Source organism: Streptomyces sp. CNX435 (genome assembly GCF_059570575.1).
This window is the reverse complement of sequence record NZ_JCANTA010000037.1, coordinates 1-41,911: the sequence shown is the minus strand read 5'-3', so window position 1 is coordinate 41,911 and position 41,911 is coordinate 1. Positions and strand designations below refer to the sequence as shown.

General features: G+C 74.5%; 31 protein-coding genes and 1 pseudogene. 21 read left to right on the top strand and 11 right to left on the bottom strand.

Annotated elements, in window-relative coordinates; genetic code table 11:
- The 6 genes from T328_RS34225 to T328_RS34200 form a co-directional block, all read left to right on the top strand.
- Positions 1-2,772: type I polyketide synthase (locus T328_RS34225; RefSeq protein WP_496500161.1), on the top strand; the 2,772-nt coding region annotated here is incomplete at its 5' end.
- An 8-nt stretch (positions 2,773-2,780) separates the two neighbouring features.
- Positions 2,781-8,645 (top strand): alpha/beta fold hydrolase, encoded by a 5,865-nt coding sequence (locus T328_RS34220; protein WP_496500160.1) that lies wholly within the window; start codon positions 2,781-2,783, stop codon positions 8,643-8,645.
- The gene (locus T328_RS34215; RefSeq protein ID WP_496500159.1) at positions 8,638-10,143 is read left to right on the top strand and encodes an FAD-dependent monooxygenase; all 1,506 of its coding nucleotides are present in this window, start codon (positions 8,638-8,640) and stop codon (positions 10,141-10,143) included. The genes T328_RS34220 and T328_RS34215 overlap by 8 nt, the downstream gene beginning before the upstream one ends.
- Before the next feature lie 312 nt (positions 10,144-10,455).
- Positions 10,456-11,031 (top strand): TerD family protein, encoded by a 576-nt coding sequence (locus T328_RS34210; RefSeq protein WP_496500158.1) that lies wholly within the window; start codon positions 10,456-10,458, stop codon positions 11,029-11,031.
- Between the two features lie 103 nt (positions 11,032-11,134).
- Entirely contained in the window at positions 11,135-11,998 is an 864-nt protein-coding gene (locus tag T328_RS34205; RefSeq protein ID WP_496500157.1) for a J domain-containing protein, read from the top strand.
- Positions 11,999-12,127: 129 nt separating this feature from the next.
- Positions 12,128-12,472 carry a rhodanese-like domain-containing protein gene (locus T328_RS34200; protein WP_496500156.1) on the top strand — a complete coding sequence of 115 codons (345 nt, stop codon included), beginning with the start codon at positions 12,128-12,130 and terminating at the stop codon, positions 12,470-12,472.
- Positions 12,473-12,498: 26 nt separating this feature from the next.
- On the opposite strand, the gene T328_RS34195 is transcribed toward T328_RS34200, so the two are convergent.
- The 5 genes from T328_RS34195 to paaA form a co-directional block, all read right to left on the bottom strand.
- A complete protein-coding gene (locus T328_RS34195) occupies positions 12,499-13,605 on the bottom strand; it encodes a 2Fe-2S iron-sulfur cluster-binding protein (protein ID WP_496500155.1) in 1,107 nt (368 codons plus the stop codon).
- Positions 13,602-14,216, bottom strand: coding sequence for a 1,2-phenylacetyl-CoA epoxidase subunit PaaD (gene paaD / locus T328_RS34190; protein ID WP_496500154.1), 615 nt, complete (start codon positions 14,214-14,216; stop codon positions 13,602-13,604). Before paaD ends, T328_RS34195 begins: the two co-directional genes overlap by 4 nt.
- A complete protein-coding gene (paaC, locus tag T328_RS34185) occupies positions 14,210-15,007 on the bottom strand; it encodes a 1,2-phenylacetyl-CoA epoxidase subunit PaaC (RefSeq protein ID WP_496500153.1) in 798 nt (265 codons plus the stop codon). The genes paaD and paaC overlap by 7 nt, the downstream gene beginning before the upstream one ends.
- Positions 15,004-15,261 (bottom strand): 1,2-phenylacetyl-CoA epoxidase subunit PaaB, encoded by a 258-nt coding sequence (gene paaB / locus T328_RS34180; RefSeq protein WP_496500152.1) that lies wholly within the window; start codon positions 15,259-15,261, stop codon positions 15,004-15,006. The genes paaC and paaB overlap by 4 nt, the downstream gene beginning before the upstream one ends.
- Positions 15,262-15,566: 305 nt before the next feature.
- Entirely contained in the window at positions 15,567-16,625 is a 1,059-nt protein-coding gene (paaA, locus tag T328_RS34175; RefSeq protein WP_496500151.1) for a 1,2-phenylacetyl-CoA epoxidase subunit PaaA, read from the bottom strand.
- 163 nt (positions 16,626-16,788) lie between these two features.
- Here paaA and T328_RS34170 point away from each other — a divergent pair, with 163 nt between their 5' ends.
- Positions 16,789-17,559: a DUF5819 family protein gene (locus T328_RS34170; RefSeq protein ID WP_496500150.1), complete on the top strand. Its 771-nt coding sequence runs from the start codon at positions 16,789-16,791 to the stop codon at positions 17,557-17,559.
- Between the two features lie 95 nt (positions 17,560-17,654).
- Here the strand turns inward: T328_RS34170 and T328_RS34165 are convergent, their stop codons facing one another.
- On the bottom strand, positions 17,655-18,878 hold the full coding sequence (locus T328_RS34165) for an RNA-guided endonuclease InsQ/TnpB family protein (protein ID WP_496500149.1): 1,224 nt from the start codon (positions 18,876-18,878) through the stop codon (positions 17,655-17,657).
- Between the two features lie 176 nt (positions 18,879-19,054).
- On the opposite strand from T328_RS34165, the gene T328_RS34160 reads away from it, so the two are divergent.
- Together T328_RS34160 and T328_RS34155 are read left to right on the top strand one after the other, a co-directional pair.
- A complete protein-coding gene (locus T328_RS34160) occupies positions 19,055-20,530 on the top strand; it encodes an HTTM domain-containing protein (RefSeq protein ID WP_496500148.1) in 1,476 nt (491 codons plus the stop codon).
- A 158-nt stretch (positions 20,531-20,688) separates the two neighbouring features.
- Positions 20,689-21,441 carry a TrmH family RNA methyltransferase gene (locus T328_RS34155; protein ID WP_496500147.1) on the top strand — a complete coding sequence of 251 codons (753 nt, stop codon included), beginning with the start codon at positions 20,689-20,691 and terminating at the stop codon, positions 21,439-21,441.
- Positions 21,442-21,513: 72 nt separating this feature from the next.
- Here the strand turns inward: T328_RS34155 and paaN are convergent, their stop codons facing one another.
- Positions 21,514-23,220 (bottom strand): phenylacetic acid degradation protein PaaN, encoded by a 1,707-nt coding sequence (paaN, locus tag T328_RS34150; protein WP_496500146.1) that lies wholly within the window; start codon positions 23,218-23,220, stop codon positions 21,514-21,516.
- A gap of 92 nt (positions 23,221-23,312) precedes the next feature.
- Between paaN and T328_RS34145 the strand changes: the two genes are divergently transcribed.
- Positions 23,313-23,927, top strand: a complete 615-nt coding sequence (locus T328_RS34145; RefSeq protein ID WP_496500145.1) for a TetR/AcrR family transcriptional regulator — start codon at positions 23,313-23,315, stop codon at positions 23,925-23,927.
- A gap of 121 nt (positions 23,928-24,048) precedes the next feature.
- Here T328_RS34145 and T328_RS34140 read toward each other — a convergent pair whose 3' ends face one another.
- Positions 24,049-24,588: an Lrp/AsnC family transcriptional regulator gene (locus T328_RS34140; RefSeq protein ID WP_496500144.1), complete on the bottom strand. Its 540-nt coding sequence runs from the start codon at positions 24,586-24,588 to the stop codon at positions 24,049-24,051.
- Between the two features lie 206 nt (positions 24,589-24,794).
- Between T328_RS34140 and pdhA the strand changes: the two genes are divergently transcribed.
- From pdhA to T328_RS34110, 6 genes are all read left to right on the top strand, one after another.
- Positions 24,795-26,030 carry a pyruvate dehydrogenase (acetyl-transferring) E1 component subunit alpha gene (gene pdhA, locus T328_RS34135; protein ID WP_496500143.1) on the top strand — a complete coding sequence of 412 codons (1,236 nt, stop codon included), beginning with the start codon at positions 24,795-24,797 and terminating at the stop codon, positions 26,028-26,030.
- A complete protein-coding gene (locus tag T328_RS34130; protein WP_496500142.1) occupies positions 26,027-27,064 on the top strand; it encodes an alpha-ketoacid dehydrogenase subunit beta in 1,038 nt (345 codons plus the stop codon). Before pdhA ends, T328_RS34130 begins: the two co-directional genes overlap by 4 nt.
- Positions 27,064-28,983 carry a dihydrolipoamide acetyltransferase family protein gene (locus T328_RS34125; protein ID WP_496500141.1) on the top strand — a complete coding sequence of 640 codons (1,920 nt, stop codon included), beginning with the start codon at positions 27,064-27,066 and terminating at the stop codon, positions 28,981-28,983. Before T328_RS34130 ends, T328_RS34125 begins: the two co-directional genes overlap by 1 nt.
- 51 nt (positions 28,984-29,034) lie before the next feature.
- Entirely contained in the window at positions 29,035-29,985 is a 951-nt protein-coding gene (locus T328_RS34120; protein WP_496500140.1) for an NTP transferase domain-containing protein, read from the top strand.
- Positions 29,986-30,977: 992 nt separating this feature from the next.
- Positions 30,978-32,702 carry a molybdopterin molybdotransferase MoeA gene (locus T328_RS34115; protein WP_496500139.1) on the top strand — a complete coding sequence of 575 codons (1,725 nt, stop codon included), beginning with the start codon at positions 30,978-30,980 and terminating at the stop codon, positions 32,700-32,702.
- Positions 32,699-33,805 (top strand): potassium channel family protein, encoded by a 1,107-nt coding sequence (locus T328_RS34110; protein WP_496500138.1) that lies wholly within the window; start codon positions 32,699-32,701, stop codon positions 33,803-33,805. The genes T328_RS34115 and T328_RS34110 overlap by 4 nt, the downstream gene beginning before the upstream one ends.
- Before the next feature lie 127 nt (positions 33,806-33,932).
- Here the strand turns inward: T328_RS34110 and T328_RS34105 are convergent, their stop codons facing one another.
- Positions 33,933-35,135 (bottom strand): beta propeller repeat protein, encoded by a 1,203-nt coding sequence (locus T328_RS34105; protein WP_496500137.1) that lies wholly within the window; start codon positions 35,133-35,135, stop codon positions 33,933-33,935.
- Positions 35,136-35,503: 368 nt separating this feature from the next.
- On the opposite strand from T328_RS34105, the gene T328_RS34100 reads away from it, so the two are divergent.
- Positions 35,504-35,800: a thiamine-binding protein gene (locus tag T328_RS34100; protein WP_496500136.1), complete on the top strand. Its 297-nt coding sequence runs from the start codon at positions 35,504-35,506 to the stop codon at positions 35,798-35,800.
- Here T328_RS34100 and T328_RS34095 read toward each other — a convergent pair.
- Entirely contained in the window at positions 35,742-37,157 is a 1,416-nt protein-coding gene (locus tag T328_RS34095) for an NsdA family TPR-like regulatory protein (RefSeq protein ID WP_496500135.1), read from the bottom strand. The genes T328_RS34100 and T328_RS34095 overlap by 59 nt on opposite strands.
- A gap of 205 nt (positions 37,158-37,362) precedes the next feature.
- Here T328_RS34095 and T328_RS34090 point away from each other — a divergent pair, with 205 nt between their 5' ends.
- From T328_RS34090 to T328_RS34075, 4 genes are all read left to right on the top strand, one after another.
- A complete protein-coding gene (locus T328_RS34090) occupies positions 37,363-37,743 on the top strand; it encodes an ATP-binding protein (RefSeq protein ID WP_496500134.1) in 381 nt (126 codons plus the stop codon).
- Between the two features lie 25 nt (positions 37,744-37,768).
- Complete coding sequence (locus T328_RS34085; protein ID WP_496500133.1) at positions 37,769-37,915, top strand: hypothetical protein; 147 nt, start codon at positions 37,769-37,771, stop codon at positions 37,913-37,915.
- Positions 37,916-39,094 (top strand): methyltransferase domain-containing protein, encoded by a 1,179-nt coding sequence (locus T328_RS34080; RefSeq protein WP_496500132.1) that lies wholly within the window; start codon positions 37,916-37,918, stop codon positions 39,092-39,094.
- Positions 39,095-39,668: 574 nt separating this feature from the next.
- Positions 39,669-40,646, top strand: a complete 978-nt coding sequence (locus T328_RS34075; RefSeq protein WP_496500131.1) for an NAD(P)H-quinone oxidoreductase — start codon at positions 39,669-39,671, stop codon at positions 40,644-40,646.
- Positions 40,647-40,729: 83 nt separating this feature from the next.
- On the opposite strand, the pseudogene T328_RS34070 reads toward T328_RS34075, so the two are convergent.
- Positions 40,730-41,911, bottom strand: a pseudogene (locus T328_RS34070) (hypothetical protein); the annotation flags it as partial.

The following is a 41,911-nucleotide window of genomic DNA, read 5'->3' as shown; positions in this document are numbered from 1 at the left end:
GTGATGTTCGCCGGTGAGGCCGAGGTGCTGGGCCAGACGCGTTATGCGCAGCCCGCGCTCTTTGCGTTGGAGGTCGCTCTCTTCCGGCTGTTGGAGGGGTGGGGCGTTGTACCGGACTTTCTGGCGGGTCATTCGGTGGGGGAGATAGCCGCGGCTCACTGCGCGGGCGTTCTCGACCTGGCGGATGCGGCGTTGCTGGTGGCCACCCGGGCCCGGTTGATGCAGGAGATGCCGGACAGCGGGGTCATGATCTCCCTGCAAGCCTCTGAGGCGGAGGTCGTTCCTCGTCTCACCGAGGGTGTGACGATCGCGGCCGTCAACAGCCCCTCCTCCACGGTCGTTTCCGGTGATGCGGATGCGGCCCGTGCGGTGGCCAAGGGGTTCCGTTCGCGTGAGCTGCACGTCAGCCACGCTTTCCACTCCCCGCACATGGACGGGATGCTGGCCCCGTTCCGCGAGGTCGTCCGCACCCTCACCTTCCACCCGCCGCGAATACCGCTGGCCGGTGACGTAGACCGGCTGCTCGATCCGGAGTACTGGGTACGTCAGGTCCGTGAGCCCGTCCGGTTCGCCGACGCCGTCGACGCACTCCGCGCCGCCGGTGTGACCACGTACGTCGAAACCGGGCCCGACGCCGCGCTGACCGCCCTCGCCACGGAATGCCTGACCGACGGCGACTTCCTGACGGTTCCCCTGCAGCGCCGTACCCGCGACCAGCGCCACTCCCTCCTCACCGCCCTGGCCACCCTCCACACCCACCACGCCGCCACCCCCGACTGGACCGCCCTCCTCCCCGGCGCCCGCCTCATCGACCTCCCCACCTACCCCTTCCAGCACCAACACCACTGGCTCGCCCCGCCCGAGACCACGACGACGCTCGCCGCACTCAACTCCTGGCGCTACACCCTCACCTGGCAGCCTCACCACCCCCCGGCCACCACCTCTGCCTCTCCCACCCTCACCGGCACCTGGCTGCTCCTCACTCCCCCCGACGCGCCCCCACCCGCCGACCTGGTCGCGGCCCTCGACGGTGCCGGCGCGTCCACCACCGTCGACCCCGACCACCCCGGCCTCGCCGGCGTCCTCCACCTCGACCCCGACCCGGCCGCCACCCTCCGTCACCTCCACCGCCCCCAACTCGCCGCCGTTCCGCACTGGGTCCTCACCACCCACGCCGTCCACGCCGCTCTCCACGACCCGCCCCCCGACCCCGGCCAGGCCAGGACCTGGGGCCTCGGCCGGGTGGCCGCGCTCGAACACCCCGAGCGCTTCGCCGGACTCGTCGACCTGCCCCGCGCGCCCCGCCCCGACCACTACGTCCGTCTCGTCCAGCACCTCGCCACGTCTCACCACACCCACGAGACCCAGCTCGCCATCCGCGACGACGCCGCGTACGTTCCCCGCCTCACCCGCGCACCGCACGCCGGCCCACCCCCCACCACGTACCACTTCCGCCACACCTCCCTCGTCACCGGCGGCACGACCGGTATGGGGCTGCTCGTCGCCCGCCATCTCGCCCGCGCCGGAGCCGAACACCTGCTGCTCACCCGCGCCCCGGGCGCAGCGGCGGATGAACCGGCCGCCGAACTGATCGCCGAGCTGACCGCGTTGGGCGCCGGTGCCGTCACCGTCGCCGGCACCGACCTCCGCGACCGCGACGCCGTACGCGCCCTTCTGGCCTCCGTGCCGCCCGACCGGCCGCTCACCACCGTCATCCACACCGCCGAGGCCGACACCTGGTCCCCGCTGGCCGACCTGACCCCCGACGACCTCGCCGACGTCCTGTCCGTACGCGCCGGAGGCGCCGGCCTGCTCCACGAGCTGACCGTCGAACTGGGCCTGGACCCGGACGCGTTCGTCCTCTTCTCCTCCGTCGCCGGCGTGTGGGGCAGCGCGGGGCAGGGCGCGCACGCCGCGGGGGTGGCGTATCTGGACGCGCTCGCGCACGCCCGGCGCGCGGCCGGGCTGGCGGCCACCTCGATCGCCTGGGGGCCGTGGGCGGACGTGTCGGTCGGCGTGCCGGACGGCGCCGTCGACACGGACCGGCAGGCGCAGCTGGTGCGGCGCGGGCTGGGCGGGCTGCCGACCGGGCCGGCGCTCGCCGCGCTGCAGCAGGCGCTCGACCACGACGAGACCTTCGTCGCCGTCGCGGACGTCGACTGGGCGCGCCTCGCGCCGGTGTTCGCCTCCGTACGCCCCAGCCCCCTCCTTTCCGCCCTGCCCGAGGCGGCCGGGGCCCTGGGACACGGAAACGACGACGCCGAGGGCGCGGACGCGGCCGGCGACACCGGCACCTCCCCGCTCGCCGCGCGCCTGGCCGGGCTGGACCCGGACGAACGCGCGGCGGAGCTGCTGACCCTGGTACGTACGGCCGCCGCCGAGGTGCTCGGCCACCCCGGGGCGGCGGCGGTGGACCCGTACCGGCCCTTCCAGGACCTGGGGTTCGACTCGCTGGCCGCCGTGTCGCTGCGCAACCGGCTCGGCGAGGAGGCAGGGCTGTCGCTGCCGTCGACCCTCGTCTTCGACCATCCGACGCCGGCCGCCGTCGCGGAGTTCCTGACCGGCGAGCTGCTGGGCTCGGCCACCGCCGAGGCGCCGGAGGCCGCGTACGAGACCGCGTACGGGGCCGCGTACGAGCCCACGGGCCACGACCCCGCGTACGGCTCGCGCCCCGAGGTCGCGAAGGCCGTGGCCGGGTTCACCGACGACGAGTTGTTCGCGTTCATCGACGAGCGGCTGGGCGCCTTCGGGCCCGGCCGCGGCCACCAATGAGGACCCCCATGGCGAATACGGGCCACGAGAAGCGGCTCCGGGACTACCTGGAGCGCGTGACCGTCGACCTGCACGAGGCGCTGCGCCGGCTGCACCGGGCCGACCTGCGCGAGCGCGAGCCCATCGCCGTCGTCGGCATGGCCTGCCGCTTCCCCGGCGGCGTCACGACGCCGCAGGAGCTGTGGGAGCTGCTGGCCGCGGGCCGGGACGCGATCGGCGGCTTCCCCGCGGACCGGGGCTGGGACCTGGACGGGCTGTACCACCCCGACCCGGACCACCCGGGCACCAGCTACGTCCGGCACGGCGGCTTCCTGTACGACGCGGGCGACTTCGACGCCGAGTTCTTCGGCATCTCGCCGCGCGAGGCCCTCGCCATGGACCCGCAGCAGCGGCTGGCGCTGGAGACGGCGTGGGAGGCCGTGGAGCGGGCGGGCATCGACGTCTCCGCCCTCGCGGGCAGCCGGACCGGCGTCTTCGTCGGGACCAGCGGCCAGGACTACGGGATGCTCACGACGGCCACCGCCGACCGCGTCGAGGGCTACGTGATGACGGGCAACGCCGCCAGCGTGCTGTCCGGGCGGCTGTCGTACACCCTGGGCCTGGAGGGCCCGGCGCTGACGGTGGACACCGCCTGCTCGTCGTCGCTGGTGAGCACGCACGTCGCCGTGGGGTCGCTGCGTGCGGGGGAGTGCGAGCTGGCGCTCGCGGGCGGGGTGACGGTGCTGGCCACGCCCGCCGGGTTCGTGGAGTTCAGCCGGCAGCGGGGGCTGGCCCCGGACGGCCGCTGCAAGTCCTTCGCGGCGGCGGCGGACGGCACCGCGTGGGGCGAGGGCGTGGGGATACTGCTGCTGGAGCGGCTGTCCGACGCGCGCCGGAACGGCCACCCGGTGCTGGCGGTGATCCGCGGCTCGGCCGTGAACCAGGACGGTGCGAGCAACGGCCTGTCCGCCCCCAACGGGCCGTCGCAGCAGCGCGTCATCCGCGCCGCCCTCGCCGCCGCCGGTCTGGCGCCCGAGGACGTGGACGCCGTGGAGGCCCACGGCACCGGCACCCGGCTGGGCGACCCGATCGAGGCGCAGGCGCTGCTCGCCACGTACGGCGGGGGGCGGGCGGCGGAACGGCCGCTGTGGCTCGGCTCGTTGAAGTCGAACGTCGGCCACACGGCGGCGGCGGCCGGGGTCGCCGGGATCATCAAGATGGTTCAGTCGCTACGGCACGGGCAGCTGCCCGCCACCCTCCACGTGGACGAGCCGACGCCGCACGTCGACTGGGCGGCGGGGGGCGTACGGCTGCTGACCGAGCGTACGGACTGGCCGGCGGCGGACCGGCCGCGGCGGGCGGGGGTGTCGGCGTTCGGGGTCAGCGGCACCAATGCCCACCTGATCGTGGAGGAGGCACCGGCGGCGTCGGCGGCGTCGGATGACGGCGCTTCGGGCGGCGGCAAGGCCCCGCTGGTGATCGGCGCCGGCGCCGGCGCCGGTCCCGCGGTGCCGTGGCCGCTGTCGGCCCGTACCGAAGACGATCTACGCGCCCAGGCCGCCCGCCTGCACGCCCACCTCACCGCTGAGACACCGGCTGAAACACCCACCGAAACGCCCGCCGGAACACCGGCTGAAACGCCGGCGCTGGACACCGGGTTCACGCTCGCCGCGGGCCGGCGGTCGTTCCCGTACCGGGCGGTGGTGACCGCCGCCGACGTGGACGGCTTCGCGCAGGGCCTGCGGGCCCTGGCCGACGGGCGGTCGGCGGCGGGCGTCGTACGGGGGGAGGCACGGCCGGAGGGCGGCGGCGCCGCCGGCCCGGGGCCGGTGTTCCTCTTCGGCGGCGGCGGGTCCCACTGGGCCGGGATGGGCAGCGAACTCCTCGACGCCTCCCCGGTGTTCGCCGCGCACATCGCCGCCTGCGAAGTGGCGCTCGCACCGCACGTCGACTGGTCGCTCCGCGACGTCCTCCGGCACGCCGAGGGCCCCGCGCTGGAGCGCGCCGACGTCGTCCAGCCGGCGCAGTGGGCCGTCGCCGTGGCGCTCGCCGAGCTGTGGCAGGCGTGCGGCGTACGCCCCGCGGCCGTCGTGGGCCACTCGCAGGGCGAGATCGCGGCGGCCGTCGTGGCGGGCGGGCTCTCCCTCGCCGAGGGCGCCGCCGTCATCGCCCACCGCGGCGCCGTGCTGCACGGCCTCGCGGGGCAGGGCGGCATGGCCGTCGTACCGCTGCCCGAGGAGGTCGCCGCCGCCCGGCTCGCGCCCTGGGCGGGCCGGCTGACGGTCGCGGCCGTCAACGGCCCGGCGGGTGTCGTGGTCTCCGGGGAGACCGCGGCGCTGGACGAGCTGCTGGCCGCCCTCGGCGCGGAGGAGGTCGACGCCCGCCGGGTCAGGGTGGACTTCGCCGCGCACTCGCCGCAGATCGAGCCGCTCCGCGCCGAACTCCTCGCGGGCTGGCGGGACATCCGGCCGCGGCGCGGACGGGTGCGGTTCGTCTCGACGGTCACCGGGGAGCCCCTCGACACCGCCGGACTCGACGCCGGCTACTGGTACCGCAACGCGCGGAGCACGGTCCGCTTCGGGGCGGCGGTCGCCGGCCTGGCGGGGGCGGGACACCGGGCGTTCATCGAGGTGGGCGCCCATCCGGTGCTCACGGCGGCGGTGCAGGACGTCCTCGACGCGGAGGGCGCGGGACCGGACGCGGCGGTGCTCGGCTCGCTGCGACGGGACGACGGCGGCGCCGGCCGCTTCGTCACCGCGCTGGGGGAGGCGTACGCGGCCGGGCTGCCGGTCGCGTGGCCGCGGCTGTTCGCCGGCACCGGCGCCCGCCGCCGCGAGCTGCCCACCTACCCCTTCCGGCGCGAACGGTTCTGGCTCGCCCCGGCGGCGAAGGGCACGGGGGACACGGGTCTTGACGACTGGTTCTGGGACTACGTGCAGGAGCGGGACTCCGCGACCCTGGCGAAGGCCGTGGGCGCGGAGCGCGCCGCGCTGGACGCCGTACTGCCGGCGCTCGCCGAGTGGCGGGCCCGGGGGCAGGAGAGCGCCGCGCAGGACCGGCTGCGCTACCGGGCGGTGTGGCGCGCGGCGGCGCGGCCGGAGGACGCGGCGCGCATGGGCGGCGACTGGCTGGTCGTCGTCCCGGCCGGCGTCCACGCCCAGCCAAAGGCCGCAGCCGCCGCCGGGACCGCCGCCGCCGGGGCCGCAGCCGGGGCCGCTACCGACGCCGGGGCCGCCGCCGACGCCGGGGCCGGCACCGAAACCGCCGCCGCGGCCGGGACCGCCACCGCCGACGCCGCCGCGGCCGACGCCGTCGTACGGGCGTTGACGCAACGCGGCGCGCGCTGCCGCCTGCTGGCGGTCGACACCGCCACGGCCGAGCGCAAGCCGCTGGCCGAGCGGCTGCGCGAAGCCGCCCCGGAGGGCGCGGCGGGCGTGCTGTCGCTGCTGGCCCTCGACGCGTCGGGGCGGCCCGGCGACGACTTCCTCACCCACGGCATGACCGCCACCCTGGCCCTGGCGCAGGGCGCGGCCGACGCCGCGCTCGACGCACCGCTGTGGGTGGTGACCCGGGGCGCCGTCGCCGTGGACACGGAGGACGAGATCCCGCAGCCGGACCAGGCCGCGGTCTGGGGGCTGTGCCGGGCCGTCGGCCACGAGCACCCGGGGCTGTGGGGCGGACTCGTGGACCTGCCGAAGGAGGACGTGGCGAGGGCGGACGCGTCCCGGGAAGACGTGCCGGGGGCGGACGCGCCGGGCGGGGATCTGCCGCAGGAGGGCCCGCCGCGGGAGCGGCTGCCGAGCGAGGACGTGCCGTCCGGCAACCCGTGGTCCGGGCTGGCCGACGCGCTCGTGCTCGCCCTCGCCGGAGGCGGCGAGCGCTACGAGGACGAGCTGGCGGTACGTCCCGAAGGGGCCTTCGTACGTCGCCTCGTCCGCGCCCGCCCCACCCGGCCCCGCCCCGCGGGCCGCGCGGCCCGCTCCTGGCAGCCCCACGGCACCGTGCTGGTGGCCGGCGCGGACGACGGCCCGCGCGCCGCCGCCGCGCGCCTGCTCGCGGCCGGGGGCGCGGAGCACGTGCTGCTCGCCGGCGGCACCCGGCGGCGTACGGACGCGGAGGCCGCGGAGCTGACGGCCGACGGGATCCCGGCCACGGCACTCGATGCCTGCCCGAGCCTCGACGAGATGCTGGCGCACGTCCCGCCGGACCGGCCGCTCACCGCCGTCGTGCACACCGGAGCCGCGCCCGGGGACGTGCCGTTCGACCAACTCACGCCCGCCCGGCTGGCGGAGAGCCTCGCGGCGTCGGGGGAGGCCGGCGCGCTGCTGGTGGAGCTGGAGGGTCGGGCGCTGGAGGCGGTGGTGTGCTTCTCCTCCGTCGCCGCGACCTTCGGGGGCGTCGGCCAGGGGGCGTACGCGGCCGTCTGCGCGCACACCGAGGCGCTGGCCGAGGGGCTGCGGACGGCCATCGGACTGCCGGTGACGTCCGTCGCGTGGGGTCCGTGGAGCGGGGCCGGCGGGCAGGGGCAGCAGCGGTTCGCCCGCGCCGGTCTCGGCCTGCTCGGCCCCGCGGAGATGCTCCACGGCGTGCGGTGGGCCGTCGACGAGGACGAGCCGGGTGCGGTGGTGGCGGACGTCGACTGGGAGCGGTTCGCCCCCGCCTACGGCGCGGCCCGCCCCGCCGCCCTGCTCGCCGAGCTACCCTCCGAGCCGGTCTCCGACCCGCTCGTACGTCCCGGAGGGCCGGCCGGGGACACCGCCCGGCCGGCGTCGCGGCAGCGGCCGGCGTCGCGGCAGCGGCTGGCGGACGCCACCGGCGCGGAGCTGCGCGGGCTGCTGGCCGACCTGGTCAGGACCGAGGTGGCGGCCGTGCTCGGCCACGGCGACCCTGAGGCGCTGCCCGACCGGGGGCTGCTGGAGCTGGGCTTCGACTCGCTCACCACGGTCGAACTCCGCAACCGGCTCAACAGCGCCACCGGCGCCCGCCTCGCCGCGGCCGTGCTCACGCGGAACCCCGACCTGGCCGCGCTCACGGAGCAGTTGTACGCAGAGCTGTCCCCCGTTGCCGCACCCGGGACGCCCGGTTCGTACGACACGGGCGGCGGCGGCTTCCTGCCCGCGATGTTCCGCCACGCGCTGGCGCAGGGGCGGTCCCGGGAGTTCGTCGACCTGCTGGGCCGGGCGGCCTCGTTCCGTACGGCGTTCACCGGCCCGGACGACCCGGGCGCGCTCCCCGCGCCCGTCGCCCTCACCGCCGAGGGCGCCGGTCCGCTGCTGGTCGCGCTGCCCAGCGCGCTGGCGGCGTCCGGCCCCCACCAGTTCGCGCGGCTCGCCGCCGCGCTGCGCGGCGACGGCCACCGGGTGACGGCGCTGCCCCTGCCCGGCTTCCGCGCGGACGAACCGCTGCCCGCGAGCCTGCCGGCGCTGCTCGACGCCCTGGCCGCCGCCGCCGTGCGGGCGGCGGACGGCGAGCCGTTCGCCCTGGTCGGCTACTCCTCCGGCGGGCTCCTCGGGCACGTGCTGGCGGAGCGGCTGGGCGCCGCGGCCGTGGTGCTGCTCGACAGCCGGCCGCTGACCGCGTACCGCCCGGCGGACCATCCGGAGCTGCTCGACGGCGTCGCCGCGCGGATGGACCTCATCGACGACACCCGGCTCACGGCGATGGGCCGGTACCTGGAACTGCTGCACACCCTGCACCCGGAGCCCAGCGACGTCCCCACCCTGCTGGCCGCCGCGGAGCGGCCGATCCCGGCCCGGCCCGTGCCGTGGCCGCTGCCGCACACCGAGGTCGTCGTACCGGGCGATCACTTCACTCTGATCGAGGACCACGCCGCGACGACCGCCGCCGCCGTGAGCGCATGGCTGAGCAACGTCTGGAGAGCGAAAGATGAGTAACGACCGGGACCAGAGCCGGGACCGCCCTACGAAATCCGACCCCGTCGTCGTGGTCGGCGCCGGCCCGTGCGGCCTGGTGATCGCCTGCGAGCTGCTGCGGCTCGGCGTCCCGACCCGGCTGCTGGAGGCCGACACCGAGCCGCACACCGGCTCCCGCGCGGTCCTGCTGTGGCCGCCGACGCTCGACGTACTGGACGGCCTCGGCATGCTCGACGACGCGCTGGCGCGCGGCGTACGGCCCGCCGCCCTCGCGTACCACATGCCCGACGGCAAGACGCTGCGCGTCGCGCTGGGCGAGGCGAACGAACCGCTGGTGCTGCCGCAGCAGGAGACCACCCAACTCCTGCTGGGCGTGCTGGAGAAGCTCGGCGGCCGGGTCGAGTACGGGGTCCGCGTCAGCGACGTCAGCACCGCCGACGACACGGTCACCCTCCGCACCGAGGGCCCCGACGGCGCGACGGAGACCCTCACGGCCCCCTGGCTGATCGGCGCCGACGGCGTCGGCAGCACGGTGCGCCGGCAGCTCGGCGTCCCGTTCGAGGGCGGCAGCGTGCCGATGACGTTCGTGCTCGCCGAGGGGGAGGTGACCGGCGACTTCAGCCGGGACGCGGTGCAGTACTTCCTCGGCCACAAGGGCGCCGTGCTGCTGTCCCCGCTGCCGGGCGGACTGGTCCGTATCTCCGGCCCGGTCGCGCCCGACATGCCGATGACGCGGGAGGCGGTGCAGCAGCTGCTCGACGAACGCGCCCCCGCCGGCCTGCGCTACGTCTCCGCCACCTCCATCGACTCCTTCACCAGCCAGGAGCGCATCGCGAAGACGCTCCGCTCCGGCCGCGCGTTCCTCGCCGGCGACGCCGCCCACGTCCACTCCGTCGTCGGCGGGCAGGGCCTCAACCTCGGCATCCAGGACGGCCGCAACCTGGCCTGGAAGCTGGCCGGCGTGATCCACGGCACCCTGTCCCCGGCGGTGCTCGACAGCTACACCACCGAGCGGCGGGCCGTCGCCGAGCAGGTCGTCCAGACGACCGGCCGCATGATCCGGCAGGCCGCCGCCGGGCCCTTCGCCTCCCGCGTACGAAACGGCGTCTGGGCCCTGATGCAGGCCACCGGCACCCTGCGCCGCTGGTACGCGCCCATGCTGGCGGGCAGGCTGACCCGCTACCCCGACGTGTTCTTCGGCGCCCCCGCGCCCAAGTCGCCCCGCGGGCTGCCGGCCCCCGGCAGCCGTACGCCCGCCTGGGTCCCGGCGGCGAGCCCCGGGCAGGACGGCTTCCGCCTGCTCACCCTGGGGCCCGCCGGCGCCTCTCCCCTGCGGCCGGCCGCCGAGTCCCTGGCGGCCGGGCACCCGGACGTCCTCACCCACGACCACCTCACCCACCGCAGGGCGGGCTGGCTGCTGCTGCGCCCGGACGGGTTCGTCGCCGCCGCCGGCCGGAGCGCCGCGCAGCTGGCCGCGGTCGAGTCGCTTCTCGCCACGGTCGTCGGCGACGGGGCGTAGACTTGGAAAGCGCTGGTCAGGGAGGTATCAGGGAGGTGCTGTGACCAGCCCGTGGCGGTACCGGCCGCGCCCGCCGGGCGGGGCCGGATGTTTCACGTGAAACGCCCGGTCGGGGTAACGGCCCGCCCGGGGGGTTCCGAGCTGATCGGCGAAGGTGGTAGACCCGTGGGCACGAGGTCCGATTCGTCGCCGTACGCTGGCGGGAACCGAGGTCCTCGGGTGCTCGTTGCACCCGGTGGGTACCGCGGTCAGCCGGGCCCGGCAATGTTCGTCAAGCGGCGCGGCCCGCGCCGGATTGGGGCAGGGTAAGTCATGGGTGTCAGCCTCGCTAAGGGTGGAAACGTCTCGCTGACGAAGGAGGCGCCGGGACTCACGGCCGTCGTCGTCGGCCTCGGCTGGGACGTGCGCTCCACTACCGGTGCGGACTTCGATCTCGACGCGAGCGCACTGCTGCTCGGCGCCGACGGGAAGGTCTCCTCGGACCAGCACTTCATCTTTTTCAACAACCTCAAGAGCCCCGACGGCTCCGTCGAGCACACCGGCGACAACCTCACCGGCGAAGGTGAGGGCGACGACGAGCAGGTGAAGGTGAACCTGGCGGGCGTGCCCGCCGAGATCGACAAGATCTCCTTCCCGGTGTCGATCTACGAGGCGGAGAGCCGCCAGCAGAGCTTCGGCCAGGTGCGCAACGCCTTCATTCGCGTCGTCAACCAGGCTGACAACAACGAGATCGCCCGCTACGACCTCAGCGAGGACGCCTCGACCGAGACCGCCATGGTCTTCGGCGAGCTGTACCGCAACGGGGCCGAGTGGAAGTTCCGCGCCGTGGGCCAGGGGTACGCCTCGGGGCTGCGCGGCATCGCGCAGGACTTCGGCGTCAACGTCTGAGTTCTGAGCCGGTAACGGCTCTGGAGACGGGGACCCGCGGGCCTTCGGGCCGGCGGGTCCCCGTCCTGTCCCGGCACCGGGGGCCACCCCGTAGGGTGGCGGGGTGACCGAACCCGCGGAATCCGCCGAGCAGACCCCCCACGACGACGGTGGCGCCGACGACGGTGGCGCCGACGACGGTGGCGCCGAGGACGGTGGCGCCGAGCGGCTGGAGCGCGCCGTGCGGGCTGCGGAGCAGGCCCTCATCGAGTTCGAGGTGGCCGTCGAGACGTTCCGTATCGAGGTCGACAACTTCTCCCGGCTGCACCACCAGCGCCTCGGCCCCATGTACAGCCGCCTCGACGAGCTGGACGCCCTCATCGCGGAGGCCCACGCCGAGCGGACCGGCGACCCGGAGGACAAGCGCCGGGCCGACGAGGCGCGGGCGCTGGTGATGCCGATGCCCGGCGTCGAGGAGCTGTTCGGCGGCTGGCTCGACTCCGACGGGCTGTCGCCGGAGGCGGCCGACATGCTCACCGGCCGGCCGGTGTCGCCGCCGCCGCGGGTACGACCCAGCGAGGAGGCCCGCCGGCTCTACCGCGAGCTGGCCCGCATGGCCCACCCCGACCTCGCGCAGGACGAGCACGAGTCGGACCGCCGCAGCGCGTTCATCGCCCGCGTGAACACCGCGTACGCCTCGGGGGACGTGGCCGCGCTGACCGAGCTGAAGGCGGAGTGGCAGGCCGGGCCCGCGCCCGAGGAGCCCCGGCGCAGCCGCACCGAGGAGCTGTACGCGCGGCTGGAGTGGCTGGCGCAGCGGAAGGAACTGCTGGTGTCGGTGGCGAAGCAGCTGGAGGACGGCGCGATCGGCCAGATGCTGAAGCTGGCGCCCGATGACCCGGACCGGCTGCTGGAGGAGATCGCCGAGGAGCTGCTGGCGCGGGTCGCGGAGAAGGAAGCGAAGCTGGCGGAGCTGGCCCGCGGCTGAGGCGGCCAGCGGTGGAGGCGGCCCGCGGCTGCGTCGGCCCGTGCCTGAGCCGGGGATCGGCCGAGGCGGGGATCGGCTGAGCCGGGGAGCACCCGGGAGCGGCGGGCCGGGGTCGGGTAGCGTCGGGGCATGAGCTTTGGTCACGTACCCACGGTCGGCATCGGCGAGCTGGCGGAGGCCGACTTCCTGCTGGACGTCCGCGAGGACGACGAGTGGCAGGCAGGCCACGCCGAGGGCGCCCTGCACATCCCGATGAGCCAGTTCGCCGCCCGCTACGGCGAGGTGACCGAGGCGGCGCCGCAGGACGGCCGGATCAACGTGATCTGCCGCTCCGGCGGGCGCTCGGCTCAGGTGGCGATGTATCTGGCGCAGCAGGGGCTGGACGCCGTCAACGTCGCCGGGGGCATGGAGGCGTGGGCCGCCGCCGGGCGGCCCGTCGTGGACGACAAGGGCGCCCCGGGGCACGTGCTCTGACGCGGCACGGGTGTCCCCGCGCCGGGTCACCTGTCGAAGTCCAGCTCCACCTGCTCCGTCACCGGGTGCGACTGGCAGGCCAGCACGTAGCCGGCGGCCAGCTCGTCCGGCTCCAGCGCGTAGCTGCGGTCCATCCGGACCTCGCCGCGGACCAGGAACGCCCGGCACGTACCGCAGACGCCGCCCTTGCAGGCGTACGGGGCGTCCGGCCGGGCCCGTAGCACCGCGTCGAGCAGCTTCTCGCCCGGCCGCAGCGGCCAGCTGCCGGAGCGGCCGGCGAGGGTGGCGGTCAGCGTGCTGTGCTCGGGCACGACGGCGCCGGCGGCCGGGGGCGGGGGCGCCGGGGCGTCGTCGACGTGGAATACCTCCTCGTGGATCCGGCGGCGGGGTACGCCCAGGGCGCGCAGCCCGCGCTCCGCCTGCTGGATGAGCCCGAGCGGCCCGCACAGGAACCAGCCCGCGATCTCGGCCACCGGCAGCAGCGCGGGCAGCAGCCCCGCCAGCCGCTCCGCGTCCAGCCGCCCGGCGGGCAGCCCGGCCTGCTGCTCCTCGCGGCTGAAGGACTGCACGACCTGCAGCCGGTCGGGATAGCGGTCCTTGAGGTCGGCGACCTCCTCCAGGAACATCGCGGAGTCGGCGGACCGGTCGCTGCGGACGAGGCTGAAGCGGGCCGCGGGGTCGCGCCCGAGCAGCGTCGCGGCGAGGGAGAGCACGGGCGTGACGCCACTGCCGCCGACCACCGCACCGTAGCGCCCGCCGGGGACGGCGGCGCCGCGCAGCCCGAAGCGGCCGGCGGGGGTGAGCACGGGCAGGGTCTCCCCCGGCGCGAGCCGCTGGTTGACGTACGGCGAGCAGGCCCCGCCGGCGACCTCGCGGACGCCGACGGTCAGCTCGGCGGGCGCGGGGTCCTCGGGGGAGCAGATCGAGTAGGTACGGCGGTCGCTGGCGCCGCCGTCGGTGCCGGTGGGGATGCGCAGGGCGAGGTGTTGGCCGGCGCGGAAGCCGTAGGCGGTGCGCAGCTCGGGCGGCACGGCGAAGGTGACGGCGACGGCGTCGTCGGTGAGGCGGCGGACGTCGGCGACCTTGAGGTCGTGGAAGACGGCGTGCCCCCGGGGTGCGGCGGCGGAGGTCACCTCAGCTCCTTGAAGTGGTCGAAGGGCTCCAGGCAGGCGGTGCAGCGGCGGAGGGCCGTGCAGGCGGTGGAGGAGAACGGGGACAGCAACTCGGTGTCGGCAGCCCCGCAGCGGGGACACGTGACGCCTGCGGCGGGCGTGGCGGGGTCGGGGGCGGTGGCCGGCCCTGCGGGCACGTCGGCCGCCGACGCGGCGCCCCGGCGGGGGCCCAGCGTCACCGGCACCGGGCCGGACGGCCGGCTCGTGCGGGGTGGGGCTATGCCCGCCTCCGCCAGCTTGCGGCGGCCCTCCGCCGTGATGTCGTCCGTCGTCCACGCCGGCGCCAGCACGCGCCGCACGCGCACCTCCGCCACCCCGCCGCGCTCGCGCAGCACCCGCTCGATGTCCTCGGCCATGGACTCCACGGCGGGGCATCCCGTGTACGTCGGCGTCAGCTCGACCTCCACCGCCGCCGCGCCGGTCCTGCGCACCCCGCGCACCACACCCAGCTCCGCCAGCGTCAGCACGGGCAGCTCCGGGTCCGGCACGCTGCCGGCCAGCTCCCGCAGCCGCTCCTCCAGCGCGCTGCCCGCGGGTGCGGCGCCCGCCGGGGTCTCCGCGTCCGTCACCATGTCGCCCCCGGGTGGCTGCGGTGCAGATGCTGCATCTCCGCGAGCATCGGCCCGAACGGCTCCGTGTGCACGCCCTCGCGCCCGGCGCCGGCCGACCAGCCGGTGCCGCGCGGGCCCTCGGGCAGCGCGAGCGTGGCGCGGTCCAGCACGTCGCCCACGGCCTCCAGCCACGCCGCGTCCAGCCCGGCCCAGTCCACCGCGAGGCCCTCGACGGGCCGGAACAGCTCGCCCGTGTACCGCCAGAGCGCGTCGAGGCCGGCCTGCATCCGCGCGTGCGAGTTCGCGGTGCCGTCGCCGAGGCGCAGCGTCCACTGCTCGGCGTGGTCGCGGTGGTACGCGACCTCCTTGACCGCCTTCGCCGCGAGCGCCGCGAGTGGCGTCGGCGGCGCCGACGGCGAAGTGTCGCCGTCGGCCGCCAACTGCCCGTACAGCAGCTCCTGGTAGACGGAGAAGTACAGCTGGCGGGCGATCGTGTGGGCGAAGTCGCCGTTCGGCTGCTCGACCAACTGCAGGTTGCGGAAGGCGCGTTCCTCGCGGCGGAACGCCAGCTCGTCCTCGTCGCCGACGAGGGACAGCAGCGTGCGCGCCTGGCCGAGCAGGTCGAGCGCGATGTTCGCGAGGGCGACCTCCTCCTCCAGGACCGGCGCGTGGCCCGTCCACTCCGCGAGCCGGTGGGAGAGGACGAGGGCGTCGTCGCCGAGGGCCAGCGCCGCGGCGGAGGCCGCCGCGGAGATGGGGGCGGAGATGGGGGCGGCCGGGCCGGCGGTGGTTGGATCCGGGGCGGTGCTCACAGGTTCCGCACCCCCTCCGGCAGCTCGTAGAACGTGGGGTGGCGGTACGGCTTGTCGGCGGCGGGTGCGAAGAACGGGTCCTTCTCGTCGGGTGACGAGGCGGTGACCGCGGCGGACGGCACCACCCACACCGAGACGCCCTCCTGGCGGCGGGTGTAGAGATCGCGGGCGTTGCGCAGGGCCATGGCGGCGTCCGCGGCGTGCAGCGAGCCGGCGTGCACGTGCGACAGGCCGCGCCGGCTACGTACGAACACCTCCCACAGCGGCCAGTCCCCCGCCGCGGCACCCGCGCCGGCACCGGCGCCGGTCCCAAGGCCCGCGCCGCGAGGGCCCCCGCCCGCGCCGGGGCCCGCGTCCGCGTCAGAGCCGGAACTCGGGCCCACGCCGGCGCCAGGATCCACGCCCGCGGCGGAGCCGTCACCCGGGCCCGCGCCAGGGCCCGCACCCGCGCTAGAACCGGCACCCGGGCCCACGCCAAGGCCCGCCTCCGCGCCAGGTTCCGCACCGCCAGAGCCCGCAGCCGTACCCCGCCCCGCGTCCGCGTCCCCCGCTTCCGCGCTCACGCCGCCGCCTCCCCGGGCCCCGCGGCCCCGAGCGCCCGCTTCGCGGCGTACGCCGCGGCGGCCTCGCGCACCCACGCGCCGTCCTCGTGTGCCTGCCGCCGGCGGCCGAGCCGCTGCTCGTTGCACGGCCCGTTCCCCCGCAGCACCTCCTTGAACTCCGCCCAGTCGATGGCCCCGAAGTCGTGCTGCTCCCGCTCCTCGTTCCACCGCAGGTCGGGGTCCGGGAGCGTCAGGCCCAGGATCTCGGCCTGCGGCACGCAGATGTCCACGAAGCGCTGGCGCAGCTCGTCGTTCGAGTGCCGCTTGATCTTCCAGGCCATGGACTGCGCCGAGTGCGCCGACTCGTCGTCGGGCGGGCCGAACATCATCAGCGACGGCCACCACCAGCGGTCGACGGCGTCCTGGGCCATCGCGTGCTGCTCGGGGGTGCCGTGCGCGAGGGTGTGCAGCAGCTCGTACCCCTGGCGCTGGTGGAAGGACTCCTCCTTGCAGATACGGACCATCGCGCGCGCGTACGGGCCGTAGGAGCAGCGGCACAGCGGCACCTGGTTGATGATCGCGGCGCCGTCCACGAGCCAGCCGATGGCGCCGACGTCGGCCCAGGTGAGCGTGGGGTAGTTGAAGATCGAGGAGTACTTCTGGCGGCCGGCGTGCAGCTTGTCCAGCAACTCGTCCCGGCCGGTGCCCAGGGTCTCGGCGGCGCTGTAGAGATACAGGCCGTGGCCGGCCTCGTCCTGCACCTTGGCGAGCAGGATCGCCTTGCGGCGGAGCGAGGGGGCGCGCGTCAGCCAGTTCGCCTCGGGCTGCATACCGATGATCTCGGAGTGGGCGTGCTGGGCGATCTGGCGTACGAGCGTCGCGCGGTAGGCGTCGGGCATCCAGTCGCGCGGCTCGATGCGCTCGTCCGCGGCGATCTTCGCCTCGAACCCGGCCTCGAAGCCAGCCTCGGACCCGGCCTCGGGTACGCCTGGCGCCGCGCTCCCCGGGCCCGTACGAGGTCCGGAACCCGCCTCGGCTCCGGACCGGCCGCCTCTTTCGGTGATCGTCTCCGGCATCTCGGCTCCCGTATCCCCCTACCGACCGATCGTTCGGTTCCATGCTCCTTGGCCGGCCCTACCCTGTCAAGGTCGGTTTCTGCCCCCGCACGCTGCGCGGAGGCGGTCGGGGTGGGTAGCGTGCCGGTTCTGAGGACCGGAGGAGACGGGAGCACCGGGGGTTATGGAATCGCGCCAGCCGGATGAGAGCCGCGCCGGCATACCCGACGGCGGCTATGCCGCGGGACCGGAGGCAGAGCCGGAAGCGGCGTCGAGGCCGGAGTCGCGGCCGGCGCTCGGCATCGCCGGGCTGTCGCCGTTCTCGCGCGTCATCGTCGCCCTGGCCATCGCCGTGCTGGTCGGCGTCGTCACCGTGCACCTGGGCGCCGGCTTCCTGCACGTCGCGCCGGCGAACACGCTCAGCAAGAAACACGACGAGACGATAGACCGCGTCGTCTTCCCCGAATTCGAGCAGAACTGGCGGCTGTTCGCGCCCAACCCGCTGCAGACCAACATCCACGTCGAGGTGCGCGCCCGGCTGGAGATGCCCGACGGCGGCACCGAGGAGACCGGCTGGGTCGACCTCACCGCCATGGACCACGAGAACATCGAGGGCAACCCGGCACCCAGCCACACGGTGCAGAACGAGCTGCGCCGCGGCTGGGACTACTGGACCGACACCCACGACGAGGACAACCGCGCCATCTCCGACCGCGCCGACCTCGCCGAGGACTACGTCAAGCGCATCGTGATGCGGCGGCTGGGGCCCGTGCTGAACGACGGCCGGGTGGAGCGCATTCAGCTCCGCCAGGCGAGCCGCCGGATCCCGCCGCCGCCGTGGAGCGACGAGCGGTGGGACACCGCCCCGGTCTACCGCGAGCTGCCCTGGTGGATCGTCACGGCGGAGGACCTGATGGAGAGCGACCGCGAGGTGTGGGAGGAGAGCGCCCATTGACTGCTCCCCCGCCTGCAGGCGGGAGGTTCCCGCCTGGCCTTGCGGCCGTGCGCCCCTTGCGGGGCATCCTCGCGGCGTGTGTGGGGATTCCAGGCTCAGGCTGCCTCCCGGGCCAGCGGCCCGGGAGGTCTCACGCCCTCAGCACCTGCCGGGCTCAGACCCGCCCGGATGAGCATCACGTGCGCGGAGTTCTTGTCCCGTGGACTCACGGTTCCGCACGCGATACAGGTATAGGTGCGCTCACCCAGCGGCAATGCATGCTTGGCTCTCGTCATGCAGTGCGCGCAGTCCATCGTGGTGTGCGCGGGATATACCAGGTGCACGGAACGGCCGTACTTGCGGCCCATCTCGATCAGGGCACGCTTGGTGGCGCCGATGGCGGCGTCGGCGGCTTTCCTCGCCATGGTCGACTTCGCGAGGAACTTGGGGCGGAAGTCCTCGACCGCCAGGCAGTCGTGGTCCCGGACGACCTTCCTGGCCCATTTACGGCCGGTGTCCTCACGCTGCCGGGCGACCTTCTTGTATGCTTTCGCGCGCAGCTTCTTCGCCTCGCGGTACCCCTTCGATCCAGGCTGCCCCTTCGCTGGTCTGCGGCGCGCCATCATCCGGTCGTACCGGCTCAGCTTCGCGGCGGCCTTCTTTCCGTGCTGCGGGTGGGGAAGGCTATGCGCGTCGGACGTGGTGGTCGCGGTCTCCTTCACGCCCCAGTCGACACCGATCACACGCCCGGTTTCGGGCATTGCCTCGGTCGCGGCGGGAACGACGAAGGAGCAGTACCAGGCGCCGGTGGCGTCCTGGTACACGCGCACGCTGGACGGGGGCCCGGGCAGCCTCCGCGACCACACCACCCGAAGGATGATTCCGCCGGCGAGGTGCAGGCGGCCGTCCTTGAGGCGGAATCCGCGCCGGGTGTAGTTGAGAGTCGGCCTGGCTTCGCGTTTCTTCTTCCACCGGGGCATCCCCGCCCGCTGCCGCATCGGCAGCTGTTCCCTGATGTCCTTCTGTGCCTTCGCCCTCGACTTGCCGAAGTCCCGAATCAACTGCTGCTGAGGGACACTGGAGCCCTCACCCAGCCACGCCGTGGTTTTGCGGGCCTCGGTCAGCATCTTGTCGAGCTGCGCCGGGCCACACGTCGTCCTCTCGCCGGTGGCCCTGTTGTATGCGTGCACGGTCTTGGACTTCGCGACGCATTCGTTCCACAGCCACCGGCATCGGTCCCACTCGGCTTCGACTGCGCGCCGGGCCGACGACGAAAGGCGCAGGCGGTAGGTGTACCGGGCGTGCCCGGCAGCCTCGCCCGTCTCCGCTTTCGTCGTCACGTTCGCCAATCTATCCGGGAGGACTGACAGTTGAGAGCTCTTGATCTGTGCGGGCCGCCTCACCACCGTTACGGAGCGGCCTGTCACCCCGGGGGCGAAACCCCGTTCCTTGCCCAGCTCCACAGGAGTCCGATTCCTCACCGGGCTGACGCCCGACGCACCCTCGGAGGAAACCGGTGACCTCGGCACCGCACACACCCCCCACGCCCCCCGAGCCCCCCACACCTCCCGGGCCCTCCGCACCACCCGCGTCCGGCACGCCGCCCGCGCCCGACGGGCCGCCCACGCCCCCGGAGGTCCCGTCGGCGCGCGAACTGCGCCGGCGCTTCGAGGACGCCCTCACCCGGGGCCTCGGCCACGTCACGACGCGGACACTCGGTCCGTACCAGACGGCGGTCGTACGCATCGGCTTCGCGTTCACCTGGCTGTGCTTCCTGCTGCGCGAACTGCCGCACCGGCACGAGCTGTACGGACCGGACGGGCCCTGGAGCTTCGACCTCGGCAAGCGGCTGACCGACGAGACCGACGCGTTCACGCTGCTGATGTGGTCGCGCAGCGACTTCTGGTTCGAGATCGTCTATCTGCTCGCCGTGGCCGCCAGCGTGATGCTGCTGGTGGGGTGGCGGACGCGGACGGCGTCCGTGCTGTTCATGGTCGGCGTGCTGTCGCTGCAGAACCGCAGCATCTTCATGGGTGACGGCGGGGACAACGTCATCCACCTCATGGCCACGTACCTGGTGGTCACGCGCTGCGGCCAGGTGTGGTCGCTGGACGCCCGCCGGGCGCGGCGGCAGGTGGCGCGCGGGGGCGCGGGCGCGGCTGTGGGCGCGGCTGCGGGCGCCGGCGAGTCCGGGGGCGGGGAGCCCGGCGCGGGGGCGCCGCGGGACCTCGCCGGGGTGGTGCTGTGGGCGGTGCTCGGCGCGGCGCTGCTCGTCGTCACCGCGCTGGGGCACCTGACCTGGGGCTGGTCGCTGATCTTCTGGGGGCTGTGGGTCGCGAACGCGGTGTGGTGGGCGGCGCGGCGCGCCGCGTCCGACGAGCCGCGGACGGTCTGCGACGTGCTGGCGAACCTCGCGCACAACGCCGGACTGCTCGTGATCATGGCCCAGGTCTGCTTCATCTACGCCACCGCCGGCTGGTACAAGGTCCAGGGCACCCGCTGGCAGGACGGCACCGCCGTCTACTACCCGCTGAAACTGGACTACTTCACCCCCTGGCCCGGCCTCGCGGACATGATGGCGGACAACGGGACCATGATCATGCTGCTGGGCTACGGCACGGTCATCGTGCAGGTCGCCTTCCCGTTCACCCTCTTCAACCGGCGGTTGAAGAACGTGCTGCTGACCATCATGATCATCGACCACGCGTCGATCGCCGTGATCATGGGGCTGCCGTTCTTCTCGGCGGCGATGATCTCGGCGGACCTGGTGTTCCTGCCGACGGTCTTCCTGGTGTGGGCGGGCGCCAGGGTCACGGGGGCGAAGAACCTGCTCCTGGGCCGGGTGTCGGGTGGCTCGCCCCCGCGGTCGAAGGGCCCGGAGGCCGACCCGGGCGGCCCGGCCGCCCCTGCGGACACGGGGGACCCGGGGGACCCCTCGATCCCGGCCCAGGCGGGCTCCCCGGACACGCGCGAGGAAGCCCACCCGGCCTGAGGCGCGGGCAGGCAGGCGGTACGGGTCGGGCGTGCGCCCGGCCGGGCCGCCGTCCGGGCCCGGTGCGGTCGCCAGGACCGTCGCCCCGCCCCGGACCGGCGCTGGGACCCGGGCGGACCGCCGACCGGGTGCCGGCCCGGGCCGCGTAGGCTCGGCGCATGACCGGGGACGTCCTACGGCGGTGGCGCGCGGGCGCCGCGGACGACGGGGTCGTGCTGCTCGACGGCTTCCACGCCCTCAAGCACGCCCTGCGCTTCGGCGCCGCCGTACGGATCGCCGTCACGGCCTCACGCGCCGACGCGCTCGTCCTCGCCGACGAGCTGGCCCCCGATCTCGCCGCACGCCTCGACGGCCTCCTCACTGAGGTACCCGACCGGGAGCTGCGCGAGCTGGTGCCCCGGCGCCACCCCACCGGCGTCGCCGCCCTGGCCGACCGGCCCGACGCGGCGGCGGTGCTCGCCGCGCTGCGCGCGCCCCGCGCCGCGCCGGTCGTCGTCCTCGACCATCCCCGCAACCTCGGCAACGTCGGCGCCGTCGTCCGCCTCGCCGCCGGCATGGGCGCCACCGGCGTCGTGACCACCGGCGACGCGGACCCCTGGCACCCGGGCGCGGTCCGCGGCGCCGCCGGGCTGCACTACGCCACCGCCGTCGCCCGCCTCCCGCTCGACGACCTGCCCGACGCCGCGCCCGGCCCGCTCTACGCCCTCGACCCCGCCGGCGAGGATCTGCGCACCCTGCGGCTGCCGGACGACGCGCTCCTCGCCTTCGGCTCCGAGCGGCACGGCATCTCCCCGGCCCTGCGCACGCGCGCGGACCGGCTCGTCTCGCTGCCGATGCGCCCGCAGGTCTCCAGCTACAACCTCGCCACCAGCGTGGCCATGGCGCTCTACCACTGGTCCAGTCCGCGGTAGCCCGAATCACGGGGTCTGAGGGCGGAGCCGCCAGATTCATTCACCGCCGCACCTCGCGGGAGGCGCTGCGCGCTACGCCGGGCGCCGCACCTCCACCATCCGGAAGCGGTTCGCCACGAACGCCCCGTCCGTCAGCGCCGCGTTCGCCGCCGGGTTGCCGCCGGAGCCGTGGAAGTCGGAGAAGGCCGCGGTCTGGTTCACGTACACCCCGCCGGTGAGGTTGAAGGACAGCTGCGCCGGCTCCTCCATGCACGCCTCCTCGATGAGCCGCTCCACCTCCGTCGAGGTCGTGTACGCCCCGACGGTCATGGCGCCCCTGTCGCGGATCGTGCGCCGCAGCAGCTTCACCGCGTCGGCCGTCGAGTCGACCGCGACCGCGAACGACACCGGGCCGAAGCACTCCGTCATGTACGCCGCCTCGGCCTCCGGCTTTGCGCCGTCCAGCTTGACGATCACCGGCGTCCGTACCGTGGCGCCGGTGAACTCCGGGTGGACCACCGCCCGCGTGGCCAGGGCGACCTCGCCGAGCCCCGGGGCCGCCTCCAGCCGCTCCCGCACGCCCGGGTTGACGAGCGCGCCGAGCAGCGCGGCGGCCCGCTCGTCGTCGCCGAGGAGCTTGTCGACCGCGGCGGCGAGGCCGGCGACCACCTCGTCGTACGACTTGCGGCCCTGGTCGGTGTCGATGCCGTCCCGGGGGATCAGCAGGTTCTGCGGGGTGGTGCACATCTGGCCGCTGTAGAGCGAGAGGGAGAAGGCGAGGTTGGCGAGCATGCCGCGGTAGTCGTCGGTGGAGTCGACCACGATCGTGTTGACGCCGGCCTTCTCCGTGTAGACCTGCGCCTGGCGGGCGTTGTCCTCCAGCCACTCGCCGAAGGCGGACGAGCCGGTGTAGTCCACGATCCGGATCTCCGGGCGCAGCGCCAGGGACTTGGCGACGCCCTCGCCGTCCCGCTCGGCGGTCAGGCACACCAGGTTCGCGTCGAAGCCGGCCTCCGCCAGCACCTCGCGGGCGGCCTGCACCGTCAGCGCCAGCGGCAGCACGGCCCGCGGGTGCGGCTTGACCAGCACCGCGTTCCCCGTGGCCAGGGAGGCGAACAGGCCCGGGTAGCCGTTCCAGGTCGGGAACGTGTTGCAGCCGATGAGCAGCGCGACGCCGCGCGGCACGGCCGTGAACGTCTTGCGCAGCTCCAGCGGGTCCCGCTTGCCCTGCGGCTTGGACCACTCGGCGACCAGCGGCGTGCGGCTCTGCTCCGCATACGCGTACGCAACGGCCTCCAGGCCGCGGTCCTGCGCATGCGGCCCGCCGGCCTGGAACGCCATCATGAACGCCTGCCCCGACGTGTGCATCACGGCGTGCGCGAACTCGTGGGTGCGGGCGCTGATCCGGGCCAGGATCTCCAGGCACACCAGCGCGCGCAGCTCGGGTCCCGCCTGCCGCCACGCCCCCGTCGCCGCCCGCATCGCGGGCAGCAGCACATCGGGGTCGGCGTGCGGATACGTGATCCCCAGCTCCACCCCGTACGGCGAGGACTCGTCCCCGGCCCAGCCGTCCGTGCCGGGCTGGCCGAGGTCCACACGGGTGCCGCGCAGCGCCTCGAACGCCGCCTTCCCGTCCGCGGGGGCGCTCTCGCCGTACGCCTTCGGGTGCTCGGGGTGCGGGGACCAGAAGGCGCGGGTGCGGATGGCGTCCAGCGCCTGGTCCAGGGTCGGGCGGTGCTTCTCGGCGAGCGCGTCGAGCGGCAGAGCGGCGGGTGCGGCGGTGGCTGCGGGGGCGGGCATGCGGAACCAACTCCTCGTCGAGCTGGGCGGAAATCGGGCTTCGCGGCTAGAGTAACCGAATGATCGGTCGGGGCAAGAGAGGCTGTGGATAAGTGGCCGAGAGCAGGCGGACAGGCGCGCAGAGCGGCGCGAAACGGGACACGTACACCCCCGAGACGCTCCTCGCCGTGGCCGTCGAGGTCTTCCTGGAGCGGGGGTACGACGGCACGTCGATGGAGCACCTCTCCCGCGCCGCGGGCATCTCCAAGTCCTCGATATACCACCACGTGCGCGGCAAGGAGGAGCTGCTGCACCGCGCGGTCAGTCGCGCCCTCGACGGCCTCTTCGGCGTCCTCGACGACCCCGCCGCGCGCACCGGCCGGGCCGTGGACCGGCTGGAGGCGGTCGCCCGGGGCACGACCGCGGTGCTGATGGCGGAGCTGCCGTACGTCACGCTGCTGCTGCGCGTGCGCGGCAACACCGAGACGGAGCGCTGGGCCATGGAGCGGCGGCGCGAGTTCGACGCCCGGGTGGCGGCGCTGCTCAAGGAGGCGGTGGCGGACGGCGACCTGCGGGCGGACGTGGACGTCCGGCTGGCGACGCGGCTGCTCTTCGGGATGATCAACTCGATCGCGGAGTGGTACCGCCCGCGCGCGGGCAACGCCCACGACGACGCCGAGGTCGCGGCGGCCGTGGTGACGCTGGCCTTCGCGGGCCTGCGGACCTGACGGCGCGGGCCTGCGGACCTGACGGCGGGGGCCAGGCGGACCTGACGGTGGGGGCCAGGCGGACCTGAAGGTGGGGGCCACGCGGACCGGGACCCGGCGCGCCGGGCCCTCCGGCTCGTACTCAGCTCAGCAGGTCGTTCTGCACGTCCGTCTCCTCGAAGACCAGCAGCGTGCGCGTCGACAGCACCTCCGGAATCGCCTGGATCCGGGTCAGCACCAGGTCGCGCAGCGCCCGGTTGTCCTCCGTGTGCACCAGCAGCAGCACGTCGAAGTCCCCGCCCACCAGCGCGATGTGGGCCGCGCCCGGCAACTGTTCGAGCTGCCGGCGCGCCGTGCGCCAGGTGTTCTGGACGATCTTCAGCGTGATGTACGCCGACGTCCCCTGCCCCGCGCGCTCCTGGTCGATACGGGCGGCGAAGCCGCGTATCACGCCGTCGTCGATGAGGCGGTTGATGCGGGCGTAGGCGTTGGCGCGGGAGACGTGGACCTGCTCGGCCACGGAGCGTACGGAGGCGCGGCCGTCGGCGCGCAGGATGCCGATGATCTCGCGGTCGACGGCGTCGAGCCGGCGGGCCGGCGGGCGCGGCGCGGGCGGCGCGGGCGCCGCGGGGGCGGTGGCGTGCAAGTCGGGGCTGTCGTCGGCCAACTGTTCTTCCGCCATGCCGCTGCGCCTCCCCTGTCTGGACGACCTGCTGGTATTGGAAGTTGTGCAGAACCGTTTGTCCACAGGCTGGGGTTCCCTGTAGCCAAAATGTGCCGTCAACCGAACAATCGGTAGGGAGTGCACGAGGTCTCAGCAACGCAGCAACGCCTGCATGCACGGCCCGCTGGAACGCCCAGAAGAACGCCCACAAGGAGGTGGACGCCATGACGGTTCTCGAGCAGCCCGGCCTCGCCTATCACCCGGCGCCCCCGCCCGCCTGGAAGCCGCGCACCGACGCGGCCCCCCTGCTGCCCGACCCCGAGCCGTACCGCGTGCTCGGCACCTCCGCGGCTGGGGGTACCGCCCATGCCCGCAGGGCTATGGGGGAAGCCGAGGCCGGACTCCTCCGCGAGCTGTATACCGCCCTGGTCACCGGCCGGCGGTACAACCAACAGGCGACCACCCTGACGAAGCAGGGCCGCCTCGCCGTCTACCCGTCCACCACCGGCCAGGAGGCCTGCCAGGTCGCCGCCGCCCGCGCCCTGCGCCGGCAGGACTGGCTCTTCCCCAGCTATCGGGACACGCTCGCCGTCGTCGCCCGCGGCGTCGACCCCGTGCAGGCCCTCACCCTGCTCCGCGGCGACTGGCACACCGGCTACGACCCCGCGGAGCACCGCATCGCCCCCCTGTGCACCCCGCTCGCCACCCAGCTGCCGCACGCCGTCGGCCTCGCCCGCGCCGCCCGGCTCAAGGGCGACGACGTCGTCGCCCTCGCCATGGTCGGCGACGGCGGCACCAGCGAGGGCGACTTCCACGAGGCGCTGAACTTCGCGGCCGTCTGGCGCGCGCCCGTAGTCTTCCTGGTGCAGAACAACGGCTACGCGATCTCCGTCCCCCTCGCCAAGCAGACCGCCGCCCCCTCCCTCGCCCACAAGGCGGTGGGATACGGGATGCCGGGCCGCATCGTCGACGGCAACGACGTGGTCGCCGCGTATGACGTCCTCACCGAGGCCGTCGAGCGCGCCCGGGGCGGCGGCGGCCCGACGCTCGTCGAGGCCGTCACGTACCGCATGGACGCGCACACCAACGCCGACGACGCCACCCGTTACCGCACGGACAGCGAGATCGAGCCCTGGCGCGCGCACGACCCCATCGCGCTGCTGGAGCGCGAGCTGACCGACCGCGGACTCCTCGACGAGGCGGGTACGGCCGCCGCCCGCGCAGCCGCGGAGGAACTGGCGGCGGGCATGCGCGAGCGGCTGCACGCCGACGCCGAGCTGGACCCGGTGGACCTCTTCACCCATGTCTACGCCGAGCCGACGCAGCAGCTCCGCGCGCAGGAGAGCCTGCTGCGCGCCGAACTGGAGGCGGAGCTGCAGGCCGAGCTGGAGGCGGAGCCGCAGGCCGAGCCCCAGCCCGAGCCGCAGGCCGAGCTGTCCGCCGGGGAGGAGGAGCGATGACGACGACCGCCGTCGCCGGCACCGCGGCCGGGCGAAAGCCCGCCACCATGGCGCAGGCCCTCACGCGCGCCATGCGCGACGCCATGGCCGCCGACCCCGCCGTCCACGTCATGGGCGAGGACGTGGGGCAGCTCGGCGGCGTCTTCCGCATCACCCAGGGCCTGGCCGAGGAGTTCGGCGAAGACCGCTGCACGGACACCCCGCTCGCCGAGGCCGGCATCCTCGGCACGGCCGTGGGGATGGCGATGTACGGGCTGCGGCCCGTGGTGGAGATGCAGTTCGACGCCTTCGGCTACCCGGCGTTCGAGCAGCTCGTCAGCCACGTCTCCCGCATGCGCAACCGCACCCGGGGCGCCACCCCGCTGCCGCTGACCATCCGCGTCCCGTACGGCGGCGGCATCGGCGGCGTCGAGCACCACGGCGACTCCTCCGAGGCGTACTACATGGCCACCCCCGGGCTGCACGTGCTCACGCCCGGCACCGTCGCCGACGCCTACGGGCTGCTGCGCGCCGCCATCGCCTCCGACGACCCCGTGGTCTTCATGGAGCCCAAACGGCTGTACTGGTCGAAGGCCGGCTGGGACCCCGAGCACCCGGAGCAGGTGCCGGGCATCGGCCGTGCGGTGGTGCGCCGCCCGGGTACGACGGCGACGCTCATCACGTACGGCCCGTCGGTGCCCGTCTGCCTGGAGGCCGCGGAGGCGGCGCGGGAGGAGGGCTGGGACCTCGAAGTCGTCGACCTGCGCTCCCTGGTGCCGTTCGACGAGCAGACGGTCGCCGCGTCCGTACGGCGCACGGGCCGCGCCGTCGTCGTCCACGAGGCACCCGGCTTCGCCGGCCCCGGCGGCGAGATCGCGGCCCGTATCGGCGAGCGCTGCTTCCACTACCTGGAGGCGCCGGTGCTGCGCGTCGCCGGCTTCGACATCCCGTACCCGCCGCCGATGCTGGAGAAGCACCATCTGCCGGGCGTGGACCGCGTGCTGGACGCGGTGTCGCGGCTGCAGTGGGAGGCCGAGTGGACGGAGGGCGGCTGATGCCGGAGGTCCGCGAGTTCGCGCTGCCCGACCTCGGGGAGGGCCTGACGGAGGCGGAGATCGTCAGCTGGCTGGTGGAGGTCGGCGATGTCGTCGCCGTCGACCAGCCGGTGGTGGAGGTGGAGACGGCCAAGGCGATGGTGGAGGTGCCCTGCCCGTACGCGGGCGTGGTCACCGCCCGCCACGGCGAGCCGGGCACGGAGGTGCCGGTGGGGTCGGTGCTGGTCACGGTGGCGGTGGCGGTGGACGCCGGGGCGGGGGCCGGGCCCGGAACCGGGGCCGAGACCGGGGCCGGGAGCGGAGTGCGGGACGAGGCCGGGAGCGGGTACCGCGGCCGGATCGAGGACAGGATCCGCGGTGCGGCCGGGGGTACGGCTGCCGGTGGGGGCGGCGGTCCCGCGGGCGGTGCGGTGGACGGTGCGGTGGTCGACGCGCGGGCCGCGGCGGAGTTCGCCGGCGAGGAGACGGGCGGTTCCGGCAACGTCCTCGTCGGCTACGGCACGAGTGCCGGAGGCACGCGGCGGCGCAGGCGGGGCCCGGCGAGAGCCGGCCGCGCCCGCGGCCGGGCGGCCGGTGGGCCCGGCGACGGCTTGGCAGGCGACGGCGGCCGGGCCGGTGGCGGCGGGCTCGGCGACGGCTTGGCGGGCGACGGCTCGGCGGGTGGCGGCGGCCGGGCCGGTGGCGGCGGGCTTGGCGGCGGGGCCGGTGGTGCGGGGTGGCCGGGTGCCGGTGCCGGGCGCACCGTGGCCGGCGGTGGCCCGGTTCGTCCCGGCGCGGACGGGGCGGACGGCGCGGACGGCGCGGACGGGGAGCCGGCCCGGAGTGCGGCGGCGCCGGGGGCCGTCGTGGACGGGCCCGTGGCCGTCATCTCGCCGCTGGTGCGGCGGATCGCCCGGGAGGCCGGGGTCGACCTGCGCGCCGTCGCCGGCTCCGGGCCGCGCGGGCTGATCCTGCGCGCCGACGTCGAGGCCGCGATACGGGCCGGGGCGCCCGCGGCCGGCCGGGCGCCGGGTGTGCCGGGTGCGGCAGCGACCGCGGGGGCCGCGGGGCACGGCGCGGTCGGGGCTGCGGGACGTACCGCCGCCGGTGACGCGGCCGTTGGCGCCGGCGCAACCACCGGGGGTACGGAGACCGCCGGGTACACCGGGTACGCCGGGGCGACGGGCGCACGTACGGCGGGCGCCGAGACATCCCGGTACGCCGCCGGGGCGGCCGGGTCCGTACCCGACAGGGCCGAGCGGGTGCCGCTGCGCGGGGTGCGGGGCGCCATCGCCGACAAGCTGTCCCGCAGCCGGCGCGAGATCCCCGACGCCACATGCTGGGTCGACGCCGACGCGACGGAGCTGCTGGCCGCCCGGCGGTCGATGAACGCGGCGGCGGGCGACCGACCGCCCGTGTCGCTGCTCGCGCTGCTCGGCCGCGTCTGCACCGCCGCGCTCGCCCGTTTCCCCGAGCTGAACTCCACGGTGCGGGACCGCGAGATAGTCCGGCTGCCCGCCGTCCACCTCGGCTTCGCCGCGCAGACGGACCGCGGGCTGGTCGTCCCGGTCGTACGCGACGCGCACGCGCTCAGCGCCGAGCGGCTCGCCGCGGAGATGGCGCGCCTGACCGAGGCGGCGCGGGCCGGCACGCTGACGCCCGCGGAGCTGACGGGAGGCACGTTCACGCTGAACAACTACGGCGTCTTCGGCGTCGACGGGTCCACGCCGATCCTCAACCACCCCGAGGCGGGCATGCTCGGCGTGGGGCGGATAGCGGAGAAGCCGTGGGTGCACGGCGGCGAGCTGGCGGTGCGGCACGTGGTGCAGTTGTCGTTCACCTTCGACCACCGGGTGTGCGACGGCGGCACGGCGGGCGGCTTCCTGCGATACGTCGCCGACTGCGTCGAGCACCCGGCGGTGCTGCTCAGGGCGCTCTAGCGGAACTGGCGGAACCAGCGGAACGGGGCGCGGCGGGTAGGGTCCCGTGCCATGGAGGAGTCCGGCGGTACGGGGTCCGGGGCGTACACCGGCGCGGACGCGTCCGGCACGTACGAGGCCGGGACGTACGAGGCCGGCGCGGACGCGCCCAGGACGTACGACGCCATCGTGCTCGCCGGAGGCGCCTCGCGGCGGCTCGGCGGGGTGGACAAGACGGCCCTGCGCGTCGGCGGGCGGACCCTCTTGGACCGGGTGCTGCGCGCGTGCCGCGGCGCCGGGCAGACCGTCGTCGTGGGTCCGCGGCGCCCCACGGTCCGCCCGGTGACGTGGACCCGCGAGGCGCCGCCCGGCGGCGGCCCCGTCGCCGCGCTGGCCGCCGCGCTGCCGCTGGCCTCGGCCGACACAGTCGTGCTGCTCTCCGCGGACCTGCCGTTCCTGGACGACGCCATCGTACGCACCCTCCTCGACGCCCTCGCGGCGGCCGGCGACGGCGTGGACGGGGCGATGTTCGTGGACGGCACCGGCCGCGACCAGCCGCTCGTCGCGGCCTACCGGGTCGGGTCGCTGCGGCGCGGCACGGCGCTGCTCGCCGGCGAGCACGGCGGGCTCGCCGGGTTGCCGCTGCGGCTGCTCACCGCGGAGTTGCGGCTTGCGCGTCCGACCTCCGGTGCGACGTTCGACTGCGACACCTGGGAAGATCTGGCCACGGCCAGGGACCGGATCAGGGAGCATGGGCACGTGCTGGATGAATGGCTGGCAGCGGTCAAGGAAGAACTCGGCCTCGACACCGAGGTCGACACCCGCGTCCTGCTCGACCTCGCGCGCGACGCCGCGCACGGAGTGGCGCGCCCCGCGGCGCCGTTGACCACCTTCCTCGTCGGCTACGCGGCGGGGCGGGCCGGCGGCGGCCCGGAGGCGGTCGCGGAGGCGGCCCGTAAGGTCACGGCGCTGACCGAGCGGTGGGCCGAGGAGGCGGCCGAGGAGGGCCGGGCGGACACATGACGTCTGGTCGGCGGGGCGAGCGGCGCACCGGCGGGACGGGCGCGGGGGCCGGCGCTCGGCGCGGGGGCGACGGCGAAGCCGGGGCCCGCGGCGACGAGTTCGCGGATGCGCTGGAGCTGGCGAACGAAAGCCGCGACCTGGCCGCCACGTACGGCGACGCCTTCACCCTCGCCGACGCGCCACCGCCCCCTGCGCCACCGCCCCCTGCGCCGGCGCCGCGGGCGCGCCCCGGGACGCGCCGGGACGCGGCGCGAGCAGACGAGTTCGGCGACGCCCTGGCGCTCACGGAGCCGGACGGAACGGGCGAGTCCGCCCCGGAGCCGTCGCCGCGCCGCCGCCGGAACCGCCCCACCGGGTCGCCGCCGCAGGCACGTACGGCCGCCGGCCGTGACGCGGACCGCGCTGCCGCGCGGGGAGCGGCGGATCGGGGTTCCGGGCGGGGCAGCTGCGTGGGAGCGACCGGTGGCGCTCCCGCTGCGCGTCGGTCGGGTGCGGGTGCGGACCGGGGCCCGCGGGGGCGCGGAGGTGAAGATCCCGCCGAGCCGGGCGGGCGGGCTGTCCCCGAGCGCCGTGCCGAACGGGATGGCGCAAGCGGTGCTGCCGCGCGCGAGGTGCGCGGCGGCACGGGCCGTACGGGCCGTAGCCCCGGGGAGCGCACGGGCGCGGGGCGTCGCCCGGAAGGGCGTGGGGTGGTGCCGCCGGACGGTGTCGCCGGGCGTGCGGTGCCGCCGGCTTCGGGACGTGGCTCCGAGCCGCGTGGGGCCGGGTCGGCCGAGGGCGGGGGCGACCCCGCCGCGTCGGCGGCCCGCGGGGGGTCTGGGCGCTACCCGGAGGGGCGCGGAGTGCGGCCCCCGGACCGTGCCGCCGGGCGTGCGGTGCCTGGAGGCTTGAGACGTGGCTCCGCGCAGCGCGGGGCCGCGCCGGCCGCGGGCGGCGATCGCCCCGCCGCGGCGGCGCCGACCGGCCCCGGGAATCGCCCCGGAGGGCGTGGCGTGGTGCCGCCGGGCGGTGCCGGGGGGCGTGCGGTGCCGCTGGCCTCGGGACGTGGCGCCGAGCGGCCCGGGCCCGGGCCGGGCCCGGGCGCGGACGACTCCCCGGCGTCATCGGCCCGTACGGGCGGCGCGGGGCGTCGCCCCGAGGGGCGTGGCGCGGCGTCGCCGGGCGATGCCGGCGTACGTACCGGCGGGTCGGGACGTGACCCGCACGGGCGCGGGGGCGGGGCCGCGGGCGGCGGGGATCCGCTGGACGTAGCGCTCGGGCTCGACGCGCGGCGTCCTGCACGCCGCGAACCCCCCGACCCCCGCGGGCTGACCTGGGACGCCGCCCGCCGCGTCGCCGTACGGTCCGGGCGGCGGCTGCCCGCCGTCGCGGTGCCGGCGGCGACCGCGTACGGGCAGGTGCTCGCGGACCCGCTCACGGCCCTCGTCGACCTGCCGCCCTTCGACACCGCCGCCATGGACGGCTACGCCGTCGCCGGCCCCGGGCCCTGGCGGCTCGACTCCGCCGGGCAGGGCATCCTCGCCGGCCACGACGCCCACCCCCCGCTGCCCGACGGCCACGCCGTACGCATCGCCACCGGCGCCCGCGTCCCGCCCGGCGCCACCGGCGTCCTCCGCTCCGAGCACGCCGAACTCCGCGACGACGGCACCCTCCTCGCCACCCCGGCCCCCGGCACCGCCGTCGCCCACGACGTCCGTACCGGCCAGGACATCCGCCCCCGCGGCCAGGAGTGCCGCGCCGGCGTCGAACTGCTGCCCGCCGGCGAGCGCGTCACCCCCGCCGTCCTCGGGCTCGCCGCCGCCGCCGGCCACGACGAACTGCGCGTCGTCCGCCGCCCCCGCGTCGAGGTGCTCGTGCTCGGCGCCGAGTTGCTGCACCGCGGGCTGCCCCGGGAGGGCCGGATCCGGGACGCGCTCGGCCCGATGCTGGAGCCGTGGCTGCGGGCGTGCGGCGCCGAGCCGTTCGTCACCCGGCGCCTCGGGGACGATGCGGAGCTGCTGTACGAGGCCATCGCCACGTCCACCGCGGACGTGGTGGTGACCACCGGCGGCACCGCCGAAGGACCCGTCGACCACGTCCACGGCACGCTGCGCCGCCTCAAGGCGGACCTGCTCGTCGACGGCGTCGCCGTACGCCCCGGCCACCCGATGCTGCTCGCCGTGCTGCCGACCGGCGCCCACGTCGTCGGGCTCCCCGGCAACCCGCTGGCGGCGGTCTCGGGGCTGCTCACGCTCGCCGAGCCCTTGGTGCGCGTGCTCGGCGGCGCGCCCGTGGCGGAGCCGCCGGAGGCGGTGCTCAGCGCGGACACGAAGGGGCACCCGACCGACACCCGGCTGGTGCCGGTCGCCATAGAGGCCGCGGCCGGGCATGCCGCGGCCGGGCACGCCGCCGCTGGGCAGGCCGCCGGAGCACAGGCCGCCGGAGAGCACGCCGGCGCAGAGCAACTCCCCGTGGCGCACCGGGCGCTGACAACGCCCCGGCCCCCGCCCCCGCCCCCGTACCCGCCTCCGTACCCCGCCGCGCGCCCCCTGCACTTCACCGGGCCCGCCATGCTTCGCGGCCTCGCCGCCGCCGACGCCCTCGCCGTCGTCCCGCCCGGCGGCGCCCGCGCCGGCGACCCCGTACGCGTCCTGCGCCTCCCCTGGACCGCCGCCCCCGCCGCCCCCGGGCCCCCCGCCGCGCCCGCCGCCCCCACCACCCCGGCAGGCCCGGCGTGAGGTACCCCGACCAACTGGCGCAGAACGTCGCCCTGCCCCGCCGCCCCCGCGCGCCGCTGCGCCAGGTCGGCAGCCGCATCCTCGCCGCGCTCTCCGTCCTCCTGCTCGCCGTGTTCGTCGTCTACCTCGGCCGCGACGGCTACCACGACAACGCCGGCGGCAAGGTCGGCCTGCTGGACGCCGCGTACTACGCCACCGTCTCCCTCTCCACCACCGGCTACGGCGACATCGTCCCCGCCACCCACGGCACCCGGCTTACCACCGTCTTCGTGGTGACCCCGCTGCGCGTGCTCTTCCTGATCATCCTCGTCGGCACCACCCTCGAAGTGCTCACCGAACGCACCCGCCACCAGTGGCGGCTCGATCGCTGGAGGTCTGCGTTGCGCGATCACACCGTCATCGTCGGCTACGGCACGAAGGGCCGCTCGGCGCTGCAGACGCTGCGAGCCAAGGGGCTGGACAAGGGCCAGGTCGTGATCATCGACCCGGTCGGCAAGGTCGTCGAGGCGGCCAACGCCGACGGCTACGCCGGTGTCGTCGGCGACGCGACGCGCTCCGCCGTGCTGCTGCGCGCCGAGGGGCAGCGGGCGGCGCAGTTCGTCATCACCCCCCAGCGCGACGACACGGCGGTGCTGGTGACGCTGACGGTCCGGCAGCTGAACCCGCGGGCCAAGATCGTGACGGCGGTGCGGGAGGAGGAGAACGCGCCGCTGCTGCGTCAGTCCGGCGCGGACGCCGTGATCACCAGCTCCAGCGCGGCGGGCCGGCTGCTCGGCCTGTCGGTGCTGAGCCCCAGCGCGGGCACGGTCCTGGAGGATCTGATCGTGCAGGGCTCCGGGCTGGACCTCATCGAGCGCCCGGCGACCAAGGCGGAGGCCGGGTTGCTGCCGCGCGAGACGGAGGACCTGGTGGTGGCGGTCAAGCGCGGGCACCGGCTGATGGCGTACGACGATCCGGACGTCGGCCGGCTGGAGATGACGGACCGGCTGATCACCATCAGCCGCGCCGCCGGCCCCGCGACGACCCCGGAGGGCGAACGTATAGTCACCCGCGAGGGTGGCTGGGACCTCGGCGGACGCCGGGACCGCGGCAACCGGGACTAGGACGACATCGGCGACTCCAGAGGCGCCCGGGACGCCAGGGGTTACGGCGGCTACGACGAGTTGGGCGGTACGGACCGCATCCGCCGCCGGGGCCCGACCGGCCTGACCGGTCAGGCCCCGAGGCCCGTCAGGGGAGGACGGGGGAGCGTTCCACGTACGTCCGGGAGTTGACGTCGTCGACCGACGGGACGTATGAACCGGACGTCCACATACGGTCGTCGACGAGCGCGATGGCGTCGCGCGCCGGCCCGGCCCACGCGTCCGGCTGGGCGCCCCGGACCAGGCTCCACGTGTCGCCGCCGGCGGCGAGCCTCGCGTAGTCCTCTCCGGTCCGGCTGGAACCGGTGAGCCAGAAGCCGCCGTCGGGGCCGGCCGTCACGTCGCTGACGCTGGTGCCCTCGATATCGAAGGACGGGACGTTGACGTAGTCGAATGACGTGCCGTCGTACCGCATCACGGCCGCCTTGCCGGTGAGACCGCCCGACCAGTTGCGCCACAGCCAGTCGCCGGTCGCGATGACCTCACCGTCCGGGCTGACCGCCACGTCCATCAGCCACGTGCCGTCCGATCCGCCGTTGGCCGTGTCCACCCGGGTCCACGACTCGCCGTCCCAGTGCAGGACGTACGGTTCGAGCACGTGCCCGTCGGTGCGGCTGGGCGCGTAACCCACCGCCCACACGTCGTCCGGCCCGCTGGCGGCCACGTCCGACAGCACACTGTGGCCCGCGCCGGGGTCGGGAAGCGACACCATGCTCCACGATGCGCCGTCCCAGTGCTGCATCATCGGCTTGGTCTGCGCGTCCTCGTGTACGTAGCCCACGGCCCAGGCGTCGTCGGACGCCACGACGTCGACGGCGGTGAGTTCGTTGATGGTGGCGGCGTCGCCCACGTTCGGGCTCGGCACCCGCTGCCAGGCGTCGCCGTCCCAGTGGACGGCCAGGGTCTCGGTGTCCAGGTCGCTGGTCGACCCGGCGAAGCCGACCGCCCACACGTCGTCGGGCGCGACGGCGTCCACGGAGGCCAGCTCCACGTCGTTCTTCCCCTCCGGCACCGGCACCTCGGTGGTGCTCCACTGCTCGCCGTCCCAGTGCTGGGCGAGGGGAAGGACGGGAACGTGCGGCTTGACCTCGTAGCTGCCGACGGCCCACATGTCCGTGTCCGAGGTGCCGGATATGTCTTGCAGTATGTTGTGCCCGGTGCCTGGATTCGGGGTCGTGAGCACCTCCCAGCCGTCCTGCGCGGCGGTCGCCTGGCTCGGCGCGACGACGACGGCGAGAGCCGCCGTCACGGCGCCGGCGGCCAGGAGTCTTCCTCCGGTAAAGCGCGCCATGGCTCGCACATCGCTCTCCTTCCGGTCTCTGCACTCTGAGTCGGTGGGAGCGTAAGCGAGGTCCGGCGGCCGTGGTCGGCCGAACTCCTTACGGATTCCTGACCACGCGATCACTCACGGTCCGCACGGACTTCAGAGCTGGGAGACGGCCCCCATCTGCGCCGCGAAGGCGTCCGGGTCATGTCGAAGCCGCGCACGACGGAGCGGTGTCTTCTTCGCTGGTCAACGTCCTATGCTTGTACGGGGTCACATCGCGTGATGTTCACGGCCCCCTGGTCGTCCGTCTGCCGGAGAAGCTGGCTACGCTTGCGTTCGGCGATTTTCGTTGCGTAGTGGGTGCATGCCGTAGCCTCTGGGAGGGATCAATCGTGATTGTTGCATTCTCTGTTACGCCGTTGAGTATCGGCGACGAGGTAGGCGAGGCTGTCGCGGATGCCGTCCGAGTGGTTCGAAGGAGTGGTCTGCCCAACCATACGGATGCCATGTTCACCAGCATTGAGGGGGAATGGGACGAAGTTATGGCCGTGGTAAAAGAAGCCGTTGATGCTGTGCGAGTCAAATCAGCTCGCGTGAGTATCGTCCTTAAGGCTGACATCCGGGAGGGAGTCACCGATGGACTCTCTTCGAAGGTGGCCGAGCTTGAATGGCATCTGGCCAAGGACTAGCCGTAATTGCATTATACTGATGCAGTTCGGTCATGAGGTCCCGAAGGTCACGTACCGCGGGCATGGAGCGCTGGGCCGGAGAGATTGACCTCAGGACGCTGTCCACTTGGCCGATGAAAATCTCCGTGCGGTGCTCAGGTGGCATGCGCAGTAGGGCGTTACCTGCATGCTCGCACCCATTTTGTACGTCGCCGCGGCGGACCAGGTCCTTAGCGCGCTCAATTCGAATGATTGACGGGTCGCCGATAACTTGATCAGGATAAAGACTCAACGCGTGCTCTTGGGCTTCCCAAGCCTTCTCCGGGTCATCGTGGAGTGAAATAATCCGTGCTCGATAGAAGTGCCACCGGCGTTCAGAGAATCCAAATACTGACTCGGCTCGCTGTTCTGTGTCCAAACCGTCAAACGCGGATTCTGCCTGGTTGAGCGCCGTTGTACTCCCCGAAGAATCACCATTCTGAGCCAAGGCGAGAGACTCAAGCGTCGCGGCCAGAGCTGTGGCAGCGCTGGGCCGATCCGCACTGTTCTCGGCGATATCCCGGACCTCCCGGGCCATCATGGCTGCTTCCGTCGAGTCGCCGTAATACAAAGGAATGAGAGTTCCGACTGCGCGAACTTGCATCATCGTCGGCCGCTGGCCCGTCGCATCCGCCGCATTCCTGGCGGTGCTGTGCCATGCCCACGCCTGGCGGGCATCTCCGAGAACCATGAGTTCATCAGCTGTGAGCGCAGCAATTTGGGATGCGACTCGATATAGTCTCCCCTGAATTCCGGGCGACTGCGCCTCCGTCATAAAGCGACGGATCTCATCGAACTCGGATAACAGGGTTTTGAGCATGTCTAGAGGCGCGGCGACGACGCTACTTCGCGCATACCTCGCGACATTGTGTTCCAGCGTTTCCATATGTTCCGGGGTAACCGTTCTACTGGCCAGCGCACGGTCCATGAGTTGTCTGGATTCGTCAGCAGCAGTCAATGTCTTTCTGAGTGCATTACTTGCGCTCGGAGAGAGCGTGTCATTGTTGTGAGCGGTATCGTCCGGGCGTGACTTCTCCCATTTGCGGGCAGCGAGGCCCAACATCGGCCCAGGAATACCCAACCCGTCCGCGACACGTCCGATTACGGATTCGCCGCGGATATTTCTCACTCCTCGGATTACGTCACCGACACGTGCACTAGACATCTTTCCTACTGCTCCGGCAATGTCAGCGTAACTTGCCCCCGTGCGGCGGTTGACGAGTCGGAAAATCTCGCTGAAGTTCCGCTGTACGCACGCTCGCCGCATGTCCTCGTTCTCCAGCAAGCGGTCTGGGATAGTCAGGGGATAGCCGCTGCGTCGGGCTTCACGTTCACTCATGAGATCACCTGCGGTGGCGGAGGCGGTGCAGCGCCAGTCTAGAGGTCTGCGGTCAGCGGGGTACCCCAAATGCGGCCCCGGGGTACCCCGGAAGCTGTCGTGATTCTGCAAACTCTTCGGCACTCTGTCGGGCATGGAACCTCGTCAGACGCTCGCAGACCGGCAAGCGGTGATGTCGTGGCAGTGGCGGCGGCATCCGCGGTGTGTGGCGCTGGCGCGGTCGCAGATGCGGAAGGCGCTGGCCCGGTGGGATCTGGTCGGGATCGAGGGGCGGGCGGTGCTGGTGGTCTCGGAGTTGGTCACGAACGCGGTGGTGCATGCGCGTGTGCGGGGGCGGGAGGTCGCGACGCGGTATGTCCGGCTGGACGGTGGGGTGCGTATCGAGGTGCACGACGCCTCCGACGAACCGCCGGTGCCGCGTGCGCCGGATGACGACGGCGGCTTCGGGCTGTACTTGGTTGAACAGTTCGCGGACCGGTGGGGCGTCGCGGATCGGGGTGGGATCGGCAAGTGCGTGTGGGCGGCGGTTCTCGATCCGGCGGCGGTGCGGGGTGATCCTGCGGAACCGCGAACTGGACGGTGCTGAGCGGAGTGATTCGAGGAGGATGGTCATGAAGATGAACGTGCATTGGTGGCTGTTGATGGCGGAGAGTGGTAACCCGCAGGACGACAGCGACAGCGGGAACAAGCACGGTGGCGGCGGCTCGGATGAGGGCGGCAACACCAATGACGGCCAGGGGCCGGCGGACGGACGCTGAATGACCTCGCCCGAGGTTGCGGAGGCCGGTCCTGAGCGGCTGGCCGCCGCGTTAGTGGACAAGGGGGTGCTGACCTCCGACTGGCTGCCCGCGTTCCGGGCGGTGCCCCGGCATCTGTTCGTGCCGGACGTCATCTGGCCCGGTCAGGCCGGCATGAACCGGCCGCATGACCGGGTGATCCGGTCCGAGGAACCGGCGCTGTGGCGGGAGGCGGTTTACCGGGATGCGCCGATCACCACGCAGTGGGATGACGGCGCCTACACCGGTCCCGGCAAAGGCAAGATCCCCTCCAGCTCCAACTCCATGCCTTTCATGGTGTGTTCCATGCTCAAGGCGTTGGACGTGGACGACGGGCATCGTGTGCTGGAGGTCGGCACGGGCACGGGCTGGAATGCGGCGCTGCTGGCGCATCGGCTCGGTTCGTCAAACGTGGTCACGGTGGAGGTGGATCAGGCTGCGGCGGAGGGGGCCCGCTCTCGCTTGGCGGCGGCCGGGTGCGACCCGGTGACCGTGGTCGGTGACGGCGCCCGGGGATATGCGCCGCGGGCTCCGTATGACCGGGTGATCGCGACGTGTTCGGTCGGCCGTGTCCCGGCCGCGTGGACCGAGCAGACCAGGCCGGGCGGCGTGATCGTCGCCCCGTGGGGGCCTACCTACGGCGGGGAAGCCGTTGCCCGGCTCGCCGTGGCCGACGACGGCACCGCCTCCGGGCGCTTCGTGGGCTCCTCGGCGTTCATGCGGTTGCGCGCGCAGCGCACGGCCCGCCGTCATGTGCGTGATTACCTCAAGGGCCGCCCGTGGCCCGCGGACGGGGACCGGTCGGTGACGGCGCTGTCCCCGGACGAGGTGGGCGAGTGGGTGGCGATGTTCGCCATCGGTGTTCAGGTGCCGGCGGCGTTTCCGTGGATGGAGTCCTACCCGGACGGCTCGTACACGTTGTGGCTCCGCGATGACGCTGTCACCTCCTGGGCAACGGCGGACTTCGAGCCGGACCGCAGCGAGTTCGAGGTGGTGCAGTCCGGACCCCGGAAGCTGTGGGATGAGGTCGAGACCGCCCACCGCTGGTGGGTCGCTCACGACCGTCCCGGCTTCGACCGCTTCGGGCTCACGGTCAGTCAGCACGGCCACTCCGTCTGGCTCGACACCCCGGGCAACCGGGTCCCGGTGACTGCCGGATAAGCCCCCTGATCCTGTGCCGCAGCTCCGCGCGTGAGGATCGTGCGGGCGGGGCGGGCCGCCGGTCTGAGGGGACCCGGCGGTCTGCCCCTGTGCCCAGTCGCTGAGCAGCAGCAGCTTGGCGTGCCCCAGTCGCCCATCCGGGTGGAGGACGGCATCCTCGTCCCTCGGCATGCGTCACCGCGTCCCGGCCTTGACCAGTTGCGGCAACCTCGACACGGCTCGGCGACCCGGACAACCGGATCACCCGAACACGGTCACCGGGAGCGACCAGAAGCTGGGGAACGCCGTCCGGCAACGTCCGTAACAGGATCTCAGGTGCCCGGTCTTCGAGATCCGACGCGGTGAACTCCGGCAGAAACGTGTGCTGTCTGGCGGACACGCTGTGCGTCACGCAGAGGGTTCCCCTCGCTCGTGGATCTGACCACGAGGCGCTGGACGTCGGACGGATCAGGATAGGCATCGACCCGGGCGGCAAGGTCATCGAGGCGGCCAACGCGGACGGCGGATGCGGCGGCGGGAGTCCGGAGGGAGGACCGTGACGGCGCGGACGATGCGGAGTAGTAGCGTCCACGGCATGCATGCGATCACCATCTCAGAGCCCGGCGGCCCCGACTCGCTCGTCTGGGCCGAGGTCCCCGACCCGGTGCCGGCGGAAGGCGAAGTGCTGATCGAGGTGGCCGCCGCGGGTGTGAACCGCGCGGACGTGCTGCAGCGCCAGGGGTTTTACGAACCGCCCGCCGGCGCGTCCCCGTACCCCGGACTGGAGTGCGCGGGCCGGATCGCCGCGCTCGGCGCGGGAGTGGCCGGCTGGCAGGTCGGCGACGAGGTGTGCGCGCTGCTGGCCGGCGGCGGCTACGCGGAGCGGGTCGCGGTGCCGGCCGGGCAGGTGCTGCCCGTACCGCGCGGACTCGACGCCGTGACCGCGGCGGCGCTGCCCGAAGTGGCGTGCACGGTCTGGTCGAACGTGTTCATGATCGCCCATCTACGCCCCGGCGAGACGCTGCTCGTACACGGCGGTGGCAGCGGTATCGGCACGATGGCGGTGCAGCTGGCCAAGGCGATCGGCGCCCGGGTGGCGGCGACGGCGGGCAGCGCGGAGAAGCTGGAGTACTGCCGCGAGCTGGGCGCGGACGTGCTGGTCAACTACCGGGAGCAGGACTTCGTCAAGGAGGTGCGGGCGGCCACGGGGGGCGCGGGCGCGGACGTGATCCTGGACATCGTCGGGGCGCAGTACCTGGCGCAGAACGTGAAGGCGCTGGCGGTCAACGGCCGGATCGCGGTGATCGGGCTGCAGGGCGGCGCGAAGGGGGAGCTGAACCTCGGCGCGCTGCTGGCGAAGCGCGGGGCGATCACGGCGACGTCGCTGCGGGGCCGGCCGCCGGGCGAGAAGGCGGCGATCGTGGCGGCGGTGCGGGAGCACGTGTGGCCGCTGGTGGAGGCGGACCGGGTGCGGCCGATCGTGGACCGCACGCTGCCGGTGCGGCAGGCGGCGGAGGCGCACCGGGTGATGGAGTCGAGTGCGCATGTGGGGAAGCTGCTGCTGACGACGTGAGCCGCGGTACGCGCGCGTGGCGGGTTCGTGGGCCCGCATGGCGTAGCCGGGAATGTCAGCTTTGCCGGTTTATGTGACTCTGGTCACGTCAGCTCTGCCGGCACGGAAGGGCCATCCCCGTGGCTGCTCTCGCACGTCGCCTGCGCCTCGCGGCCGGGGTGCTGGTGGTGGTCGTGTGGCAGGCGCTGCCGCAGGAGGCGGCGGCGTACGAGCCGGGGCGGCCGGTGTCGTACGGGAAGCAGCACGGGACGCCGGCGTACGTGCAGGCCAACGCGGCGCAGCAACCTGCCCGGGCCGGGGTGCCCCGGGCAGGCGCCGCAGGCCGCGGGCCCGCCGCGGCGGCCCGCGGGAGCGGGCCCGGCCACCCCGGCGCGGTTGTCGGCCACCCCGGCGCGGCGGGCGGGCGCCTCGCTGCGGCAGGCGGGCGCTCGGGCGCGGTGGTCGGTGGCACCGGCATCGCGATCGGCCACCCCGGCCCGGCGGGCGGGCGCCTCGCTGCGGCAGGCGGGCGCCCCGGCGCCGCGGTCGGTGGCACCGGCGCCGCGGTCGGACACCTCCGTGCGGGAGGCGGGCGCCTCGGCGCGTCGGGCGGGCACCCCGGCGCCGCGGTCGGCGACCCGGGTACTCGAAACGGGCACCCGGGCAACGCAGCCGGTGGCCCCCGGGCCGCGGCCGGCCACCCCGGCAACGCCATCGACAGCCCCGGCGTCGCGGCCGGGCGACCCGGAATCGCGGCCGGCTACCCCAGCACCCCGGCTGTCCACCCCGGTACCGCTGCCGGTGACCCCGGAATCGCGCCAGGCCGACGCAGCGTCGCGGTCGGAGGCCCCGGCATCGTCGCGGCTGTCCGGCCCGGCGCCGCGGCCGGTGACCCCGGCGTCGCGGCTGTCCGGCCCGGCGCCGCGGCCGGTGACCCCGGCGTCGCGGCTGCCCGACCCGGCGCCGCGGCCAGCCGACCCGGCGCCGTGGTTGCCCGACCCCGCGACGAGGAGGGCCGACCCCGCGATGCCGACGGGCGCCCCCGCACCGCGGCCCGCGACCGCGACGCCGACCGCCCCCGCGGCTCCGGCCACCTCGCCGGCAACAGCGCCGGCGAAGGCCGCCGCCACCCCGGCCGCCCGCACCCCGCCCCACCCCCCGGCGATGCAACCGCGCCACCCCGCCCCGACCGCCCCCGCCACCCCGCACCCCCACCCCGCCCCGGTACTCCGGGCGCACCAGAACTCCCCGGCGGACAAGGCGCCCCCGGCGCCCCCGGCGCCCCC

Bases quoted from the DNA above. Each gene is read 5' to 3' on its own strand.
- T328_RS34220 (WP_496500160.1), top strand. From the start codon at position 2,781: ATGGCGAATACGGGCCACGAGAAGCGGCTCCGGGACTACCTGGAGCGC.
- T328_RS34215 (WP_496500159.1), top strand. From the start codon at position 8,638: ATGAGTAACGACCGGGACCAGAGCCGGGACCGCCCTACGAAATCCGAC.
- T328_RS34210 (WP_496500158.1), top strand. From the start codon at position 10,456: ATGGGTGTCAGCCTCGCTAAGGGTGGAAACGTCTCGCTGACGAAGGAG.
- T328_RS34200 (WP_496500156.1), top strand. From the start codon at position 12,128: ATGAGCTTTGGTCACGTACCCACGGTCGGCATCGGCGAGCTGGCGGAG.
- paaD (WP_496500154.1), bottom strand. From the start codon at position 14,216: ATGGTGACGGACGCGGAGACCCCGGCGGGCGCCGCACCCGCGGGCAGC.
- paaA (WP_496500151.1), bottom strand. From the start codon at position 16,625: ATGCCGGAGACGATCACCGAAAGAGGCGGCCGGTCCGGAGCCGAGGCG.
- T328_RS34170 (WP_496500150.1), top strand. From the start codon at position 16,789: ATGGAATCGCGCCAGCCGGATGAGAGCCGCGCCGGCATACCCGACGGC.
- T328_RS34155 (WP_496500147.1), top strand. From the start codon at position 20,689: ATGACCGGGGACGTCCTACGGCGGTGGCGCGCGGGCGCCGCGGACGAC.
- paaN (WP_496500146.1), bottom strand. From the start codon at position 23,220: ATGCCCGCCCCCGCAGCCACCGCCGCACCCGCCGCTCTGCCGCTCGAC.
- T328_RS34140 (WP_496500144.1), bottom strand. From the start codon at position 24,588: ATGGCGGAAGAACAGTTGGCCGACGACAGCCCCGACTTGCACGCCACC.
- pdhA (WP_496500143.1), top strand. From the start codon at position 24,795: ATGACGGTTCTCGAGCAGCCCGGCCTCGCCTATCACCCGGCGCCCCCG.
- T328_RS34130 (WP_496500142.1), top strand. From the start codon at position 26,027: ATGACGACGACCGCCGTCGCCGGCACCGCGGCCGGGCGAAAGCCCGCC.
- T328_RS34125 (WP_496500141.1), top strand. From the start codon at position 27,064: ATGCCGGAGGTCCGCGAGTTCGCGCTGCCCGACCTCGGGGAGGGCCTG.
- T328_RS34120 (WP_496500140.1), top strand. From the start codon at position 29,035: ATGGAGGAGTCCGGCGGTACGGGGTCCGGGGCGTACACCGGCGCGGAC.
- T328_RS34105 (WP_496500137.1), bottom strand. From the start codon at position 35,135: ATGGCGCGCTTTACCGGAGGAAGACTCCTGGCCGCCGGCGCCGTGACG.
- T328_RS34095 (WP_496500135.1), bottom strand. From the start codon at position 37,157: ATGAGTGAACGTGAAGCCCGACGCAGCGGCTATCCCCTGACTATCCCA.
- T328_RS34085 (WP_496500133.1), top strand. From the start codon at position 37,769: ATGAAGATGAACGTGCATTGGTGGCTGTTGATGGCGGAGAGTGGTAAC.
- T328_RS34080 (WP_496500132.1), top strand. From the start codon at position 37,916: ATGACCTCGCCCGAGGTTGCGGAGGCCGGTCCTGAGCGGCTGGCCGCC.
- T328_RS34075 (WP_496500131.1), top strand. From the start codon at position 39,669: ATGCATGCGATCACCATCTCAGAGCCCGGCGGCCCCGACTCGCTCGTC.